Annotated in this window: 55 protein-coding genes (1 of these 55 cut by a window edge); 35 read left to right on the forward strand and 20 right to left on the reverse strand. The window is 62.9% G+C overall.

Annotation, left to right across the window (positions count from 1 at the left end):
- Positions 1-55: 55 nt before the first annotated feature.
- The 3 genes from tig to HMPREF3171_RS10440 all read left to right on the forward strand — a co-directional run bounded on the left by tig (position 56) and on the right by HMPREF3171_RS10440 (position 2,829).
- Positions 56-1,408: a trigger factor gene (tig, locus tag HMPREF3171_RS10430; RefSeq protein ID WP_070484876.1), complete on the forward strand. Its 1,353-nt coding sequence runs from the start codon at positions 56-58 to the stop codon at positions 1,406-1,408.
- Positions 1,409-1,584: 176 nt separating this feature from the next.
- Entirely contained in the window at positions 1,585-2,178 is a 594-nt protein-coding gene (locus HMPREF3171_RS10435) for an ATP-dependent Clp protease proteolytic subunit (RefSeq protein WP_070421293.1), read from the forward strand.
- Between the two features lie 30 nt (positions 2,179-2,208).
- The gene (locus tag HMPREF3171_RS10440; protein ID WP_070421294.1) at positions 2,209-2,829 is read left to right on the forward strand and encodes an ATP-dependent Clp protease proteolytic subunit; all 621 of its coding nucleotides are present in this window, start codon (positions 2,209-2,211) and stop codon (positions 2,827-2,829) included.
- Positions 2,830-2,900: 71 nt separating this feature from the next.
- On the opposite strand, the gene HMPREF3171_RS10445 is transcribed toward HMPREF3171_RS10440, so the two are convergent.
- On the reverse strand, positions 2,901-3,527 hold the full coding sequence (locus tag HMPREF3171_RS10445) for a hypothetical protein (RefSeq protein ID WP_070484877.1): 627 nt from the start codon (positions 3,525-3,527) through the stop codon (positions 2,901-2,903).
- 207 nt (positions 3,528-3,734) lie between these two features.
- Here HMPREF3171_RS10445 and clpX point away from each other — a divergent pair, with 207 nt between their 5' ends.
- Positions 3,735-5,009 (forward strand): ATP-dependent Clp protease ATP-binding subunit ClpX, encoded by a 1,275-nt coding sequence (gene clpX, locus HMPREF3171_RS10450; protein ID WP_070484878.1) that lies wholly within the window; start codon positions 3,735-3,737, stop codon positions 5,007-5,009.
- 11 nt (positions 5,010-5,020) lie between these two features.
- Here clpX and HMPREF3171_RS10455 read toward each other — a convergent pair whose 3' ends face one another.
- A complete protein-coding gene (locus HMPREF3171_RS10455) occupies positions 5,021-5,740 on the reverse strand; it encodes a TetR/AcrR family transcriptional regulator (RefSeq protein WP_070484879.1) in 720 nt (239 codons plus the stop codon).
- A 180-nt stretch (positions 5,741-5,920) separates the two neighbouring features.
- Between HMPREF3171_RS10455 and HMPREF3171_RS10460 the strand changes: the two genes are divergently transcribed.
- The 6 genes from HMPREF3171_RS10460 to HMPREF3171_RS10485 all read left to right on the forward strand — a co-directional run bounded on the left by HMPREF3171_RS10460 (position 5,921) and on the right by HMPREF3171_RS10485 (position 13,221).
- Complete coding sequence (locus HMPREF3171_RS10460) at positions 5,921-6,892, forward strand: malate dehydrogenase (RefSeq protein ID WP_070453683.1); 972 nt, start codon at positions 5,921-5,923, stop codon at positions 6,890-6,892.
- A gap of 22 nt (positions 6,893-6,914) precedes the next feature.
- A complete protein-coding gene (locus HMPREF3171_RS10465) occupies positions 6,915-9,617 on the forward strand; it encodes a valine--tRNA ligase (protein WP_070484880.1) in 2,703 nt (900 codons plus the stop codon).
- Positions 9,617-11,242, forward strand: coding sequence for a bifunctional folylpolyglutamate synthase/dihydrofolate synthase (locus HMPREF3171_RS10470; protein WP_070484881.1), 1,626 nt, complete (start codon positions 9,617-9,619; stop codon positions 11,240-11,242). Before HMPREF3171_RS10465 ends, HMPREF3171_RS10470 begins: the two co-directional genes overlap by 1 nt.
- Positions 11,239-11,814, forward strand: coding sequence for a hypothetical protein (locus HMPREF3171_RS10475; protein ID WP_070484882.1), 576 nt, complete (start codon positions 11,239-11,241; stop codon positions 11,812-11,814). The genes HMPREF3171_RS10470 and HMPREF3171_RS10475 overlap by 4 nt, the downstream gene beginning before the upstream one ends.
- On the forward strand, positions 11,811-12,656 hold the full coding sequence (locus HMPREF3171_RS10480) for an ATP-grasp domain-containing protein (RefSeq protein ID WP_070484883.1): 846 nt from the start codon (positions 11,811-11,813) through the stop codon (positions 12,654-12,656). The genes HMPREF3171_RS10475 and HMPREF3171_RS10480 overlap by 4 nt, the downstream gene beginning before the upstream one ends.
- Before the next feature lie 133 nt (positions 12,657-12,789).
- On the forward strand, positions 12,790-13,221 hold the full coding sequence (locus HMPREF3171_RS10485; protein WP_070484884.1) for a DUF4233 domain-containing protein: 432 nt from the start codon (positions 12,790-12,792) through the stop codon (positions 13,219-13,221).
- On the opposite strand, the gene HMPREF3171_RS10490 is transcribed toward HMPREF3171_RS10485, so the two are convergent.
- On the reverse strand, positions 13,199-14,623 hold the full coding sequence (locus HMPREF3171_RS10490) for an AMP-binding protein (protein ID WP_070484885.1): 1,425 nt from the start codon (positions 14,621-14,623) through the stop codon (positions 13,199-13,201). The two genes, HMPREF3171_RS10485 and HMPREF3171_RS10490, sit on opposite strands and share 23 nt — an antisense overlap.
- A 64-nt stretch (positions 14,624-14,687) precedes the next feature.
- On the opposite strand from HMPREF3171_RS10490, the gene ndk reads away from it, so the two are divergent.
- From ndk to proB, 7 genes are all read left to right on the forward strand, one after another.
- Positions 14,688-15,098: a nucleoside-diphosphate kinase gene (gene ndk / locus HMPREF3171_RS10495; protein WP_070421306.1), complete on the forward strand. Its 411-nt coding sequence runs from the start codon at positions 14,688-14,690 to the stop codon at positions 15,096-15,098.
- A gap of 144 nt (positions 15,099-15,242) precedes the next feature.
- Positions 15,243-15,809 (forward strand): TetR/AcrR family transcriptional regulator, encoded by a 567-nt coding sequence (locus HMPREF3171_RS10500; RefSeq protein ID WP_070421307.1) that lies wholly within the window; start codon positions 15,243-15,245, stop codon positions 15,807-15,809.
- A gap of 182 nt (positions 15,810-15,991) precedes the next feature.
- The gene (locus HMPREF3171_RS10505) at positions 15,992-18,823 is read left to right on the forward strand and encodes a translation initiation factor IF-2 N-terminal domain-containing protein (protein ID WP_083292074.1); all 2,832 of its coding nucleotides are present in this window, start codon (positions 15,992-15,994) and stop codon (positions 18,821-18,823) included.
- A gap of 169 nt (positions 18,824-18,992) precedes the next feature.
- On the forward strand, positions 18,993-19,298 hold the full coding sequence (rplU, locus tag HMPREF3171_RS10510; protein WP_070421308.1) for a 50S ribosomal protein L21: 306 nt from the start codon (positions 18,993-18,995) through the stop codon (positions 19,296-19,298).
- A 21-nt stretch (positions 19,299-19,319) separates the two neighbouring features.
- A complete protein-coding gene (gene rpmA / locus HMPREF3171_RS10515; RefSeq protein WP_070484886.1) occupies positions 19,320-19,649 on the forward strand; it encodes a 50S ribosomal protein L27 in 330 nt (109 codons plus the stop codon).
- Between the two features lie 97 nt (positions 19,650-19,746).
- Complete coding sequence (gene obgE, locus HMPREF3171_RS10520; RefSeq protein ID WP_070453657.1) at positions 19,747-21,252, forward strand: GTPase ObgE; 1,506 nt, start codon at positions 19,747-19,749, stop codon at positions 21,250-21,252.
- A gap of 2 nt (positions 21,253-21,254) precedes the next feature.
- Complete coding sequence (gene proB, locus HMPREF3171_RS10525; protein ID WP_070484887.1) at positions 21,255-22,370, forward strand: glutamate 5-kinase; 1,116 nt, start codon at positions 21,255-21,257, stop codon at positions 22,368-22,370.
- 15 nt (positions 22,371-22,385) lie between these two features.
- Here the strand turns inward: proB and HMPREF3171_RS10530 are convergent, their stop codons facing one another.
- Complete coding sequence (locus HMPREF3171_RS10530; protein ID WP_070484888.1) at positions 22,386-22,874, reverse strand: hypothetical protein; 489 nt, start codon at positions 22,872-22,874, stop codon at positions 22,386-22,388.
- A 194-nt stretch (positions 22,875-23,068) separates the two neighbouring features.
- Between HMPREF3171_RS10530 and HMPREF3171_RS10535 the strand changes: the two genes are divergently transcribed.
- From HMPREF3171_RS10535 to HMPREF3171_RS10590, 12 genes are all read left to right on the forward strand, one after another.
- Positions 23,069-23,989 (forward strand): D-isomer specific 2-hydroxyacid dehydrogenase family protein, encoded by a 921-nt coding sequence (locus tag HMPREF3171_RS10535; RefSeq protein WP_070453649.1) that lies wholly within the window; start codon positions 23,069-23,071, stop codon positions 23,987-23,989.
- 224 nt (positions 23,990-24,213) lie between these two features.
- Complete coding sequence (locus HMPREF3171_RS10540) at positions 24,214-25,500, forward strand: glutamate-5-semialdehyde dehydrogenase (RefSeq protein WP_070453643.1); 1,287 nt, start codon at positions 24,214-24,216, stop codon at positions 25,498-25,500.
- 9 nt (positions 25,501-25,509) lie between these two features.
- On the forward strand, positions 25,510-26,448 hold the full coding sequence (locus tag HMPREF3171_RS10545) for a cutinase family protein (RefSeq protein WP_083279295.1): 939 nt from the start codon (positions 25,510-25,512) through the stop codon (positions 26,446-26,448).
- Entirely contained in the window at positions 26,448-26,822 is a 375-nt protein-coding gene (locus tag HMPREF3171_RS10550; protein WP_070421315.1) for a hypothetical protein, read from the forward strand. Before HMPREF3171_RS10545 ends, HMPREF3171_RS10550 begins: the two co-directional genes overlap by 1 nt.
- Positions 26,823-26,829: 7 nt before the next feature.
- A complete protein-coding gene (gene nadD, locus HMPREF3171_RS10555; protein WP_070421316.1) occupies positions 26,830-27,453 on the forward strand; it encodes a nicotinate-nucleotide adenylyltransferase in 624 nt (207 codons plus the stop codon).
- A gap of 86 nt (positions 27,454-27,539) precedes the next feature.
- Entirely contained in the window at positions 27,540-28,013 is a 474-nt protein-coding gene (gene rsfS / locus HMPREF3171_RS10560; protein WP_070421317.1) for a ribosome silencing factor, read from the forward strand.
- A 5-nt stretch (positions 28,014-28,018) separates the two neighbouring features.
- Positions 28,019-28,651 carry a histidine phosphatase family protein gene (locus HMPREF3171_RS10565; protein WP_070484889.1) on the forward strand — a complete coding sequence of 211 codons (633 nt, stop codon included), beginning with the start codon at positions 28,019-28,021 and terminating at the stop codon, positions 28,649-28,651.
- A complete protein-coding gene (locus HMPREF3171_RS10570) occupies positions 28,651-29,448 on the forward strand; it encodes a DegV family protein (protein WP_070421319.1) in 798 nt (265 codons plus the stop codon). The genes HMPREF3171_RS10565 and HMPREF3171_RS10570 overlap by 1 nt, the downstream gene beginning before the upstream one ends.
- Positions 29,449-29,539: 91 nt before the next feature.
- Positions 29,540-30,199, forward strand: coding sequence for a ComEA family DNA-binding protein (locus tag HMPREF3171_RS10575; RefSeq protein WP_070484890.1), 660 nt, complete (start codon positions 29,540-29,542; stop codon positions 30,197-30,199).
- Between the two features lie 16 nt (positions 30,200-30,215).
- Entirely contained in the window at positions 30,216-31,853 is a 1,638-nt protein-coding gene (locus tag HMPREF3171_RS10580) for a ComEC/Rec2 family competence protein (RefSeq protein ID WP_070484891.1), read from the forward strand.
- A 1-nt stretch (position 31,854) separates the two neighbouring features.
- Positions 31,855-32,790: a DNA polymerase III subunit delta gene (holA, locus tag HMPREF3171_RS10585; RefSeq protein ID WP_070484892.1), complete on the forward strand. Its 936-nt coding sequence runs from the start codon at positions 31,855-31,857 to the stop codon at positions 32,788-32,790.
- Positions 32,787-33,431: a LysE family translocator gene (locus HMPREF3171_RS10590; RefSeq protein ID WP_070421323.1), complete on the forward strand. Its 645-nt coding sequence runs from the start codon at positions 32,787-32,789 to the stop codon at positions 33,429-33,431. Before holA ends, HMPREF3171_RS10590 begins: the two co-directional genes overlap by 4 nt.
- 23 nt (positions 33,432-33,454) lie before the next feature.
- On the opposite strand, the gene HMPREF3171_RS10595 is transcribed toward HMPREF3171_RS10590, so the two are convergent.
- The 4 genes from HMPREF3171_RS10595 to HMPREF3171_RS10610 all read right to left on the reverse strand — a co-directional run bounded on the left by HMPREF3171_RS10595 (position 33,455) and on the right by HMPREF3171_RS10610 (position 36,438).
- Positions 33,455-34,480 carry a CE1 family esterase gene (locus HMPREF3171_RS10595; protein WP_092100488.1) on the reverse strand — a complete coding sequence of 342 codons (1,026 nt, stop codon included), beginning with the start codon at positions 34,478-34,480 and terminating at the stop codon, positions 33,455-33,457.
- 96 nt (positions 34,481-34,576) lie between these two features.
- Positions 34,577-34,840, reverse strand: a complete 264-nt coding sequence (gene rpsT, locus HMPREF3171_RS10600; protein WP_070421324.1) for a 30S ribosomal protein S20 — start codon at positions 34,838-34,840, stop codon at positions 34,577-34,579.
- A gap of 194 nt (positions 34,841-35,034) precedes the next feature.
- A complete protein-coding gene (locus tag HMPREF3171_RS10605; RefSeq protein WP_070421325.1) occupies positions 35,035-35,529 on the reverse strand; it encodes a type II toxin-antitoxin system PemK/MazF family toxin in 495 nt (164 codons plus the stop codon).
- A 33-nt stretch (positions 35,530-35,562) separates the two neighbouring features.
- Positions 35,563-36,438, reverse strand: a complete 876-nt coding sequence (locus tag HMPREF3171_RS10610) for a CPBP family intramembrane glutamic endopeptidase (RefSeq protein ID WP_083292076.1) — start codon at positions 36,436-36,438, stop codon at positions 35,563-35,565.
- 44 nt (positions 36,439-36,482) lie between these two features.
- Here HMPREF3171_RS10610 and lepA point away from each other — a divergent pair, with 44 nt between their 5' ends.
- Positions 36,483-38,339 carry a translation elongation factor 4 gene (gene lepA, locus HMPREF3171_RS10615; RefSeq protein WP_070484894.1) on the forward strand — a complete coding sequence of 619 codons (1,857 nt, stop codon included), beginning with the start codon at positions 36,483-36,485 and terminating at the stop codon, positions 38,337-38,339.
- Between the two features lie 100 nt (positions 38,340-38,439).
- Here lepA and HMPREF3171_RS11950 read toward each other — a convergent pair whose 3' ends face one another.
- Positions 38,440-39,396 (reverse strand): hypothetical protein, encoded by a 957-nt coding sequence (locus tag HMPREF3171_RS11950; protein ID WP_141743400.1) that lies wholly within the window; start codon positions 39,394-39,396, stop codon positions 38,440-38,442.
- Positions 39,397-39,454: 58 nt separating this feature from the next.
- Here HMPREF3171_RS11950 and HMPREF3171_RS10630 point away from each other — a divergent pair, with 58 nt between their 5' ends.
- Positions 39,455-40,633: an alpha/beta fold hydrolase gene (locus HMPREF3171_RS10630; protein WP_246815372.1), complete on the forward strand. Its 1,179-nt coding sequence runs from the start codon at positions 39,455-39,457 to the stop codon at positions 40,631-40,633.
- Here HMPREF3171_RS10630 and HMPREF3171_RS10635 read toward each other — a convergent pair whose 3' ends face one another.
- The 10 genes from HMPREF3171_RS10635 to HMPREF3171_RS10680 form a co-directional block, all read right to left on the reverse strand.
- On the reverse strand, positions 40,634-42,532 hold the full coding sequence (locus HMPREF3171_RS10635) for a BCCT family transporter (protein WP_371327151.1): 1,899 nt from the start codon (positions 42,530-42,532) through the stop codon (positions 40,634-40,636). It lies immediately after the preceding gene.
- Between the two features lie 19 nt (positions 42,533-42,551).
- The gene (locus tag HMPREF3171_RS10640) at positions 42,552-43,457 is read right to left on the reverse strand and encodes a ribokinase (RefSeq protein WP_070484898.1); all 906 of its coding nucleotides are present in this window, start codon (positions 43,455-43,457) and stop codon (positions 42,552-42,554) included.
- A gap of 6 nt (positions 43,458-43,463) precedes the next feature.
- Entirely contained in the window at positions 43,464-44,795 is a 1,332-nt protein-coding gene (locus tag HMPREF3171_RS10645) for an ATP-binding cassette domain-containing protein (RefSeq protein ID WP_070484899.1), read from the reverse strand.
- Positions 44,782-45,561 carry an ABC transporter permease gene (locus HMPREF3171_RS10650; RefSeq protein ID WP_070484900.1) on the reverse strand — a complete coding sequence of 260 codons (780 nt, stop codon included), beginning with the start codon at positions 45,559-45,561 and terminating at the stop codon, positions 44,782-44,784. Before HMPREF3171_RS10650 ends, HMPREF3171_RS10645 begins: the two co-directional genes overlap by 14 nt.
- A complete protein-coding gene (locus tag HMPREF3171_RS10655) occupies positions 45,558-46,481 on the reverse strand; it encodes an ABC transporter permease (RefSeq protein WP_070484901.1) in 924 nt (307 codons plus the stop codon). The genes HMPREF3171_RS10650 and HMPREF3171_RS10655 overlap by 4 nt, the downstream gene beginning before the upstream one ends.
- On the reverse strand, positions 46,478-47,899 hold the full coding sequence (locus HMPREF3171_RS10660; RefSeq protein ID WP_083292077.1) for an ABC transporter substrate-binding protein: 1,422 nt from the start codon (positions 47,897-47,899) through the stop codon (positions 46,478-46,480). Before HMPREF3171_RS10660 ends, HMPREF3171_RS10655 begins: the two co-directional genes overlap by 4 nt.
- Before the next feature lie 9 nt (positions 47,900-47,908).
- Positions 47,909-48,688, reverse strand: a complete 780-nt coding sequence (locus HMPREF3171_RS10665) for a GntR family transcriptional regulator (protein ID WP_070484902.1) — start codon at positions 48,686-48,688, stop codon at positions 47,909-47,911.
- A gap of 70 nt (positions 48,689-48,758) precedes the next feature.
- Positions 48,759-49,745 carry an LLM class flavin-dependent oxidoreductase gene (locus tag HMPREF3171_RS10670; protein ID WP_070484903.1) on the reverse strand — a complete coding sequence of 329 codons (987 nt, stop codon included), beginning with the start codon at positions 49,743-49,745 and terminating at the stop codon, positions 48,759-48,761.
- 58 nt (positions 49,746-49,803) lie between these two features.
- Positions 49,804-51,234 (reverse strand): branched-chain amino acid transport system II carrier protein, encoded by a 1,431-nt coding sequence (gene brnQ, locus HMPREF3171_RS10675; RefSeq protein WP_070484904.1) that lies wholly within the window; start codon positions 51,232-51,234, stop codon positions 49,804-49,806.
- A gap of 87 nt (positions 51,235-51,321) precedes the next feature.
- Positions 51,322-52,443 carry a MalY/PatB family protein gene (locus HMPREF3171_RS10680; RefSeq protein ID WP_070484905.1) on the reverse strand — a complete coding sequence of 374 codons (1,122 nt, stop codon included), beginning with the start codon at positions 52,441-52,443 and terminating at the stop codon, positions 51,322-51,324.
- Between the two features lie 73 nt (positions 52,444-52,516).
- Here HMPREF3171_RS10680 and HMPREF3171_RS11715 point away from each other — a divergent pair, with 73 nt between their 5' ends.
- Together HMPREF3171_RS11715 and HMPREF3171_RS11720 are read left to right on the forward strand one after the other, a co-directional pair.
- A complete protein-coding gene (locus HMPREF3171_RS11715; protein ID WP_070569615.1) occupies positions 52,517-52,771 on the forward strand; it encodes a type II toxin-antitoxin system Phd/YefM family antitoxin in 255 nt (84 codons plus the stop codon).
- A gap of 22 nt (positions 52,772-52,793) precedes the next feature.
- Entirely contained in the window at positions 52,794-53,159 is a 366-nt protein-coding gene (locus HMPREF3171_RS11720) for a PIN domain-containing protein (protein ID WP_246815373.1), read from the forward strand.
- Here HMPREF3171_RS11720 and HMPREF3171_RS10685 read toward each other — a convergent pair.
- Positions 53,156-55,048, reverse strand: a complete 1,893-nt coding sequence (locus HMPREF3171_RS10685) for an ABC transporter ATP-binding protein (protein WP_070484924.1) — start codon at positions 55,046-55,048, stop codon at positions 53,156-53,158. The two genes, HMPREF3171_RS11720 and HMPREF3171_RS10685, sit on opposite strands and share 4 nt — an antisense overlap.
- A 72-nt stretch (positions 55,049-55,120) precedes the next feature.
- Between HMPREF3171_RS10685 and HMPREF3171_RS10690 the strand changes: the two genes are divergently transcribed.
- Complete coding sequence (locus HMPREF3171_RS10690; protein ID WP_070484906.1) at positions 55,121-55,675, forward strand: hypothetical protein; 555 nt, start codon at positions 55,121-55,123, stop codon at positions 55,673-55,675.
- Between the two features lie 10 nt (positions 55,676-55,685).
- Positions 55,686-56,973 carry the 5' portion of a M3 family metallopeptidase gene (locus tag HMPREF3171_RS10695; RefSeq protein ID WP_070484907.1) on the forward strand. 674 nt of this gene lie beyond the right edge of the window, so 1,288 of the gene's 1,962 nt are visible here — the first part of the coding sequence; it begins with the start codon at positions 55,686-55,688; the stop codon falls past the right edge of the window.

The following is a 56,973-nucleotide window of genomic DNA, read 5'->3' on the forward strand; positions in this document are numbered from 1 at the left end:
CCCGCCACTTATAAGCACTGAAACTCGTTGATGGAAACAAGTACAGGAGAAACCCGTGAAGACTAACGTCGAAAAGCTCAGCGACACCCGCGTTAAGCTCAACGTCAGCGTGCCGTTCGACGAGCTTGGCCCGGAGATCGACCAGGCATACAAGGCGATCTCCCAGCAGGTCAACATTCCGGGCTTCCGTCGCGGCAAGGCTCCGCGCCAGCTGATCGACGCTCGTTTCGGCCGCGGTCCGATCCTGGAGCAGGTTGTCAACGACATGCTGCCGACCCGCTACGAGCAGGCTCTGGCAGAGAACGACCTGAACCCGCTGGGCCAGCCGGAGATTGAGGTCACCAAGATCGAGGACAACGACGTTGTCGAGTTCACCGCTGAGATCGACGTCCGTCCGGAGATCAAGGTGCCGGACTTCTCCAAGATTGAGGTCACTGTTCCGGAGCTCAAGGTTGACGACGAGGCTGTTGACGCCGAGCTCGACTCCCTGCGTGAGCGTTTCGGTGAGCTCAAGGACACCAAGCGCAAGATGAAGACCGACGACTTCGCGGTCATCGACCTTGAGGCTTCCATTGACGGCGAGAAGCTCGACGACGCTTCCGCTGAGGGCCTGACCTACCGCGTCGGCGCCGACGACCTGATGAAGGGTCTGGACACCGCTCTGCGTGGCATGAAGACCGGCGAGGACAACGAGTTCGAAACCGAGATCCAGTACGGCGAGAACAAGGGCAAGAAGGCGACCGTCAAGGTCCACGTCCAGCAGACCAAGGAGCGCAAGCTTCCGGATCTTGACGACGAGTTCGTCCAGATGGCGTCCGAGTTCGACACCGTCGACGAGCTGCGTGAGTCCACCCGCGAGCAGGTTGAGGAGAACGCGAAGGCGAAGCAGGCTGCTGACATTCGCGATGAGGTCCTCAAGGCTGCCCTCGCCCAGGTTGAGTTCGCGCTGCCGGAGTCGATCGTCGACGAGCAGGTGCACAACCAGCTCCACCAGCTGCTCGGCCAGATGGCTCACGACGAGAACGCACTGGCGCAGCTGCTTGAGGCGCAGGGCACGACCCGCGAAGAGTTTGACAAGGAGTCCCGCAAGCAGGCTGAAGAGTCCGTGCGCACCCAGCTGTTCCTCGACGCTGTCGCAGAGGAAGAGCAGCCGGAGGTTTCCCAGCAGGAGCTCACCGACCACATCCTGTTCACCGCACAGTCCTACGGCATGGACCCGAACCAGTTCGTGGCTCAGCTGCAGCAGTCCGGCCAGATCGCGAACCTGTTCTCCGACGTGCGTCGCGGCAAGGCCCTCGCCGCCGCTATCTCTCGCACCTCGGTGAAGGATGAGGCTGGCAACAAGGTTGACCCGAACGATTACTTCGGTGAGATCGAGGAAGAGGACGAGGCTGCTGAGGAGCAGTAAACTCCGTTAATCTTTGAACGGCCGGGAGCGTGTGTTTGCTCCCGGTCGTTTTTGTTGTGGGCGTGGGGTCGTCGATAAGAGTTGCCCGTACGCCGGTAGCGAACAAGGTTTAGCTACCTCCCGTGCGCGAGTAGGGTGGTGGCGTTACACGACGAACTAGCGAAGGAGCATCTGTTATGACTTCCCCGACTCAAGGTATGAACCTGGGAGACTCGGTGTACGAGCGCCTCCTGCGGGAGCGCATTATTTTCCTGGGTCAGCAGGTGGATGATGAGATTGCCAACAAGCTTTGCGCCCAGATTCTGCTGCTGTCGGCTGAGGATCCGACGCGCGACATCAGTCTTTACATCAACTCGCCGGGCGGTTCGGTGACCGCAGGTATGGCGATTTACGACACGATGAAGTACTCCCCGTGCGACATCGCTACCTACGGCATGGGTCTGGCTGCTTCCATGGGCCAGTTCCTGCTGTCTGGCGGCACGAAGGGCAAGCGTTACGCGCTGCCGCACGCACGCATCATGATGCACCAGCCCTCCGCAGGTGTTGGCGGCACTGCTGCTGATATTGCGATCCAGGCTGAGCAGTTTGCCGCGACGAAGCGTGAGATGGCTGAACTTATCGCAGAGCACACCGGCCAGACCTTCGAACAGATCACGAAGGATTCGGACCGTGACCGTTGGTTTACCGCGATGGAGGCCAAGGAATACGGCATCGTGGACCACGTCATCGAGAATGCCGCCATGGCTGGCGAGCACGCGATTGGCGACTAAGGCAAGCAACGAGAAGAGGAGACTTTTACTATGACTTTCCAAATGCCCAGCTCCCGCTACGTGCTGCCGCAGTTCCTGGAGGAGACCAGCTTCGGCACGAAGCAGATTGATCCGTACGGTAAGCTGTTCGAGGAGCGCATTGTGTTCCTTGGCACCCAGGTTGATGACACGTCGGCGAACGACATCATGGCCCAGCTGCTGGTCCTGGAGTCCCAGGATCCGGACCGTGACATCACGATGTACATCAACTCCCCGGGTGGTTCGTTTACCGCGTTGATGGCGATTTACGACACGATGCAGTACGTCCGCCCCGACGTGCAGACGGTGTGCCTCGGCCAGGCTGCATCCGCCGCCGCAGTCATCCTGGCTGCCGGTGCGCCGGGTAAGCGTGCGGCGCTGCCGAACTCGCGTGTGCTGATCCACCAGCCGGCTACCCAGGGCACCCAGGGTCAGGTGTCGGACCTGGAGATCCAGGCGGCTGAGATCGACCGTATGCGTCGTCTCATGGAGAACACGCTGTCGCACCACACGGGCCGTACGCCAGAGCAGGTTCGTATTGATACCGACCGCGACAAGATCCTCACCGCTGAGGAAGCCGTGGAGTACGGGATCATCGACCAGGTCTTCGACTACCGCAAGCTCAACGGCTAAAAAGAAAGGCGCCCGTAAGGGCGCTTTTTAGCTTTACGACGACACCCTCACCGGCGTCGCACCACAACCACCTACTGTTCGGTTGGGGTTTCCACGACGTCGGCGGAGGTCGGCGCTGCGTCGTCGCAGAACTTCACTGCGTTACGGATGGCTTCTGGTGCGCCCTCGAAGTCGCCGCGCGACCAGCACACGCCGTCTGCGGTGTTTTGCGGGTCTACAGACGCCCAACCGTTGCCCCGTGCGACCCAGTAGTAGTCCTGACCGTCTGGTGTGACGGTGCGGGCCCATTCACGGTCGCAGAAGGTGCTGTATTCGTCGCTGGCGCCCTGCGAGCCTTGTGCGGGCCATGCGCAGGCTGCCCCCGGCTCGTCCGGTGCGGGAGCGACCTCTGGCTCGCGTGCGGAACCGCCGGAGTTGCCGGATCCGCTCGAGCTGCGGCGACTGCTGCTGGACTTGGTGGACGTCTTCGACGAGGAGCTCGAGGAGCTCTTCGTGGTTGTGGACAAGGAGGTTGTGGTCTCGTCGTCTTCCTCGGAGGTGGTGGTCGTCGGGGTTGGGGTGGCTGTTGTGCTGGTTTGGGGGAAATCCAGCACCGGTTCAGCAATGCGTGCCTCGTCGTCCGAGCCGCCGCAGGCGGAAAGCGCCGGGACGGCGATGAGCGCTGCGGCGATGGTGGCAAGTGCGCGGCTGCGTTTCACGGGTACGGATTTCCTTTCAGACACATCAAAGAATGTGTCTAGGCTAGCTGATCGTTCCGAGGACAATGCGCTTAGTTTAGTCCCACTGCGTTTTGGGTGCGTGGGACGGGAACAGGGATGTGTCGTCGTGCGTTGTAGGGTGTGGGGTTCAGCACCCACTAGACTTGGGGAAGATTTCGGCGAGGGAACGGGAGTAGATACGCGCATATGGCCACTACGCATGACAGCGCTAGCCTTCTGAAGTGCTCTTTCTGCGGCAAAAGCCAGCAGCAGGTCCGCAAACTTATTGCGGGCGGAGGCGTCTACATTTGCGACGAATGCATCGAGCTGTGCAACGAGATCATCGAAGAGGAGCTTGCCGGTGCGGAACGTCAGGAGGAGTCCGGGGACCGTTTGCCGCGGCCGTCGGAGATCACGGCGTTTTTGAACGAGTATGTCATCGGCCAGGATGCAGCGAAGCGCACGCTTGCGGTAGCGGTGTACAACCACTACAAGCGTATTAAGGCTGAGGAGTCGAATCTTTCGGCCCGCGCGAAGGATGAGGAAGTGGAGATTTCCAAGTCCAATATTTTGTTGCTTGGACCTACGGGTTCCGGCAAGACGTACCTTGCGCAGACGCTGGCTCGCATGCTGAATGTGCCGTTTGCCATTGCAGATGCGACGAGCTTGACGGAAGCGGGCTATGTCGGCGAGGACGTGGAGAACATTCTGCTGAAGTTGCTGCAGGCCGCGGACTTTGACGTGAATCGTGCGCAGCACGGCATCATTTATGTCGACGAAGTGGACAAGATTTCGCGCAAGTCTGAAAACCCGTCGATTACTCGTGACGTTTCGGGTGAGGGCGTGCAGCAGGCGCTGCTGAAGATCCTGGAAGGCACGGTTGCGTCGGTGCCGCCGCAGGGCGGGCGTAAGCACCCGAACCAGGAGTTCATCCAGGTGGATACGTCGAACATCTTGTTTATTGTCGCCGGTGCGTTCGCAGGTTTGGACAAGGTGATCGCGGAGCGCGTGGGTAAGAAGGGTATCGGCTTCGGTGCGGAGATCGATTCGAAGTCGGAGCGCGACGAGGCGAACATGATGGCGCAGGTGCAGCCGGGCGATCTGGTGAAGTTCGGCCTGATCCCCGAGTTCATTGGCCGTTTGCCGATCATCGCGCACGTCGATGATCTGGATCGCGACTCGATGAAGCGCGTGCTTACGGAGCCGAAGAACTCGTTGGTGAAGCAGTACAAGCGCCTGTTCGCGATGGACGGCGCGGAACTGACGGTGACCGACGAGGCGCTCGGTGTGATCGCAGACAAGGCCGCGGAGCGCAAGACCGGCGCTCGTGGTCTGCGCGCGATTATGGAGGAACTGCTTGTGCCGGTGATGTACGAGTTGCCGGACCGCGAAGGTATTGCAGAGGTTGTGCTCGATGAGGAGGCTGCGCTCGGCACGGGTGAGCCGAAGTTCATCGAGGAAGAAAAGAAGCGTTCCGCGTAAAGCCGTCGCGCTTAGATTAGGCCGCCGTCGTCGCTGTAGACGTCGGCGGTTTCTTCTTCGGCGGTGGGGGTGGGCTCGAGGTATGCCTCGTAGCCGGAGTAGGGGATGTTGGACGTAAGAAACGTCAGTACGGTATCGATGACCATGCGGCGCATGCCGTCGATGTTGCGGCGGCTTGCAAAGTCAACGTCGCTGACACTGAGCGCGGTCAGGCTGTTGCCCACGCGGAAGAAGCACAGTGAGGCAACCAGCGTGAGCAGGTCGACGGCGGAGATCCCAGGCCGGAAAGCACCCGCGTCCTGACCGGCGAGCAGCAGGCGTTCGACGTGGAGGAGCACTTCGTTTGCGCCGACCAGAGCGGCCGCGTCCTCTTCGGCGGCGACGGGGTCCAGGTTTTCGCGCAGCACCAAACGCACCGCGTCGGGGTTGTCCAAAAATGCGTGGTAGAGCGCGTCGACGTAACGGCGCATCCCTTCGACGGGGGCTGCGTAGGAACGGGTGGCGATGTCCTGGGGTGGGGTGATGCGTCCGCTCGCCGCTTTGAGCGCTGCGAGGTACAGGCCGCGTTTGTTGCCAAAGTGGTAGTGGATCATCCGTTTGCTCATGCCGGTGGTGCGGGCGAGTGAGTTGAGTTTGACGTCGGAAAACCCGTGGTGGGCAAACGCGGTGACTGCGGCATTGACGACATCATCGGGGGAGGGGGCGGTCGCGGGTGCGGCGGTGTCGGCCATGTCCGTGGGCTCCCTTTCGGTGTGGTTCGGTGTGGTTCGGTGTGGTGGGGTCGTCGATACGCTTCTTTGCTTCCTCTCATCGTGCACCACTTGGCAGATCAGTGGCGCAGTACCGGCCAATGTTGCCCCCTGTGGGGGTAGGTTGAAGGGGAAACAGAAACAGAAAGAGGAGGCCTCATCATGTCCCAGACCCCCGCAAACGTCGTTGTTACCGGCGCAGCAGGCAACATTGCGTACTCGTTGCTGTGGCGCGTGGCAGCAGGCGACGTCTTCGGCCCCGATCGTCCGGTGAACCTGACGCTGCTGGAGATCCCGGAGGCGGTGCGTGCGGCTGAGGGCACGGCAATGGAGCTCAACGACTCGGCGCTGCCGCTTCTGAACAAGATCACGGTGACCGACGACGCAAACAAGGCGTTCGACGGTGCGCAGGCGGCGTTCCTGGTGGGGGCGAAGCCGCGCGGCAAGGGGGAGTCGCGCGCGGACATGCTGGCTGCGAACGGCAAGATTTTCATCGGACAGGGGCAGGCGATCAACAACGGTGCTGCGGATGACGTCCGCGTGCTGGTGGTCGGCAACCCGGCGAACACGAATGCCTACATTGCGAACAAGGCGGCGCCGGATGTGCCAGCGGATCGCTTCAACGCGCTGATGCGTTTGGACCACAACCGTGCGCTGTCGATGCTCTCGCAGCAGCTCGGGGTGGCCTCGAGCGCCATTGAGCGTCTGACAGTGTGGGGTAACCACTCGGATACGCAGTTCCCGGACATCACGTACGCCACGGTGGACGGCAACCCGGTTGAGGTGGATCGCGCCTGGTATACCGACGAGTTCATCCCGCGCGTGGCCAAGCGCGGCGCGGAGATCATCGAGGTGCGCGGTAAGTCCTCGGCGGCGTCTGCGGCGTCGGCGTCGGTGGATCACATGCGCGACTGGGTGCAGGGCACGGCTGGCAAGTGGACGACGGCTGCGTTGCCGTCGACGGGCCAGTACGGCGTGGACGAAGGGCTTGTGTTCGGCTTCCCGGTGACGGGTGAAAACGGTGCGTGGGAGGTCGTCGAAAAGCTGGAGCTCAGCGACGATCAGCGGGCTCGTATCGACGCCAACATCACCGCCCTGAAGGACGAGGCGGCGATCGCCGACAAGCTGTTCTAGGGAGCTCGTTAAGATAGGTCGCGTGACTGACAAAAATCTGAACCGCACTGACGCGCTGCCGAAGTCGTGGGAGCCCAGCGACCACGAACGCGACCTCTACGAAGGCTGGGTCAAGGCAGGCTATTTCACTGCCGACGCCCACTCTGACAAGCCTGCGTACTCCATCGTGCTGCCGCCGCCAAACGTGACGGGTCAGCTGCACATGGGCCATGCGCTCGACCACACGCTGATGGATTCCCTGGTGCGCCGCAAGCGCATGCAAGGCTACGAGGTGCTGTGGCTGCCGGGCATGGACCACGCAGGCATCGCCACCCAGACCAAGGTCGAGGCGAAGCTCAAGGCCGAAGAAGGCAAGGACCGCTACGACTACGGCCGTGAAGAGTTCATTGACCGGGTGTGGGAGTGGAAGGAGCAGTACGGTGGCACGATCACCTCGCAGATGCGTGCGATCGGCGATTCCGTCGACTGGTCCCGCGAGCGCTTCACGCTGGACGAGGGCCTGTCGCGCGCCGTCCAGACCATCTTTAAGCAGCTCTACGACCGCGGCCTGGTCTACCGCGATTACCGCCTGGTCAACTGGTCGCCGGTGCTGGAGACTGCTGTGTCCGACATTGAGGTCGTGTACAAGGACGTCGAGGGCGAGTTCGTCTCCATTCGCTACGGCTCGCTTGACGACGACCAACCGCACCTGATCGTTGCCACGACGCGTGTGGAGACGATGCTGGGCGACGTCGCCATCGCCGTTCACTCTGACGACGAGCGCTACTCCCACCTCATCGGCGAAGTCTTCGAGCACCCACTGCGCGAAGGCATGCAGGTCAAGGTCATTGCCGACGACTACGTGGACATGGAACTCGGCACCGGTGCGGTGAAGATCACCCCGGCGCACGACCCGAACGACTACGAGATGGGTCTGCGCCACGACCTTGAGATGCCGATCATCATGGACGAAAAGGGCCGCATCGCTGATACCGGCACCAAGTTTGACGGCATGAGCCGCGAAGAAGCCCGCGTCGCCGTGCGCGAGGCGCTGGCTGAGCAGGGCCGCATTGTCAAGGAAGTGCGCCCGTACGTCCACTCCGTGGGCCACTCGGAGCGTTCCGGTGAGCCGATCGAGCCGCGCCTGTCCCTGCAGTGGTTTGTCAAGGTCGACGAGCTGGCCAAGATGTCCGGCGATGCCGTGCGCGAAGGCGACACCAAGCTTCACCCGGAGTCGATGGAGAAGCGCTACTTCGACTGGGTGGACAACATGCACGACTGGACCATTTCGCGCCAGTTGTGGTGGGGCCACCGCATCCCGATCTGGTACGGCCCGGAGGACGACAACGGCGAGCGTGACGTGGTTTGCGTCGGCCCGGACGAAGAGCCGCCGGCAGGCTACGAGCAGGATCCAGACGTTTTGGATACCTGGTTCTCGTCGGCACTGTGGCCGTTTTCCACGATGGGTTGGCCGGACAAGACCCCGGATTTGGAGAAGTTCTTCCCAACCACCGTGCTGGTTACCGCCTACGACATCCTGTTCTTCTGGGTTGCCCGCATGATGATGTTCGGCACCTTTGCAGGCTCGACCACCCCGGAGATCCTGGGGGAGGGTAAGGATGGCCGCCCGCAGATCCCGTTCGAGCACCTCTACCTACACGGCCTGGTGCGCGACGAGAAGGGCCGCAAGATGTCGAAGTCCTTGGGCAACGGCATCGACCCGATGGATTGGGTGGAGCAGTACGGTGCGGATGCGCTGCGCTTCGCCCTGGCTCGTGGTGCGAACCCGGGTGTGGACCTGCCGATTGGCGACGACCACGCCACCGCCGCCCGCAACTTTGCCACCAAGCTGTTTAACGCCACCAAGTTCGCGCTCATGAACGGCGCGCGCGTGGACGCGTTGCCTGCACGCGAGGTGCTGACCGACGCTGACCGTTGGATCCTGGATCGAGCCGAGGAAGTCCGCGCCAAGGTGGACGCCTACCTGGACGATTACCAGTTTGCCAAGGCCAACGAGGCGCTTTACCACTTCGCGTGGGATGAGCTGTGCGACTGGTACCTGGAGATCGCCAAGACCCAGATCCCGCGGGACGGCGAGAGCGAGCAGGGTGAGAACACCAAGGTGGTCCTCGGCCGTGTGATCGATGTTGTGCTGCGCCTGCTGCACCCGACGATGCCGTTTATCACCGAGGTGCTGTGGAAGGCACTGACCGGCGGCGAAACGGTGACGCTCGCGCCGTGGCCGACCGCAGAGGACACCAACGGTGGTGCCGCGACCGATGAGGACGCTCGCCGTCGCATCGAAGATTCGATCAAGCTCATCACCGAGCTGCGTCGCTTCCGCTCTGATCAGGGTGTGAAGCCGTCGCAGAAGGTGCCGGCTCGCCTGGACTTCGCTTCGGCTGATCTGGTGGGCCAGGAGGCAATGGTGCGCCAGATTGCGAAGGTGACGGCGCCGGAGGATGACTTTGAGGCCTCGGCAAGCATTGAGATGCGCCTGAGCAAGGTCAACCTGGACGTCGCGTTGGATACTTCCGACACCGTCGATGTCGCTGCGGAGCGCAAGCGCCTGGAAAAGGAGCTTGCGGCGGCGCAGAAGGAGCTCGACACCACTGGAGGCCAGTTGGCTAATGAGCAGTTTTTGGCTAATGCGCCGGAGCAGGTCGTCGAGAAGATTAAGGTGCGGCAGCAGGTGGCGCAGGAGGAATTCGAGCGCGTCACGGCTCGTCTTGAGGCGCTGAAGTAATGGCGGATAAGTCGTTCGATCCGGAAGCGCGGGCAGCGTACGAGGCGCTTCGAGCACAGCTTGGCGACGACGCCCTCGAGGGCATCGACATCGCCGACCTCGAATCCGGCCGTGACACCGACTTCGGCCACCTGGAGATGACCGATCACGGCATCACGCTCAACCTGGCCGACATGCCGGCCGAGACCGGCACAGATGCTGCTGACGCCGATACCGACGAGCCTGCACCAACCCTGGCTCCGGAGGGAGACCACCCGGACTTTGACAAGGTGGTCGTCCAGTTGGATGCGCGTGCGGCGGCGAATGACCCGAACCCGTCGCTGGATCGCATTGCGATGCTGATGGATTTGCTGGGTACGCCCCAGCAGTCCTTCAACGTTATTCACGTTGCGGGCACGAACGGCAAGACGTCGACGGCGCGTATGGCGGAGTCGATCCTGCGCGCGCTGAACCGTCGCACGGGGTTGTTTACCTCGCCGGAGCTGGAGCGTGTCACCGAGTGCATCCTCATTGACGGGGAGGAGATTTCCCAGACCCGTTTCGTGGATGTGTGGCGCGACATTGAGCCGTACGTGGACATGGTGGACGCGCACTTCCGCGAGCGCGGCGAGGCGGAGATGAGCCGTTTCGAGCTGCTTGTCGGCATTGCGTACGCGGCGTTTGCGGACGCACCCGTGGATGTTGCGATCGTCGAGGTCGGCATGGGCGGCACCTGGGATGCGACGAACGTGGTGGAGGCGGACGTGTCCGTCATCACCCCGATCGGTATCGACCACCAGCGGTTCCTCGGTGAGACGATCGAGGAGATCGCCACGCACAAGGCAGGCATTATCAAGGCCCGGGAGCGCGACGGCTACGGACCGGCGGAAAACATCGCCATCGTTGCTGAGCAGGAGCCGGAGGCGATGCACGTCATCCTGGAGCGCGCGGTGGAAACCGGCGCGGCGGTGGCGCGACAGGGCCGCGACTTTACTATCGACGACTCCTCAGTCGCCGTCGGCGGCCAGCAACTATCGCTGCAGGGCCTTGGCGGAGTCTACGACGACATCTTCTTGCCGCTGTCCGGCGCACACCAGGCAGAGAACGCTTCGGTGGCGCTGGCTGCGGTGGAGAGCTTCTTCGGCGTGTCCCGCGAGCACCCGTTGGATATGGATTCGGTGCGCCAGGGCTTCGCGGAGGTGAAGGTGCCTGCGCGCGTGGAGCGAGTGCTGGGTGATCCGGTGGTGCTCATCGACGCCGCCCACAACCCCCACGGCGCGGCCACGCTCGCCGAAGCGATGCAGCGCGACTTCAACTACCAGTCCGTTATCGGCGTGGTGTCCATCTTCGCGGACAAGGATGCTCGCGCGATGCTGGCAGCGCTCGAGCCGGTGCTCGCGGATGTGGTGATCACCCAGAACACCGACCCGCGCGCGATGGACGCTTACGAGTTGGCGGAGATCGCCTACGAGGTCTTCGGCGATGAGCGTGTGCGTGTCGACGACAACCTGCCCTCGGCGATCGAACTCGCCATCGAGTTGGCCGAGGAGGAAGGCCCCGAAGGCGTCGGTGTGCTCATCACCGGCTCCGTTGCCACCGCAGGTCAGGCGCGCACCTACCTGCGTTCGTCGCGGGGTGTGCAGTGACCGCGCACCTGCTGTTGCCTGGCACGGCGCCTGTGATTGTTACGGCGCCGCACGCTGTTGAGCAGCAGCGCGACGGCAAGATCAAGCTTGCGGAGCCCGCGACCCGTTGGCTCGCGGAGCAACTCCACGAGCACGTAGGCGCGACAGCGTTGATCAAGACCGACGCGGATAAGGCGGATCCGAACTCGGACGAGCACAGTCCGTTCCGGGACGTCGCGGTGCGCGAGGTCGAGCAGCGTGGGATCGTTGCGGGCATCGACTTGCACCAGATGAACCCGGACCGGCCCGATCAGGTAATCCTGGGAACCGGTCGCGGGCGCAACATCCACGACGATTGGCGGGTGCGCGACATTGTGGTCGCCGAGTTCAACGCGTGCGGTGTGCCCGTGCTTGTCGACGAAATCTTTCCCGCAATGGGGCTTCACCGCGTCTCCTCCGACGTCGCGGCGCGTACCAATATCCCGTACGTGCAGGTGGAGATGAACAGCGCCGCGCTCGACGAAGGGCCGCGCGAACACATGCTGGCTGCGTTGACGCGCATCGTGCAGCGCTTTGCGGAGGAATTGGCGTGAAACCGACCTGGCTGGTGACCAACCGATGGCTGCACTGGGACAAGTTTGAGTGGCAGTTCGACCAGATCATCGGGGCATCACACGGCCAGATTGAGCGTGTGACCACCGACTACGCGGTTACTCATTTGGAGGACCTTCCCGAGGTGGCCTTCATCATGGATAAGGATGTCGCCGCGGTTGCGCAGTTGGAGGCGTTCGGGGTCAGGTGCGTGAATTCGTCGCAAAGCATTGCGCTGTGTGACAACAAGGCGTACACGCATGCGGCGCTGACTCGGGCGGGGATCGCGCACCCGAAAACGATCACCGCGCCGCTGGTGTACCGCAACCTCGCGGCGGAGGAATGGGCGAACAGCGAGTTTCTCGCCGCCGTCGAATATGCCCTGGGGTTTCCGGCGGTGGCGAAACATGCCGTTGGGTCGTGGGGCAGCGGGGTGTTTCTTGTAAATAGCCGCGACGAGCTCATCGACGTGCTGCGTGAGGCGTACCCCTCACCGGTGATTGTGGAGGAGTATGTTGCCGGCTCGCACGGCCGCGACGCGCGGATCTACATGGTGGGCGACACACCCGTCGCAGCGATGCGGCGCTTTGGCCAAGGTGGAGATTTCCGCGCCAACATCACCGGTGGCGGGCGTGCGCAAACCTGGGATCCCCCGGCCGAATACGTCGACGTTGCGCGTGCCGCGATGACAGCGCTTGGGCTGGATGTCGGCTCGGTGGACTTCCTCGACGCGCAAGAACCCCTGGTCGGCGAGGTGAACTCGAACGCACAGTTCGCGTCGCTGACGCAGACCACCGGAATCGACGTCGCAGCAGCAGTCGTTGAATATCTGGAGCAGCTTTGACCGAAAGGACAGGGGCGTCTGGCCGCGCGAGCGTATCGACGAGTCCCGCGTTGCCGTTCATTGTCTCCCTTGCGGCGGCACCGCGCCGGGCGCAGGTTATGGATGCCAGCTAGGTCTGGCTACGATAACCACCATGGCGAGAAAGAAGACGCAGCAGGAAATGGGTCCGCTTGGGCCTGGTAAGGCTCCCGTGAAGGATCCGATGGCGGGGCTCAGCGGTGTTCTTTCCGGCACGTTGATCATGGAAGCGATCACGGTGCTGCTCATTCTCACGGTGATCCTCAAGGTGGATGAGGGTGAGCACTGGACCACGTTTAACTGGGTCTACATCACCGTCATTGGGCTGGCCCATGTGGTGATGGCCGCGTTTCAGCGCAAGCCCGGCGCTCTGTGGATCGATTTGGCGTTGCAGGTCCCGCTGATTTTTGGTTTCTTCATCCACTGGTCTGTGACCGCTGTGGGCGTGATTTTCGGCATTGTGTGGTACTTCATCATCCAGATGCGCTCGGAGATGATTCAGCGTATGCGCCACGGTTACCTGGTTACTCAGCACCTGGGGACGTAAGTTCGCGCCGTAGGATTTTGCCTGCTGCGCTTCGGGGGATGGCGTCGACGAAAGTGACCATGCGCACTTTTTTGTAGGGGGTGACGCGCTGCGCAACCCATGCCATGATGTCGTCTTCACTCAGCGCCGTTTGCGTGACGACGAACGCACGTGGCACCTCCTCAACCACCCCGTCTACCGTTCGGCGGTGGCCTGTGACGGCCACGTCGTCGATGTCCGGGTGGGTGAGCAGGAGCGCTTCGAGTTCTGCGGGGGCGATTTGGAACCCGTGGTACTTGAACACGTCCTTGGCGCGGTCGATGATGGTGACCGTTTCATCCTCGTTGATCCGGGCGATGTCGCCGGTGTGCAGCCAACCGTCCCGGATGGCGTTTGCGGTGGCAGCCGGGTTGTCCAAGTAGCCACGCATGAGTTGAGGCCCGCGCACGAGGAGTTCGTTGTCCTGGCTGAGGCGGAACTCGGTGTTGGGGATGGCGAACCCGATCGTGCCCGGATCGGACTTGCCGGAGATGCCGACGTGGGTCACGGGTGCGGATTCGGTCGTGCCGTAGCCTTGTAGGATTTCAACGCCGATGTGGCGCTCGACTTTGCGCGCCAGGTTCGTATCCAGCGATGCCGCGCCGCACACCAAAAAACGGGTGGTGGCGAAATCTTCAGGGGTGGGGTGGTTGGACAACGCGAGTGCAAGCGGGGGAGCGATGTAGGACACATCGATTGCGCGGCCGCGGTGGGCAGCGGTGAACTCTGCAAGGTTGAAGCGGGCCGCGGTGAAGACGTGTCGGCGTGCGGTCAGCGACGACAACAGCAGTGTGTTGAGCCCATAGATGTGTGAAAACGGCAGGGGGGCGATCACACCACCGCCCCGGCCGATGCCGCTTGCAGCCAGTGCTGCGTTGAACTGGGCGGCGTTGGCGGTGATCGCGACGTGGGTTAACTCCACGCCTTTCGGCAGGCCTGTGGTGCCGGAGGAAAACGGAATCACCGCAACGTCGTCAGCGCTTCCGACGGGTTCGAACTCGCCGGGGCGGATGTCCTCGGCGGTGACGCGGTCGGTGGTGTGGGCGAGGGTTGCGAGGTGGTTCGCTTCGTCGTCGATAAGCGAATGCCCAATGACGCACACACGTGCGCCAGTCGCGGATGCGCCGAGGAGGCCCGCGGCGAAGTTGATGGAGTTCGGCATGCGCAGCTCGACGACGCTGCCCGGGCCCACGCCGCGCGCGGCGAGCGAGGCCGCAGTGCCGAGCGCCAACGCACGCAACTGCGGGTACGTGACTGTGCGGCCAGTGTCGATCTCCGTAATTGCGGGGGTATCCGGCAGCGCCTCTTCATCCGCCGCAAAGACAGACGCGAACAGGGTTGTCCCCGGTAGATCAATATCCGGAAGTGGGCTGCGGTGACACATGGGGGCAAGACTACGGCATAGCCAAGACGTGCAACACGTGTCGGGTTGGGTAAGATTGCGAGCCATGACTGAACGTACTCTGATCCTGATCAAGCCGGACGGCGTGGCAAACGGCCACGTCGGCGAAATCATTTCCCGCATCGAGCGCAAGGGCCTGAAGCTCGTCGAGCTCGACCTGCGCACCGCTGACCGCGAGACCGCTGAGAAGCACTACGCAGAGCACAAGGACAAGCCGTTCTTCGGCGATCTGGTCGACTTCATCACCTCCGCTCCGCTGGTGGCTGGCATCGTCGAGGGCGAGCGCGCCATCGAGGCGTGGCGTCAGCTCGCTGGCGGCACTGACCCGGTGTCCAAGGCAACCCCTGGCACCATTCGCGGCGACTTCGCCCTGACCGTTGGTGAGAACGTCGTGCACGGCTCTGACTCTCCGGAGTCCGCTGAGCGCGAGATCGCTATCTGGTTCCCGAACCTCTAAGCGGTAAGTCCGCTTCCCGGCACCGTGCCCCGTGTGAGGGGCGCAGGTGCCGTTTTCGTTTCTACGAAGCGAAACTCTATGATTTTCTACGGCTTTTATTGGATTTAAAGAAATCGCATGTCTACACGATGCGATGGAGGGTAGATGGCAACGTCATCACGGTCCGAGCAGGCGCGCGCGATTGAAAAGCGCGCAGCAATTCTTCACGCAGCAACTGAATTGCTGCTCAACGAGGGGCTCCGCGGCGTGACCCACCGGCAGGTGGCCGCCGAAGCAAAAGTGCCGGTCGGGTCGATCGGTTACTACTATTCCACGCGCGAAAAGCTCGTGGTCACATGCCTGGATCAGCTTTTTGAGTCCCGCCGTAAGGTGTTCCACGAGATCATGGGGGGCAGCGTCGACCTGAAGGACCCTGTGCAGTTCGCTGAAGCGGTTGTCAATGTCATCTCGTGCGCACAAGCAGAGCGCGTACGCCAGACGGTCTATGCTTTCGTTGATTCCGAACGCGAGCCGGGCGAAGTGCAGGCGTTTTCCTCCGCTGGTCTTGAGGAGCTCAAGGGCATGGTCACCAAAATGATGGAACAGCATGGTGTGGACGGTCTGAACTCCACCCGTGTTGTCCAGGTAGCCGTCGGTGCTGCGGTGACCGAAAACCACCGCGACGCCCCGGTTTCTGCGGTGATTGATCTCCTGCGTGTCGCCGAGCAGTAGCGTCGCGTATCTGTGGCACGAAAGTTGTGCAAGAATGAGTCTCAGGCGACGAGCAAGGATGACTCGGAGCTGAGAAACTTTTGCATACCCGTGGCACACGATGTTCCGCGCGGCTGCTCGGTAGTCTTGCCGGCGCCCGGACATGACGGTTGGCCACGGCAGGAACACTGGAGCGTGCCGCTTTGGCTAAAAATAAATCAAACCGTTTCGCCGATTTTGACCGCTCGGCGCTGTCGGAAAAGACCAGGGTGTTCAACCTGGCGAAAATGCTTGATGTCCCATCGAAGGACTTGGTTGTCGCACTCGCAGACTTAGGTCTGGTGAAGGTTGCGCAGTCCACGCTGACCAAGGCGGAAGCAGACATGCTTCTCGACGCCTTGGCGGCAGGGGCCAGCACCACATCCGACCCTGAGCGCGATAAAGAGGCGGATGAGAAGATCCGTAACCGCGTTCGCAAGGACGTGGAAAACGAGATCCACCAGATCGAAGAAAAGGTCGAGGCGGAACTGCAGACGGCTGAAGAACCGGCCGAGGAGCCTGCCGAAGAACCAGCGGAGGAACCGGCTGAGGAACCGCTCACCGACATCGAGCCCGAGATCACCCCGGCGCCGCAGGAGGATCCGGAAGAGGATCGCATCCCCGCTACTCACGCGCCGCTGTTTAAGGCACCGACGCGTTCGGAACGCCGCCGCGCCACCCGCAAGGCGAAGCCGGCCGAGGACACCGCCTCACAGAAGCAGCAGGTAGACGAGCCACTCGAAGATGGCCAGGTAGAGGATTCGGGTGAGGGTGTCGTCGATACGCACAGCGAGATCGACGAGCCTGTGGCGATCAAGGGGTCGTCTCGTCTGGAGGCGCAGCGCCGTCGTCGCTCGGAGCGCCGCGAGGAACACCGCAAGCGCTCCCGCATTGTGAGCCAGGCGGAGTTCTTGGCGCGCCGCGAATCGGTCGAGCGCCACATGGTCGTGCGTGAACGGGAGCGCCACGACGGGCAGGGGCGGATCACGCAGGTTGGTGTGCTTGAAGACGGCATGCTCGTCGAGCACTTTGTTACCTCCGATGCGCAGGCCTCGATGATTGGCAACATCTACCTGGGGCGTGTGCAAAACGTGCTGCCGAGTATGGAAGCTGCCTTCATCGACATCGGGCAGGGCCGCAACGGTGTGCTCTACGCCAGCGAGGTGGATTGGAAGTCTGCCGGCCTCGGTGGGCGTTCGCGCCGCATCGAGCATGCGCTGAAGTCCGGCGACCAAGTACTGGTGCAGGTAACCAAGGACCCGATCGGGCACAAAGGTGCGCGGTTGAGCACCCAGATCTCGCTGGCAGGCCGCTACCTGGTCTACGTCCCGGGCGGGCGCAGCGCTGGTATTTCCCGCAAGCTGCCCACCCCGGAGCGCAAGCGTCTCAAGCAGATCCTTGCGGACGTGGTGCCGGGCAAGGGCGGTGCCATCATCCGCACCGCAGCAGAGGGCGTCAGCGAGGAAGCGATTGCTGCGGACGTGAACCGTCTGCACAACCAGTGGACCTCGATCCAAAAACGTGCTGAGGAGGAGAAAAACTCCAAGGGTGCCAAGCCGGTAACCCTCTACGAAGAGCCGAACCTGCTGGTCAAGGTTGTGCGCGACCTGTTCAACGAGGACTTCACCTCCCTGATCGTGGATGGCCGGAAGCCCTGGAACACCGTGCACGCGTACGTGCAGTCGGTTGCGCCGGATCTGCTGGATCGGTTGGAGAAGTTCGACCGGGGTGCCCACGAGGGCAAGGACGCGTTCGAGGAATACCGTGTCGACGAACAGATCTCCAAGGCACTGTCGCGCACCGTGTGGCTGCCGTCGGGCGGCACGTTGGTCATTGACCGCACTGAGGCGATGACGGTGATCGACGTCAACACCGGCAAGTTCACCGGCTCCGGTGGCTCGCTGGAGGAGACGGTCACCTCGAACAACCTCGAGGCGGCTGAGGAGATCGTGCGTCAGATTCGCCTGCGCGACATCGGCGGCATGATCATCATCGACTTCATCGACATGATCCTGCCGGAAAACCAGGACCTCGTGCTGCGCCGTCTCAACGAGGCGCTGGGCCGCGACCGCACGCGCCACCAGGTCTCTGAGGTGACCTCGCTGGGCCTGGTGCAGTTGACTCGCAAACGCCTGGGCACCGGCCTGTTGGAGACGTTCTCCAAGCCGTGCGAGTGCTGCGACGGCCGCGGTGTTGTGCTCACCGAGGACCCCGTCGAGGCCGAGGAGAGGAAGCCCGAGCGCCCTGCTCGCAAGTCGCGCGAGTCGAAGCAGTCTCAGCGCAAGCCGCAGCAGAAGCAGCCGCTTGACGACGACCACATGGACGAACTGCTCGACTCCATCTTCTCCTCTGACAAATCTGCAAACGGCTCCGCTGAGGAGCCGACTGAAGAGTCGGCTGGCGAAGAGAAGCCGCGCCAGACCCGCCGTCGCGGGCGCCGTGGCGGCAGCCGTGGCCGCGGCCGCTCCGACGCCCCGCAGCGTGGTGAGCAGCGCACTGAGCAGCGTGATGGGCAGCGTGACAGCGACACCACCCCGGAGCGCGGCGAGCGGTCCGACAAGCCGGCGCAGCCAGAGAAGCCGACCCAGACGTACGAGGAAGCGGTTGAGGAGTTCGAGGCCTCGCCGCGCCGCAAGCGTCGCACGCGCGGCAACTCCCGATCCGATCACAGGCCGCGCCGGGAAGACTTCGAGCAGGAGTCGCAAGCGCAGCAGGAACAGCAGGTACAGCAGGAAGAAAAGGCCCTGAAGCGCAGTGCGTCTCGCAAGTCGAGGAGTGCAGAAGCAGAGGCAACCGTGCAGGTGACGACGAAGACGAACCGTCGTGGTCGCCGTCGTGTTGTCCGCAAGTCGGCAACCTCTGCGCCGGTGCGTCAGCACGTCGCAGCGGATCCGGAGGACAAGCCGGTGAAGAAGGAGACTCGTCGACAAGCGCCTGCTGCACGACGTGGCCGCCGCCGTGCTACCCGACGTGGTGGCGGGCGCGGTTTGGAGTAACGCGTAGGGGCGGTGTAGTCTTTGGCAGTCGCTGTTTTGGGGCGTGCCGCCTCGTTGCCTTTGCATGCGGGCACGGCTGGCCACGTTAGGCCCTGAAACGCTTAAGTTGTTCCATTCCGACCTCGTTGCATGCCGAGGTTGGGCGAGTAGAGATAAGGGGTAACCCTCTATGTACGCGATCGTCAAGACCGGCGGCAAGCAGTACAAGGTTGCCGAAGGCGACCTCGTCAAGGTCGAGAAGCTTGAGGGTGAAGCAGGCGACAAGGTCGAACTCACCCCGGTCCTTCTCGTTGATGGCGCAAACGTCACCTCCGGTGCCGACGCTCTGTCCAAGGCAAAGGTCTCCGCGGAGATCGTTGAGCAGGGCAAGGGCAAGAAGGTCAAGATTCTGAAGTACAAGAACAAGACCGGCTACAAGGTCCGTCAGGGTCACCGCCAGCCGCTGACCACCGTCAAGATCACTGGCATCAAGTAACCAACTAGGAGAGATTGAACTATGGCAACCAAGAAGGGTGCATCCAGCTCCTCGAACGGTCGTGACTCTGAGTCGAAGCGCCTCGGCGTGAAGCGCTTCGGTGGCCAGCAGGTCAAGGCCGGCGAGATCATCGTCCGTCAGCGCGGCACCAAGTTCCACCCGGGCGACAACGTCGGCCGTGGTGGCGACGACACGCTGTTCGCACTGGCCTCCGGCTCCGTGCAGTTCGGCATCAAGCGCAAGCGTCGCATTGTCAACATCATCCCGGCTGACGGCCAGGGTGTTGCTTCCGAGGTCCTCGAGCAGGCTGAGGCAGCAGGCGTTGTTGAGGAAGGCACCGCAACCGCATAAGTACGTGTAACGCTTTGGCGTCGCAGGTCCCGTGCATTCGGGCTTGCGGCGCTTTTTGCATATCATCGTCCGTGTTACAGAAAGGCGGAAAACAACCATGGCTCAATTCGTTGACCGTGCCACCCTGCACCTCCAAGCCGGCGATGGTGGCCACGGCTGTGTGTCCGTCCACCGCGAAAAGTTCAAACCCCTCGGCGGACCGGACGGTGGCAACGGCGGCCACGGTGGCGACATCATCCTTGAGGTTTCCACACAGGTCCACACCCTGCTGGATTTCCAATACCGCCCGCATGTGAAGGCGAAGCGTGGTGGCAACGGCGCGGGTGATTGGCGCAACGGTGCACGCGGCGAGGATCTCGTGCTCGAGGTGCCGGTCGGCACCGTTGTGCGCAGCGAAGAGGGCGAGGTGCTCGCAGACCTCACCGTGCCTGGCACCCGCTTCATCGCTGCAGAAGGCGGTTTCGGTGGGCTGGGCAATGCTGCGCTGGCTACCGCCAAGCGCAAGGCACCGGGCTTCGCGCTCAAGGGTGAACCGGGCCAAGCGCTGGACCTGATCCTGGAACTGAAGTCCATGGCTGATGTGGGCCTGGTGGGTTTCCCGTCGGCGGGGAAGTCGTCGTTAATTGCAGTGCTCTCCGCGGCAAAGCCGAAAATTGCGGACTACCCCTTTACCACGCTCGCGCCGAACCTGGGTGTGGTTAACGTTGGCCATGACACGTTCACCATCGCCGATGTGCCCGGGCTGATTCCGGGGGCAAGCCAGGGCAAGGGGCTTGGTCTGGACTTCCTGCGTCACATCGAGCGCACCGCCGTGCTGGCCCACATCGTGGATGTGGCCACGATGGAGCCGGGGCGCGACCCGATCTCTGACATCGAGGCGCTGGAGCACGAATTGGATACCTACGCCGAGGCGTTGGATATGGACACCGGCCTGGGCGATCTGCGCGAGCGTCCCCGCATTGTGGTGCTGAACAAGATGGACGTGCCGGAGGCTAAGGAGCTCGCGGAGTTCCTCAAGGACGACATCGAGGAGAAGTTCGGCTGGCCGATCTACATGATTTCCACCGCCACCCGCGAAGGTCTTGATGAGCTGAAGTGGGCGATGTGGGAGATTGTGAAGAAGGCCCGCAAGGCTCGCCCGAAGCCGGAGCGCACTGCTGAGGCTGAGGTGATCCGTCCGCGCGCGGTGGGTCGTTCCAACCGTGGCGGCATCGAGGTCACCCGCGACCCGATGTACCCGGAGGGTTGGCTGGTTACCGGTGAGAAGGCGGAGCGTTGGATCCGCCAGACCGACTTTGAAAACGACGAGGCCATCGGCTACCTCTCTGACCGTCTGAACAAAGCTGGCGTGGAGGAAATGCTGCGCAAGCTCGGCGCGGAAGAGGGCGATACGGTCACGATTGGTGAGATCTCCTTTGACTGGGAGCCGTCGATTGGTGGCGACCCGACCCTTGCCGGCCGTGGTCAGGACGCGCGTCTTGGCGGCACCGACCGTGTGTCCTCGGCGGAGCGCAAGCGTGCATCGCAGGCTCGTCGTGGCCTGATCGACGAGTACGACTACGGCACCGGCGAAGAGGCCGATCGCGAGCGCTGGCAGGGATAGGGATGTCGGATCTTCGCAGCCAGATCGCGTCCGCGCGCCGCATTGTGGTGAAGCTAGGCACCAGTTCGCTTGTCGACGACACCGGGCAGGTATCCCCAGCAAAAATCGATCGCATCGTCGACGCGATCGAAGCACGCATCGCCCGCGGTACCGACGTGGTTGTCGTGTCCTCCGGTGCGATCGCCGCCGGCATGGTCCCACTCGGGTTGAAGACGCGCCCGCGTGATTTGGCGACGAAGCAGGCCGCAGCCTCGGTTGGCCAGATCCACCTGGCTCAGGTGTGGGGTGCCTCGTTTGCGCGCTACGGCCGCACGACCGGCCAGGTGCTGCTCACCCAGTCGGATGCCGGTTCGCGTGAGCGCGCCCGCAACGCGCAGCGCACACTCGAGCGGCTGCGTCAGATGGGGGCGGTGCCGATTGTCAACGAAAACGACACGGTTGCCACCTCTGAGATGCGCTTTGGTGATAACGACCGGTTGTCGGCGATCGTCGCTACGCTCATCGCTGCGGACGCGCTGGTGCTGCTCTCCGACGTGGATGCGCTCTATGACCGCAACCCGGCTGAGCCTGGGGCAGTGCGTATCGACGAAGTCCGAACCGGCAAGGACCTCGAAGCCGTCCAAGCCGGCGACGGCGGCGTTTTCGGCACTGGCGGCATGGCTGCGAAGGTGTCGGCGGCTCGCCTGGCGGCGCGCGGCGGCGTGCCGGTGCTGCTCACTGCAACGGAGAACATCGACGCCGCACTCGACCACGGCCAGGTGGGCACCGTGTTCCATACGCGCCCGGGCCGGAAACTTTCGGCGTGGAAGTTCTGGGCGCTCTATGCAGCAGACGCGGAGGGAGTGCTGCGCCTGGACGAAGGCGCGGTCGAGGCCGTGACCCGTGGCGGCACGAGCCTGCTCGCGGTGGGGATCACCGGGATCGAAGGCGAGTTCCACGCTGGTGACATCGTGGAGATTCTCGGCCCCGATTCCGAAGCGATCGGCCGCGGTGAGGTGGCGTACGACGCCGCCGAACTCGCCGGGATGCTGGGGCGCCACTCCGACGAGTTGCCCGAACACCAGCGTCGCCCCGTGGTCCACGCGGACTACCTAAGCAACTACGCGTCCAGGTTGTAGTCCAGGCTGTAGGCGTTAGCGGAACAGTTCGGTGGGCATACGCCAGATCTTCTGGCCCAGCGGGGTGATTCGGGTTTCGGGTTTGATCTTCATTAGGAAGTTCTCGTCGCTAGCTGTGCGTGGCAGGTATGCGAATCCCGGAAGGCTCGTTAGGCCTACGACAGGTGGGTAGGACGGGTCGTAGTCGATAACCACGTCGAATTGGAGCAGGCGCTTGATGAGTCCGTTGGCTCGTTCGCGGGACTCGTTCGTCAGTTTCCCGGGCGCGACCATTTCGTGTCCGATGAGACGGAATGCGACGAAGGTGGCGTTTTTGGTGAGGGCCGGATCGACGTCCCAGGGCAGGTTCTCTTGGACGGTGGTGATTGGAGAGGTGTAGCCGGCTTGTTTTGCCAGTTGATGAATGTACTGGCGGGAAACGTTGTACTCACGGGCGATTTCTACCTGGCGGTAGCCGTTTTCCATCATGTAGATCACGAGCTCGGGTGAGAGGGGAGTTGTCATAGGCAATGCACTTTCTTCTACAGGTGTCGGGGAAACACTACAGGTCCTATAGGTGTGATCACATGAGTTTTCTTGAGGAATTCTTGACGGGCACTGTTAACTTCCTTACAGGGGTGGCGCCCGTGCGATCGTGGACACTCGAATAGTTCCAATGTCGGTGCCGGGGGTCGGGTTCTTCCGTACTCTGGGCAGGCATGAAGTTCACGTATTTGCCAAAGCCCAAAGACGAGCCCATCGCCGCGCTGGAGGCACAGGGCCATGAGTATGTCGCTCTCGAGGACAACCCTGACCTCGTGCTGTTCGGCGGCGGTCCGAAGGATTTCCCGGATGAGCTGCCCGACAGCGTGAAGGTCGTGCAGATCCAGTACGCCGGCATCGAGGGTTTGCTGGAGGCTGGCATCCTGGCTGAACATGCGGCCAACGGTGTGCGCTTTGCTAATGCGGGTGGGCTTTACGACGACACCGTGGCCGAATCCACCCTCGCCCTCCTGCTTGCCGTGGAGCACCGTATGAAGGCCGTGGACCGCGAGTGGAACAACACACAGCTGTTCAAAGAGAAGGAGTACCTCTTCGATAACAAGAAGCTCGCCCTGATTGGTGCTGGTGGTATCGGTAAAACCCTGATCCGCTTCTTGGAGCCGTTCGGTATGGAGATCACCGCCGTGAACCGCTCGGGCAACCCGGTGGACGGTGCGGACCGGACCGTTGCCATGAAGGATGCCGACGAGGTCTGGGCCGATCACGATTACTTTGTGCTGCTCACCCCGTTGACGGAGGAGACCCGCCACATGGTGAACACTGATCGGATTGAGCAGATGAAGGACACGGCGGTCGTCGTCAATGTTGGGCGCGGTCCGCTGATTGATACGGAGGCGCTCACCGACGCACTGGTTAACGGCAAGCTCCGTGGCGCTGGTCTTGACGTGACGGAGCCGGAGCCGCTGCCGGCGGACCACAAGCTGTGGGACCTGGATAACTGTGTGATCACGCCGCACACCGCGAATATCCCGCGGTACATGGAACGCCGCATCGGGGCGCTGGCGTTGAAGAACTGGGGCCTCTTCGAAGCGGGGGAGAAGATGTCGACCGAGGTCGACGTCGAGGCCGGGTACTAGATCACCACTACGTCAGTGCGGCAGAGTCCCGCTCTGAGCGCACCGCGTCTGCGACGGATTCTTGCCCGGTGTCCACCCGGGGAAGTTTGGTAAGTCGCGCTAAGGCTTCTGATCGTTTTACGTTTTCAGGGTCGGGCGTGTGCTTGTCGGACATGAAAAAATGGTGCGCCAGCCCACTGTCGGTGTCAAGACCTTGGCAGTTGCATTAACGCTACGATTGCCGCATGACTGCCCAACAGACTGATCAGCAACGCCAAGCCGAGCGCGACGAGGTACTGCAGAAAGCACAGCGTGCCAAGGATGTCGCCCCGACGATTGCGGTGCTGCCGACACCGGCGAAGGATGCGGTGCTGTTGGCGGCAGCGCAGGCACTGGCCGAGCGCGCAGGTGAAATCCTTCAAGCCAACGCGCGCGACATCGAAGAAGGTCGCGCGAACGGGCTGGCGGAGTCGGTGTTGGACCGGCTGGCGCTCGACGAGGAACGCATCGACGGCATCGCCGGGGGGCTGCGCCAGGTTGCGGGCCTGCAGGATCCGGTGGGCGAGGTGCTTACCGGACGTACGCTGCCCAACGGGATTCAGATGAAGAAGGTGCGCGTCCCGCTCGGCGTGATGGGCATGGTTTACGAGGCACGCCCGAACGTCACCGTCGACGCGTTCGGCCTGGCGCTGAAGTCGGGCAACGTGGCCCTGCTTCGTGGCTCCAAGACGGCGCGCCACTCCAACGAGGCGCTCGTCGCCGTGTTGCAGGACGTCCTCGCTGCCAACGATTTGCCGCGCGAGGCCGTGCAGCTCCTGCCATGTGAGAGCCACGATTCTGTCCAGGACCTCATCACCGCCCGCGGGCTGGTGGACGTGGTCATCCCGCGCGGAAGTGCACGTTTGATCAACGCGGTGGTGACCGGCGCGACCGTGCCCACCATCGAGACCGGCACTGGCAACTGTCACTTCTACATCGACGCGTCCGCAGATCTGGACAAGGCGATCGCGATGCTGCTCAACGGCAAGACGCGCCGGGTCAGCGTGTGCAACGCGACAGAGACGGTGCTTATCGACGCCCACCTGTCCGAGACCGACAAACACACCATCATCGCGACGCTGCAGGAGGCTGGTGTGGTGGTGCATGGTGACGTCGATAAGCATGCTGCGTTCGGTGCCACCGTAGAACCCGCAACGGAGGAGGACTTCGCCGAGGAATACCTCAGCATGGACATCGCAAGCGCCATCGTTGACGGCGTCGATGGTGCGACCACGCACATCGCGCGTTACTCCAGCGGCCACACGGATGCGATCGCAGCCCAAGACGCAGATGCTTTGCGACGATTTGCTGCCGCCGTCGACTCCGCCGCCGTCGTCCTCAACGCCTCGACCGCATTCACGGATGGGGAGCAATACGGCATGGGTGCAGAGATCGGCATCTCTACACAAAAGCTTCACGCGCGCGGACCCATGGCGTTACCGGAGCTGACCACCACGAAGTGGATTCTGGAAGGTAACGGCCAGGTGCGCTAGTCTATCGGCGTGCTAAAATCCCGGACCTCCATTCGCGCCAAGTTTGCGCTGTTTGCCACGGCTATTGCGACGGCTGTGACCGCAACGTTGAGCCCCGTCGCACCGACCCCCGAAGCAGACGCGCAGACGCGCTGTCCGGCGGTCGCCGTCATCGCTGCCCGCGGCTCGGGCCAGAACACGCAGATTTACCGCACGAAGTATTCGTGGGCTGCGCCGTGGACCTCCAACGGTTGGGAGGGTGAGACGATTCGTGCGTTCCTGCAGCATGCGGAGCGTCGCTACGCAGCCACCCACGGCGGTAACTCGCTGATGAAGGACGTCGAGGTCATCGGCCTGGAGCCGCGCTACTACCCGGCGACGTTCCCCGAATACGACGTACCGTCGGTTGCCGTACCAAGCACCATCCTGCAGGCACTGGCTCTTGCGCTGCAGTACGCCAACCCGGTGTGGATGATGGCAAGGCGAGTAGCCACAGAGTTCGTGGATTCGGTCCAGATCGGACGCACCGGTGTGATGCAGATGGTCAATGACTACGAGCATCGCAGTGGTTGCCGCCCGAAGTACATCCTGTCCGGTTACTCGCAAGGCGCGATGATTCTGCTTGAGCACGAGCGCGAACTGGCACGCCGTGGCCAGTTGGCGGGTGTGGTCTACTTTGGCAACCCGAACACGGCGGCGGGGGATTGGTCCACCGTCGGCGTGCCAGCAGGTGGTGCCGGAGGCATGCTTGGCTTCTTGCCGTTTAACACCAAGACCGCAGGGGCGACCCCGAACCGCGTGAACTACTGCTTGCCGCAGGACTCCGTGTGTGACCTGTCCATTCAGACGCTGCAGGCATCCCAGCCAACTGGTGGCAACCACGCGCGTTACTTCCGTTGGCCATCGCGCTGGGACAACCAAGTCTCGGATGCTTTCGGCCGATTTGTTGATCAGGTACGCTACCGCTAATGAACCGCATCATTTCCGCTACTGTCGCTGCCGCGTTGTTGGCTGGCGCGACGCCTACTGTTGCCTCGGCCGCAGAGTTTGTGCGCAAGACCGAGGAAACGAAAACCGTCAAGGAAACGTGCCAGTGGAAAGTTGATGAGGAGGGCGGCAACCCCGTCCCGGTGACCAACAGCAAGGGCGAGCAGATCTGTGTCACGGAGACCGTGTCCCAGCCGGGCAGCTCCAACAAGGCAAAGTGGGCTGACGAGTCGAATCGTCCGGTGATCATCGGCACGGTGCTGGGTATTCTCGGCGCGCTGGTCGCAGGCGTCATCGGCATGTCTTTGCTGTTTATTGAGTCGATTAACATCCAGCCACTGCCAGGATTGAGGTAAACACCCAATGGCTGAGCACTACGCGGCATCGCTGGACAACGCCCGGCGCATCGGGGTGATGGGTGGCACGTTCGACCCGATCCACCACGGCCACCTCGTTGCCGCGAGTGAGGTGGCGGATCGCTTCAACCTCGACGAGGTCATCTTCGTACCCACCGGCCAGCCGTGGCAGAAGGCCGACCGGCACATCAGTCCGGCGGAAGACCGCTATCTGATGACCGTGGTGGCCACCGCGTCCAACCCGCGCTTCTCCGTTTCACGGGTGGATATCGACCGTGGGGGACCCACCTACACGATTGACACCCTGCGGGACCTACGAAAACAATTCCCGGACGAGGCCCTGTTCTTTATCACGGGCGCGGACGCGTTGGCGTCGATCATGTCCTGGCACGACTGGGAAGAAATGTTTGAACTCGCCGAATTCGTCGGCGTGACGCGCCCCGGCTACGAGTTGCGCGAAGACATGCTGCCTGCGGATATCCAGGAACGCGTGCACCTCGTGGAGATTCCCGCCATGGCGATTTCTTCGACCGATTGCCGCGAGCGCGCCTCCAACGGGCGCCCGGTTTGGTACCTGGTGCCGGACGGTGTGGTGCAGTACATCGCGAAGAATTCGCTCTACGCACCCTAGGCGCGACCCCTGAACTGGAAATGTTGCGGTCATACGTGGGACAATGGCCCAGTTGATTTGTCCATGACCTGAATAAGGATTGCCACTTGACTGCCCCGCAGATCTCCATTGACCGCGCCAAGGTAGCCGCGAAGGCCGCCGACGAGAAGCTCGGCACCAATATCGCTGTTATCGACGTGTCTAACGTCATGGCGATCACCGACGTGTTCGTCATCGTCTCTGCAGATAACGAACGCCAGGTTGCCGCCATTGTTGAAGAGGTCGAAGGCGACCTGACCGACCTGGGTGTTGAGCCGAAGCGCCGTGAGGGCAACCGCGAAAACCGCTGGGTGTTGCTTGACTACGGCAACTTCGTGGTCCATATCCAGCGCGAAGCCGAGCGCGAGTTCTACGGCCTGGACCGCCTGTACGCAGACTGCCCGGCCATTGAGGTCGAAGGGCTCGAGCCTTACGAGCGTCCCGCAGCGTTTGGCGACGAAGCTGACCTGCGCAAAGCCCAGACCATCGAGGACCTTCCTCTGGCAGGTGAGGGACCCGAAGCCGCGGACGACGAGTACTAAGACCCATGCAGCGCCGACTGATTTTGCTGCGTCACGGCGAGACGCTCTATAACGCAACTCGCCGCATGCAGGGCCAGCTGGATACTGAACTGTCCGAGCGCGGACGCGCCCAGGCGCACGCTGCGGCAGAGGACCTGCGGCACTTGGGTATTAACAAGATCGTGTCATCTGACCTCATCCGTGCGAAGGATACGGCTGATGTGGTGGCGGCAGATTTGGGCCTTGAGGTAGTCGTCGATAAGCGTCTGCGCGAAACCCACCTTGGCCAGTGGCAAGGCAAGACGCACGAGGAAGTGGACACCGCCCACGACGGGGCTCGTGCGTTGTGGCGCACCGACCCCACCTGGGCGCCGCCAGAGGGCGAAAGCCGCATCGACGTTGCGCAACGTTCCCGCGAAGTGGTCATGGAACTCATGCGTGACCACGATGAATGGGACAATGCTGCCGTCCTGCTCGTGGCGCACGGAGGCACCATCGCCGCGCTGACCGCGACGCTGCTCGGTTTGGAGGTGTCCCAGTATCCGCTGTTCAAGGGGCTCGGTAACGCGAACACGTCGCGGTTGGTGGCAATGCCGCGCATTGACGACGACACCAAGACCCAGTGGTACATCGAAGCCTGGAACCGAGGCCGTAACTAATGGGTGTTCGCGTCGTGGTGGATTCCTCCGCGGGGTTGCCGCAGGAGGTCGTGGAGGAACTCGACATCTGCGTCGTTGACCTGCACCGCGTCGAGGGCGCAGAAGGGGAGTCCTCGTCCGGGTTGTCGTCGCTGGAACTCGCCGCCTGTTATGCCCGCCAGCTCGAGCGTGGTGGCGACGACGGTGTGATCGCCCTCCACCTTGCCAAGACGTTCTCGTCCACCTGGTCGGCTGCGGTGGCCGCCTCTGCGGTGTTCCCAGGCACGGTCCGTGTCGTGGAGACGCACTCCGCGGGCATGGCGATCGGCGCCGCAGCGATGGCAGCCGCGACTGTTGCGGCGGAAGGCGGCACGTTAGACGAGTGCGAAGCGATGGCGAAGTCCACCATCGCGCGCTCCGAAACGTGGTTGTACCTGCACCAACTCGACGATTTGCGCAAGTCCGGCCGCCTGCCTGCCGGCACCGCGATGCTCTCGGCTGCGCTGCTGGCAAACAAGCCGATCCTGCACATCAGGGAAGGCAAGCTCGAACTCGCGGGCAAGACTCGCACACAGTCGAAGGCGTTTGCCAAACTCACCGAGTTGGTAGAAGAGCGCGCGTGCGACGAGCCCGTTTTCGCCGCAGTGCAGCACGCGGACGCGCCGGACGCCGCCGAGCAACTCGCGGATCTGCTGCGCGAAACACTTCCGGAAGGCTCACGGGTCATGGTCGAGCCGCTGGTGAAGGTGATCGCGATGCATACCGGCGAAGGGGCAATCGGCCTGTCGGTGGTGTTCTCATCTCGTAATTGTGGATAACTGTTGTTTTCGTCGCCCGTAGATGGCGGGTTATCCACAGATTTTTTCCGACCCCTTGGCGAGTGCGCCGGGGGTTTATAGCGTTTTTGGTGTGAACGCCACTGAACGACTCAAGGAGCTCACCCGGCCCACCGGGGAAGAAGACCTCCTGACGGTGCGCTACCCAGAGCCGCGGGTGCGCATCCCTGTGAAACAAGCTGCGGCCGCCGCCGGTGCAGTGCTGCTCGCCGTCGGCGGATGGGCGGTGACCCGATCCGGCCCCGTGGATGATGAGGGCGTTGCGTGGGAGCAGGTCGCCTCTCCCACCGAGGTCACAGGCACCGTGGTGGTCTCTGTTGTTGGTGAGGTGGAAAACCCGGGCCTGATCACGTTGAACCAGGGTGCACGGGTCGCGGATGCGCTGCAGACGGCCCGGCCATTGCCGGATGCTGACTTGATCTCGATCAATCATGCGCAATTGCTTGTCGACGGCCAACAGATCCACGTCCGCTCCCAACACGCCCCACCGGCCGCTACGGATTCCGGTGGCGGTGCTGGCGCTGCTGGCGCTTCGGCGGGTGGGGTGGTGTCGATCAACTCCGCATCGGTGCAGGAATTGACGACGATTACCGGAGTCGGCCCGTCAACCGCAGCCGCGATCGTGGCGCACCGTGAGGCAAACGGGCCGTTTGCGTCGGTAGATGCGTTGACTGACGTGAAAGGAATTGGACCGGCGAAACTTGCGGCAATGCGCGACCAGGTCGGCTTATAGACGGGGCGTGGGGTAAGTGGGGGAGATCAGGCTTGTCCCGGCGGCGCTGGTGGTGTGGGCAGCGGCTGCGGTGGCGATCACCCTCGGAGTGGGCATCGCGGTGGTTGTGGTGCTGGTGGCCGTTATCGGTGCTGTGGTGCTGCGCGCCTACGGGCAGGCGGTGTTCATTGCGGGGATGGGTGCGGCCGCCGTCGTGACCACCGGGGTGCGACTGCGCATTGCGCGGGCGTGGGAGCCCGCGGGTCAGTTCGTGGGCCGGGTATCGGGCGCGCCGAAGCAGACGAGCACCGGCAGGTTCATCGTCCGCGTGCAGGTAGACGGCAACCCGACGCTGACGCCCGTGTTTGTCGATGAAGTGCCGGACACTGCCGTGTCCGGCGCCCAGGTGGTTGTGCGTGGCGTGGTGAAGGAATCGGAGATGGCTGGGATCAACCCGATTGCGGTCAACGGGTCAGTTGAGGTGGTCGCCCCACCGCAGGGGTTGGCTGCGTTTGCACAGCACACCCGGGAGACGTTTGCCGGCGTTGTCCAGGCCACCGTGGGGGAGTCCGCCCAAGGGCTGATCCCGGGCATGGTGCTCGGGGACGTCTCGTTGCAAACCAGCCAGGAACAACAGGATTACATCGACACTGGCCTCTCGCACCTGTCAGCAGTCTCTGGTGCGAACGTGGCAATCGTGACCACGTTCGCAGCGATTGCCGCAGCGGCAGTGGGCTTGGGGCTGCGGGGCCGTATCGTGGCGTCGGCTGCGGCGCTGTTGCTCTACGCCTCGCTGGTCGGACCCGAGCCGAGCGTGCTGCGCGCTTCCGTGTCTGGGTTGGTGGGGTTGACTGCGGTGTTGGCTTCACGCCAGTCCGAGCCGATCCACGCGCTGTGTTTATCGGTGATCGGCCTAGTGCTGGTGGATTCAGACCTGGCGGTGCATTACGGGTTCGCGCTCTCGGTAGCGGCGACCGCGGGCATCGTCGCGCTGTTTCCGCTGTTGTACCGCGTCCTTGCTGCCACGGGCTGGCCCGACATTCTCGTGCGTGCACTTGGCGTTGCGGTTGCCGCCGACGTAGCGACGATGCCGATTGTCGCCATGATGGCAGGCCGGGTTTCTCTAGTCTCTGTGGTGGCAAACGTCATCGTCGCACCGGTGACCGGCCCGGTGACCGTCCTCGGCCTTGCGGCGGTGTTGCTCAGCCTCATCCACGGCGGGTTGGCTGCACCTGTGCTGTGGGTGGTGGAACCCATGGCCTATTGGGTGCGTGTGGTCGCAGAAAACGGTGCACGGTTTCCCGGTGCCACGGTAGAGACGGAACCCATCGTCGTCGTGGTTGTCTACGGATGGTTCCTCGCGGGCCTGTTTGCCGGATACCCGAAGACCACTCTGGCGGCGGCGCTTGTGTGCGGGTTTGGTGTGGTCCTGTCGCAGGCGCCGGCGGGCACGCCGGTGGATGTGGGCAGGTTGCGTGCTCATGTCGTCGAAAAGCAAGAAGATGCCCTGCCCATTCCGCCGGGCACGCAGCTTGTTGTCGTGCTTGAAAAGGGCCGCCCCCACCGAAGACCCGTGGTCACTGACCAGGGCATCCCCGTGATCTTTCCCAACCGCGACGGCAACGTTGCCATCTACCCGGATGGCACCCAAGTGCTGCCGCGGCGAGAGTTTTAAGATGGTCGTCATGCTCAACCCCGTGCACCTTGTCTTAGGCGAAGACGAATTCCTCGCCGAGCGTGCCACAAAAAAGATCATCGCCGACGCTGGCGACGGCATCGAAGTGACCACCCTGCGCGCAGGCGACGTCACCGAAGGCGAAATCGCCATGGCAACCAGCCCGTCACTGTTCGCCGAAGACCGCGTCGTACTGGTCAAACACGCAGAACTCGCAGGCAAAGAACCCACCGAGGTACTGCTGAAAGCGTGCGTGGATCCTGCACCCGGCATCGTGATCATCATCCAGCACACCGGTGGTGGGCGGCAGAAATCGCTGGTGCCCAAGTTCAAAAAACTCGCCGATGTGTACGAGGCCAATCCGCTTAACGACGGCCAACGGCGCACCTGGGTCACCGAAGAGTTCCGCTCCCACGGCGTGCGCCCTACCCCCGATGTGGTTGCCGCACTCTTGGAATCCGTCGGCTCAGACCTGCGCGAACTCGCCTCCGCCGTTAGCCAGCTTGTCGCCGACACCGACGGGGAAATCACCGTCGCCGCGGTGCGCGAATACTACGTTGGCGTCGCGGAGGTCGCAGGTTTTGACATCGCCGACCAAATGGTCGCCGGTCGCGCCGACCGCGCACTCGCATCGACGCGCCGAGCACTTCAACTGGGCGTCAAACCGGCCACCATCGCCGCAGCGCTCGCCCATAAGGTCGGCGACATCGCGAAACTCTACGGCGTGCGCGGCAACCCCGACCAGATCGCACGCACCGTAGGCATGCACCCGTACGTGGCCAAGAAAACCATGCAGGTGGCGCGCCACTGGTCTGGCCGAGCGGTGTCCGAAGCGGTGATCATCGTGGCTGACCTCGACGCAGAGGTGAAAGGCCAAGGCGGCGACGCCGAGTTCGCCCTGGAAAACGCCGTGCGACGCATCGCGGAGCTTGTATGATCGCGCCGGGAGATCTCGCCGTCATCATCGGCCTCAACGTCATCGGTGCCGCCGCGCCAGGTCCCGACGTGGTGCTGATTACCCGCACAGCGACGCGCTCGCGCCGCCACGGGTGGGCAACCGCCATCGGCATCCAAACTGGCGTGCTCATGTGGTGCGCGCTCACCGTCTTTGGCGCTGCGGCGCTGCTCAACGCGTTCCCAGACGCGCTGACCTACGTCCAACTGGTGGGTGGTGCAGTGCTGATTGCGATGGGGGCGAGCAACGTTCGTGGTGGTCTCGCGGATCGGCACAACCCACCAATGACCCTCGAAGAGGCGGAGCAGCGGCTCGGCACGGTGCGCTCTGCATACATGCGTGGCTTAGCAACGAACCTCGCCAACCCCAAGATCGTCATCGCGCTGTCCGCCATGATCGCCCCACTGCTGCCGCCCAGCCCCAGCCTGAGCACCGCCCTCATCGTGACGTTTGCGCTGTGGCTGAGCTCCTTCGTCCTGTTCGCCGTCTTTGTCCAGGTGATCTCTACCCAGCGGGTGCGGCGGAAGTTCCTGAGCGCCGGCCCCTACATCGACATCGGTGCAGGCGCGTTCTTCGTTATCGTCGGCCTGACCTTGATCGTGCGCGGGGCGCTGGCGCTCTAACCGCCCTGTAAACGGCTCGCCGTTTACAGGTACGGCAGGAGGAAGCGCACCGTGTGGGCGGTTGCGCTCGGGTCGGTGAACCAGGTGTGGATGCCACCCTCGATGCGCTCCACGCGCGTGGCCGCGTCGCAGCCCTGCGCCTCAAACGTGGTCACGTTGTCGGAGCGCGAACGGGTGGTCGTGCCCAAGCACTTGTTCTTCGAGGCCATGGTGCGCATGACGCTATCCACCGACTCGTAGAACGCACCGTGCCGGATACCGCCGTTGTATCCCACAACGTTGTCGTTGGTGCCGTGCATGATCAGCGTGGGCACCGATCCGGAGGTACAGCCGGTCACGGTCGGGTTGTAAAACGCACCAGCGACGGAGGCGACCGCCTTGACGGTGTCGGGGGCGTGGCAGGCAAGTGCGGCCGCAAATCCGCCGCCGTTGGACAGGCCGGCTGCGACGACACGGTTCGGGTCGGCGCCGTACTGGGTGGCGGCGTCGTCGATAATGGCGCGCGTGTAGGCGATGTCCTCATTCAGCGACGTGCGGGCATACGGCGCTCCAGCCCACGCGTTGTCAACACCCTGCGCGTAGATCACAATCGTGTTGTCGATTGCGGTCTCGAACTTCTGGTAGTCACGCGTCTGGCTCGCGGTGTGCTGCCAGCCACCAAAACCAAGAATCACCGGGTAGGCGACGCCCTCGGAGTAGTTCGACGGCAGGACCACATCGTAGGAGCGCGAGGTGCCATCCACCACGATGCGGCGCGTGTGCTTGCCCGGAGCCTTGTCGCCCACGGCGCCATTGCGTATCGACGACCCCGCTTCCGCCATCGGCACCGCAACCAAAATACCGGCGATGATCAACGTCAACACGCCAAGCGCCTGCTTGACCTGCGGGTTATTCATCGGAAGGAGTTTCGACAATGCCGAAACGAGCTCAGCTGCATCCACGGATGCCGAAACGGACGGGTCTGCAGCCTTCGCCTCTGGAGCGATTGCAGGGGATGCCATCAGGCTAAACGTCAGCGCGGCCGCAACCGCACGCTTTTTAATTTTCACGGAAGTTCCTCTTTTGTCGGGCCGCACGCGGCGTTAGAAACAAGTAAATCCCGCCCCGAATAAACCTGGGCGGGATCAACCTGTGAACAACGGCAATTAGTCCATCTTGTTCAGGGCGCGAGCCATGTTGGACTTCTTGTTCGCCGCAGAGTTGCGGTGGAAGACGCCCTTGGTCACAGCCTTATCCAGCTTGCGGGAAGCAACGCGCAGCTGTGCCTCAGCGGCAGCCTTGTCGCCGGACTCCACAGCCTCACGGAACTTACGGATCTCCGTGCGGGTAGCGGAACGGAAGGACTTGTTGCGCTGACGACGCTTCTCGTTGGTGAGAACGCGCTTCTTCTGCTGCTTGATGTTTGCCATCGTGAAATACCTCTTGGTTTCTCAATCGAACATGTACATGTCGCGGCATCTGGCAGGGCATTGCGTGCAGTGCTTTGGGTATCAAACGCGAACCCAAGGTCCTGTCCGCGTAGCACCGCACACCCTATTGAGCGCCGGATGCGAACAACCCCGAAAGAATAACAGTGTGAACTGCACAAACCAAACTGTTGGAGTTACGACCAGTTGAAGCGTTCGCGCAGCGTGTTGGCCACCCGCTGGAAGCGGCGTGGCGGGACGGTGGTGCCGCGACGTTCCACGTCTGATTCCGGCACGACCAGGGTCTTGTCTAGCCGTACCCAGCATGGCTGGCCGGAGGATTCCCAATCGCCCGGACCGATTTCAAACCACCGCTCATCGTTTTCGTGTTCCCGCTCGGGGGAGATCAGCAACCCCAACACGTCGTGGCGCTCACGGCCCACGATCAGGATCGAGCGCTGCCGCGGCGGATGTGAAGGGACGGTGACCCAAACAACCTCGCCTGGTTCGGCGGTGCCGTCCATGTCCGGGGCGTAGTAGATGCTGCGACACACGGAGTCGGTGGGGCGCACCGAGACTTGCGGGGCACGACCACGGCGTTGCTGGATCTGGGATGTCAGTCGATCACCAAACAGCGTAAAACCGTGGTCGAGGACGGGTTTCCTCTTTCGCTTAAAGCGCTCAAACGCCACGGTTTCACCTCCGGTTTATGGTCACTGGCCACTCTAAGCCTTCGCGGGGGATGGAACAACCACTTTTTGCTGCGAATGTTTCCCTACGTCGCGCAGCACCCACATGAGTAGCGCGGTCGTTCCGATGGTGAGCAACGCGGAGACGGCCGTTTGAGGCAGGGTGATTTCTGTTTCGCCTGGATCAGTCAATCCCAGCGTGCCGTAGGAAAACACAATCGTGTTGGACACCGCGTGCAAAACTACGGCCGCCTCCACACCGCGGGTGTGCCAGGTCAGCAGTGCGGCGCACAGGGCGAAAATGGCGATGTCGAGCAGGCCGATCCAGTTGTACAAGTGCAACGCCACGAACACGGCGGCGGGCAGTCCGTAGCAAATCCAGCCAGGTGAGATCCACTGGCCGAGGATCTGCGGCAGGCTCGCGCGGAAGACGTACTCCTCGGCCGCGGCCTGCAGCGGGACGACGACGACAAAGGCGGCGAGCAGCATCCATTCGCGAGGACTCAGCGAAAGGTCGCCGGTCCCGAACAGGAGGGCGTCGAGAAGCACCTGCGCCCCGTAGATCGCGCCGACCACCACGAACGCGCGCCCAGCAACGCCCCAGCGGAAGTGCCCCTCGATGCTGGAGAGCGCACCAGGTTTGCGGCCGAGTACCCGCGCGGCGATAAACGGCGCAGGCAGCCAAGCTGCGATGAACAACACCTGCACCAGGGAGGCAAGCGGGTCGGAGGAGGTTTCGTCGAAAAGATGGCCCAGCCCGTAGAACCCAGCGGCAAGGCCGATCGGCACCGCCATCGCCATCGTGAACGCCACAAGGCATACAGCGAGCACCAGCAATTCGACGAGCGGACGCCACCACGCAGGCTTGCGCAAACGGTGCGTTAAACCAGCTCTGTGAAACTCAGTTGGCATGCCCACACGTTAGCGCGTCGCGCGACACGTAAGATGAAGCAATTATGGCTGCCAAATCGACGAACTTCGCGGAAAATACGTTCACGGACCCCGCCCGCATCCGTAACTTCTGCATTATCGCCCATATCGACCATGGTAAGTCCACGCTGGCAGACCGCATTTTGCAGCTGTCCAACGTGGTGGACGAGCGTGAGATGCGCGACCAGTACCTCGACAACATGGACATCGAGCGCGAACGTGGCATCACCATCAAGGCTCAAAACGTTCGCCTGCCGTGGGTGCCCAAGACCGGCGCGCACGCGGGTGAAGAGATGGTGTTGCAGATGATCGACACCCCAGGCCACGTGGACTTTTCCTACGAGGTTGCCCGCTCCCTCGACGCGTGCGAGGGCGCAATTTTGCTTGTCGACGCAGCCCAAGGCATCGAAGCCCAAACCCTGGCCAATCTCTACATGGCCATCGACAACGACCTGGAAATCATCCCGGTCCTGAACAAGATCGACCTGCCGGCAGCCGACCCGGAAAAGTACGCACTCGAGATCGCCAACATCATCGGCTGCGAACCGGAAGACGTGCTGCGCGTGTCCGGCAAGACGGGCGAGGGCGTGCCGGAACTGCTCGACCGCGTCGTTGAGCTGATCCCGGCTCCGGAGTCCGAGCACGGCGCAGAGGCGCCGGCCCGCGCCCTGATTTTCGACTCCGTCTACGACACCTACCGCGGCGTCGTCACCTATGTGCGCATGATGGACGGCCGCCTGGAGCCGAACCAAAAGGTGCAGATGATGAACACCGGCACCACGCTCGAGATCCTAGAAATCGGCGTGGTCTCACCCACGATGAAGAAGACCAAGGGGCTTGGCCCGGGCGAGGTCGGCTACGTGATCACCGGCGTGAAGGACGTGCGCGAAACCCGCGTCGGCGACACCGTCACCTGGGCTTCTAAAGGTGCTTCGCAACCTTTAGAAGGTTTTGAGGAAGTCAAGCCGATGGTGTACTCGGGCCTGTTCCCGGTGTCTCAGGAAGACTTCCCGGCCCTGCGCGAATCGCTAGAGAAGCTGCAGCTTAACGACGCCTCCCTCACCTGGGAGCCCGAAACCTCCGTCGCCCTCGGCTTCGGTTTCCGCTGCGGCTTCTTGGGACTGCTTCACATGGAGATCACCCGCACCCGCCTCGAGCGCGAATTCGACCTGGACCTCATCTCCACTGCGCCGTCGGTCACCTACCGCGTGATCGCCGAAGACGGCACCGAACAAATGGTGCACAACCCGTCCGACTGGCCCGGCGGTAAAATCCCCGAGGTGTACGAGCCGATCGTGAACATGACGATCATCGTGCCCCAAGAGTTCGTCGGCACCACCATGGAACTGTGCCAGTCCAAGCGCGGCCAGATGAAGAACATGGAATACCTCTCCGAGGACCGCGTGGAGCTGCGCTACCTCATGCCGCTCGGCGAGATCATCTTCGACTTCTTCGACATGCTGAAGTCCCGCACCAAGGGCTACGCATCGCTCAACTACGAAGAAGCCGGCGAGCAGCAAGCCGACCTGGTCAAGGTGGACATCCTGCTCCAGGGCGAACCCGTCGATGCGTTCTCCGCCATCGTGCACAAAGACTCCGCCCAGTGGTACGGCAACAAGATGACCAAGAAGCTCAAAGAGCTCATCCCACGCCAGCAGTTCGAGGTGCCCGTCCAGGCCGCGATCGGCTCGAAGATCATCGCCCGTGAAAACATCCGCGCCCTGCGTAAGGACGTGCTGTCGAAGTGCTACGGCGGCGACATTTCCCGTAAGCGCAAGCTGCTGGAGAAGCAGAAGGCCGGTAAGAAGCGCATGAAGTCCATCGGTTCGGTCACCGTGCCGCAGGAAGCGTTCGTGGCAGCGCTGTCCACCGACGAGGAGTAGTTCGGCGCCCTAGTTTGATGTAAAACCACGCAGTACCGCCTGCGTGGTTTTACACTTTGCCCAGGTCGCTACCGTGGGCCTTGTAACATCTTGCATCGCGCTAGCGCCGACGCGCCTGCCGGATCGTTTTCTCCACGACCTCGACGCATTGCTGCATGGTTTTCGACCCCGCCCGGGGAACCGTCCAACCATGAAGCATCGATGTCAGGTTGATGGACGTATCTAACTGTCGTTGGTCGTACTCCCAGTGGTGTCGGCCGTCGAACATGATCCCGATCTTGAGTTCGGGGATGGCAAAATCAAAGGTCGTAATGGCTTTGCCGCCCACTGTCAGCGGATACTGCTCTACGAGCGTGTGGCCGTAGTTGCGAACCACTGGCTGGAGGAGCAACCGCAGTTCGGTTTCTTTCGGCGAATCGGCAGTTGAACGGGACAGATCGAGCACCCGAGACAGCCACCGTTGATTGATTTGCCGAAGGGCGCTGGCGCGAATGTCTTCCGCCTGTAGTCCGAGGTGTCGACGGGCGCAGTCGACAAGTTGTACAGCCTTGACCATTTCTGGGCTCACACCGGGGATTGGCTCTGTCTGCCACGAGTGTTCGCCTCGTCGAATCTGTTGCAGAGCCTGCACGGTTGCACGTAATGGTCGAGAAACGCGGATGGGCACACCGCGGTGGGTGAGGGTCCATGTTTCTGTGTGTGGGGCGTGGAGTCGTGCGACGGAGGGACGTATAGCGGAAGCGCTGAGTTTTTGGGGTGTGGGTGCTCGCAGAGTAGTGTCTGCGCCTTCAACGAGATACGGCAATCCGTAGAGAGCGAGCGCGGAGAATCCGCACACCACGCTGCCTGGGCGTTCGTACGCGTGGACGACGGCGCGCACGGCTGCGGGCACGTCGTATTTCTGGTTGTGCGGGTGGTGTCGTGCCGCGAGTTGGACTGCCCATTGTTCCAGGCTGTGGCGCTCGTGGATGAAGCGTTGTTTGCTAACAGGCAGGTAGTTTTGTCCGCGTTCCATCTGGGACGCATTGACGATGGTTGGCGGGAATTCGATGTTCATTCCGTCGTACATAACTATTTGACGTGGAAACTCTCGCCCCGGTTCCTACAATCGCCGTATGCGTGAAATTGTGTTGAACCGTGGCGGCTTTTCCATCTTCGCCCGCATCTTCGGTGAGGCGGATGCCCCGGCGTTGTTGTTCCTGCAGGGTGGGCCGGGGTTTCCGGCGCCGCGTGAGCGGTTTGAGTGGGTGGAGACTGCGCTCGAGCGTGGCTACCAGGTGGTCATGTTGGATCAGCGGGGGACGGGGCGCTCGACCAGGGTTGATTCCGCGACGCCTTCGCTTATCGACGACACCGTGCTCACCCAGCTTCGCGCCAGCGACATCATCGCCGATGCGGAAGCCTTGCGTGAGGAGATGGGGCTGAAACAGTGGGATGTGCTGGGCCAATCCTTTGGCGGGTTCTGCCTGACGCATTATTTGGCCGTGCACCCGGAGAGTGTGGGGAGGGCGTTGTTTACGGGTGGGTTGCCGTCGATAAGCGAGGGCGCGGATGGCGTCTACCGTGCGACCTTTGCCAAGCTGAAGCACCGCCATCTGCAGTTCAACGAGCAGTACCCGGAGGCCGAGCGGACGATCCGTGAGGTGTGCCGCCACCTGGAGGCGGAGGAGGAGCTGCTGCCCACCGGCGAGCGGCTGAGCGCGCGGCGCCTGCGCACCCTCGGCATTGAGTTGGGGCGCGAGGACGGGTTCGCGTCGCTGGCGCAGTTGTTTGAGGCGCCGTTTCACCCGAACGGCAGGCTGCGCACGGACTTTTTGGCGTCGGTGGGGGAGCGCGTGAGTTTTGCCAGGGGGCCGCTGTATGCGGCGGTGCACGAGTCGATCTACGGCGGCACGGTGCCGGGGGCGACGAACTGGGCGGCGGAGCGGGTCTCTCGCGAACTTGCAGGGTTTGCGCCGGACGCTAGCCCTGACGACGAAGAGTTTTACCTCACCGGCGAGCACATCTTCCCGTTCCAATTCGACGAGGACCCGGAGCTGCGCCCGTTCAAGGCTGCAGCAGAGGCGCTGGCAGTAAAGGACGACTGGGACAACCTCTACGCCGGGCTCGGTTCGGGCCACGACGCATACGCGGCGGTGTACACCGACGACATCTATGTGCCGCGCGAGCTGTCGCTGGCTACCGCGGATGTCATCGGTGCGAAGGTGTTTGAGACGGACCAGTTCCAGCACGACGGGCTGCGCCGCCACGGCAAGGCGGTGCTCGGCCGCCTGCTGGACATGGCGGGGAAGTAGCTAGCCGCGGTTGTCTTCGGCGGCGGTGCCGGTGCCGGTGGCGGTGCCGCTGTCGGTGTTCGTGCTGTCTTCGTCTTCGGCCTGGTAGCCGTCGGACCATTCGCCGGTTTCGTAGTCGTAGCCGACGGGGGTGCCTTCTTCGTCGGTGCGTCGATACCAGTCGGTGTATTCGTCGGACGTGGAATCGAACTCGGCACCTGCGCCTTCGCCTGCTGCGGAGGGCTCGACCACGATTTCAAAGTCGTCGCCGTATTCTTCGATGCCTCGGATGACGGCGGACTTCACCGCGTTGCGGGCGTAGGAATTGCGGATGGCGATGGGGTCGGTGGAGAGGTCCTTGATAAACGAGTACATCAGCAACAGGATGACCACCGAGAACGGCATTGCGGATAGGATGGTCAGGGATTGCAGGCCGGACAGGGCGTCTTCGCCACCGGAGAGCAGCATGACCACGGCGATGCCCATCATGGCCAGGCCCCAAAACACCACCACGAGTTTGTTCGGTTCGGGGTCGCCCTTAGAGGACATGGAGCCCATGATCGTGGAGGCGGAGTCTGCGGAGGTGATGAAGAACACCGCGAGGATGCCGATGAGGATGTATTGGGTGATTTCCGCCAGCGGCATTTCGCCGAACATGTTGAAGAGCACTTGCTGCGGGGTGGCGGTGCCGTCGAAACCTTCGCGGCCTTCGCGGGAGAACGTGATTGCGGTGCCGCCGAAGATGGTGAATGCGCAGATGAGCACGGCGGTGGGGACGAGGGTGGTCACCACGGCGAATTGGCGCAGGGTGCGTCCGCGTGAGATTCGCGCGATGAACATGCCGACGAACGGCCCCCAGGCGATCCACCACGCCCAGTAGAAGGCAGTCCAGGCGGACTGGAAGTCGAGGGTGTCTTCACCCCAGGACAGTGAGCGCGACGCCATGTCGAAGAAGCGGTCGGCGTAGACCAGGGTGCCTGACGGCAGCAGGTTGACCAGCAGCAGGGTTGGCCCGGTGGCGAAGATGAACAGGATCGCCGCTGAGGTCAAGGAGATGTTGATGTTGGACAGGATGCGGATTCCTTTGCCCACACCGGAGACGGCGGAGATAACAAAGCCGATGGTGAGCACACCCATGACGGTCAGGAGGATGCCCATGGGGGCGGAGTCGCCGCCGCGGATGATGGCGATGCCGTCGCCGATCTGCAGAGTAGAAATACCCAGAGTGGCTGCGGTACCGAAGAGGGTGGCCACGATGGCCAGGATGTCGATTACTTTGCCGAAGGGGCCGGAGCGTTTGAACACCGGGGTAAACAGCGACGACATGAGCGTGGGGCGGCCGCGGCGGTAGCAGGAGTAGGCCATGGCGCCGCCGACCAGGGCGTAGAGCGCCCATGGGGAAAGACCCCAGTGGAAGTTGGCTTGGGCGATTGCGTGGTGCAGTGCTTCTTCGGTTTCGGCCTCCACGGTCAGCGGTGGCGGGTCGAGGTACATGGTCAGTGGTTCGGAGGGGCCGAAGAAGAAGATGCCCACGCCGATGCCGGCGGCGAACATCATGGCAACCCAGGAGAAGAAGGAATACTCGGGTTCTTCGTCGTCTTTGCCGAGTTTGATGTTGCCGAAGCGAGAGAACGCCAGCACCGCCATGATGATGACGCAGGCGACCATCACGATGTTGAAGAGCCACCCGAAGTTGCGAAGGCCCCAGGTCAGTGCGCTTGAGGCGCTCGAGCCAACTTGTTCGGGCGCAGTCACGCCCCAGATGATGAAGGCAAGGATCGCTGCGGCGGTCACGCCGAAAACGACTTTGTCCAGGCGGAAGTTGTGGCGTGATTCTTCGACGCTGATGCCTGGGACGAGCCCGGGGTGCATATCGTCGGGGTAGATGCCTGTTGCACGTTGTACGCGCATGGGCTTCATCTTGGGATTCATCAAGGTTCTAGGCTTCCGGCAGGGTGTCGGTGGCGGTGGGGTAGGACGGTTGTGCCCCGGGGCGGGTGACGGAGAACGCGCCGACGCGGCACGCATAGGTGGAGGCCTCGACGAGCGTGTCGCCCTCGATGATGCGGGCACAGAACGCGCCTGCGAAGGAGTCGCCGGCGCCGACGGTGTCGACGGCCTCGACTTGTGGGGAGGGGATGTGGGTCAGCGCGTCGCCTTCAACCACGAGCGCACCTGCTGCACCGAGGGTGAGCACGGCGGAGGCGAAGCCTGCGTCCTTCAGGCGGCGTGCGAGGTCCTCGGGGGTGCCGGTGGAGTCGTAGCCAAGCTGGTCGAGGATCAGGCCTGCTTCGTGCTCGTTGGCCATCAGTGGGTCGGCGGCGAGCAGGGCCTCGCGTGGTACGTCGACGACGGGGGCGAGGTTGATCACCACGCGCCCCTTTGCCAGTTCGACGGCGCGGGCGAAGCCGTCGGCCGGGATTTCGCCTTGCAGCAGGACAACTTCGGCGGCTTCGACGGGTTCGGCGTGGCGGGAGACGAAGTCGGCGTCGACCAGTGCGTTGGCGCCGGGGACGACCTGGACGGTGTTTTCGCCGTTGGCTGCGACGGTGATCACGGCAAGACCGGTGACCTCAGTGACTTCTTCGACGTGGGTGAGGTCGACGCCCGCCTCGCGCAGCAGTGCAGTTGCCGGGATGGCGTTCGAGTCGGTGCCTACCGCGCCGACCAGTGCGACGGGGGCGCCGAGGCGTGCGGCGGCGCAGGCTTGGTTCGCGCCCTTGCCGCCGGCGGTGATGCCTCCGCCGGAGCCGAGTAGCGTTTCGCCTGGGGTGGGGTGTCGGTCAACATTGACGGTGAGGTCGGCGTTGATGGATCCGACCACGCAGATTTTTGCGGCACTCATGGGTGCCTATAGTACGGCGGCGAGCAGTTCTCGGGTGTAGGGGTGCTGTGGGTTGGCCCAGATCTCCTCGGTTGGCCCCTGCTCGACGATGCGCCCTGACTGCATCACGGCGACGGTGGGGCAGAGTTCACGCGCGACGTTTAAGTCATGGGTGACGAAGATGAGGGTGTTGGCGCCTATGGTGTCGCGAAGCAGGTCAAGCACTTGGTCCTGGATGGTGGCGTCGAGGGCGGACACGGGTTCGTCGGCAAGCAAAATGCTCGGGCGAGGGGCTGCGGCGCGCGCAATAGAGATGCGTTGGCGCTGCCCGCCGGAGAATTGCGCCGGCTTGCGGTGGCCGGCGCCGGCAAGGCCGACGCGCTCGAGCATTTCGTCGGAGCGTTGCTTATCGACGCCTACCTCACGAATCGACGCCCCAACCTCCATACGTGGGTCAAGGGAGGAGTACGGGTCCTGGAACACCATCTGCACGTCCCCTGCGACCGTCACGGTGCCGGAGGTGGCCTGGCGCAGCCCCGCAATCAGGTGGAGCAGCGACGTCTTGCCGGAGCCTGAGCCGCCCACGATGGCCAGGCGCTCGCCCTCGCGGACGGTGAGGGTGACGTTGTCCACCGCCATGGTGGCGCCGCGCTGCAGCGAGACACCATCCAGTTCGACGACCGGCTCGCCGAGCGTGACAGGGGCAGCGGGCGCGCCGGGCTCGGCTGCGGCGGCGAGTGCTTTGGCGTAGTCGGAGTCGCCAGCGACGATGCGCCCGTCCTTAAACACCAGCACCCGGTCGGTCATGCGGCGCACCACGGCCAGGTCGTGGGAGATGAACAGCAGGCCCATGCCACGCTCGCGGACGAGGCGGTCGAGCAGGTCGAGGATGTCGGACTGGACGATGGCGTCGAGGGCGGTGGTGGGCTCGTCGCAAATGAGCACGTCCGGGTTCTGGGATAGCGCGAGCGCGATGAGCACACGCTGGCGCTGGCCGCCGGAGAGTTCGTGCGGGTAGGCGTCGGGGCGGTCCACGCCGACGTCTCGGAGCAGGTCGCGGGCAACGATCCGGCCGATCTTCTTCAGCGGGTCGAGTGCGGTCATGGGTTCTTGGAACACCATGGCGACGGTGTTGCCGCGCACTCGGCGGCGCACGCGGTCGCGGGTGCCCACCATCTCTGTGCCGTTGACGGTGATGGATCCGGTCGCGGGCAGGTCACTCAGCCCCATGATGCTTAAGGCGGTGACGGACTTGCCGGAGCCGGATTCACCGATGATGCCCACGCGCTCGCCGGGGGCGATGTGGAAGGTGATGTCGTGGAGAATGCCGTCGATGCTGAGGTGCTTAACGTCGATCATTGGTGCCTCCGAGCAGGTTAAATCCCAGCACGGTCACCGCGATGGCCAGGCCCGGCCACAGTGCGAGGTGCGGGGAGGTGGCCAAGAACGGCTGCGAGGCCTGCAGCATGCGGCCCCACGACGCGTAGGGTGCGGGGGAGCCGAGGCCGAGGAAGGACAGGCCAGCCTCGGCGAGAATGGCGAGAGCTACGGCGACGGAGACCTGTGTGAGCACGATCGGCCAGATATTCGGCAGGACGTGGCGCCACGCGATCACAGGGCCCGACACCTTGGCAATGCGTGCGGCCAGGATGTAGTCGTTTTGCATCACCTGCAGCGTGCCGGCGCGGGCGACGCGGACGAACCCGGGGGCGCCGGCGATGCCGATGGCCAGCACAACAATCCAAATCGAGGCACCAAACACGGCGGTGAACACGATGGCCAACAGCAGTGCGGGGAAGGCGAGCAGAAGGTCGGCGCCGGCCATGACGAATCGGGCCGCACCGCGGCGCATGCCGGCCCAGATGCCCAGCGGCACGCCGACCAACGCGGAAAGCCCAACTGCGCCGATGGCCACCGTTAAGGTCAGGCGCGCGCCGTCCATGACGCGCGAGGTGATGTCGCGGCCGAACTGGTCGGTGCCCATCCAGTGCGCTGCCGAAGTGCCCTGGAGTCGGTTCTGAACGTCGGCCTGTAGCGGGTCGAACGGCGTCCACACCAGCGACAGCAGCGCAACTGCCGCGACGGCCAGTACGATCAGCCCGCCGATTTTGCGTTGTGTTGTCATGCTTGCCTCCGAATCCGCGGGTCGACCACCGTGTACGTCAGATCCACAATGAGGTTGACCACCAGCGTGAAGGCCACGACCAGCATCATCACGGTTTGGACGGTGGTGAGGTCACGGTTGCCCACGGCGTCGAGAAGCATTGTGCCCAACCCCGGAATCGTGAACACGCGCTCGATGACCACCGCGCCAACCACCAGCGACGCCAGCTGCACGCCAACGACCGTGATCACCGGCAATGCCGCGTTGCGCAGGGCAGAGGAGTAGAGCACTGCGCGTATCGACGACCCCTGCGCCCGCCCCGTACGCACATAATCCTTGCCCAACTCTTCACGCACCGACGCCGCAATGTAGCGGGTCAGAATCGACGCCTGCACAAGCGAAAGCGCCGCCACCGGCAACACCACGTGCGCTGGAGTTCCCCACCCATTGGCAGGCAGCCAGCCTAGGCGCACGGAGAACAACGCCACCAGCGCGATACCGACCAAAAACGACGGGACGATGATGCCCACCTGCGACAGGCCACTGACCACCGCCGAGCCCGCGGAGCGGCGCCGGCCCGCGATGTACACACCGGCGGGTACCGCGACGAGCAGCGACACCGTCATCGCAAGCACCGTGAGCGTAAGCGATACCCCGGCGCGTTCAATGACGGATTCGGTGATCTCCTTGCCCGAGGACAACGACACACCAAAGTCGCCGGTGATCAGCCCTGAAATCCAGTCGAAGTACTGCGCTGGCAACGGGCGGTCGAGCCCGAGGCGGGTGTTGAGCTCTGCGATGTCTGCTTCGGTTGCCGCCACGCCGAGCGCGATGCGTGCCGGGTCGCCGGGTACTGCGCGCAGCAGCGTGAAGATGATCAGGCTGGCGGCGACGAGCAGCAGCACAAAGCGCAGCAGGTGTTTGCTGATGGTGCGGATCATTTTGTCACCTCGTTCAGCCGTAGCGAGTCAGTGACCACGTTGGGGTTGAGCCCACTCACGCCTGGGGCGTAGAGCACGATATTGGGCGCGTTGACCAGGGTCAGCGACGCCGCGTCGGCCATGACTTGGTCGATGGCGGCTTTGATGTCGCCGTCCGCGAAGTGCTGCTGAGCCTGAGGCGAGTCGTAGCCCAGGTAGTAGTCCGGGTTGCCGAACAGTTGGGTGGCGTCGCGTGGCTCCACGTGGGCGATGAGTGAGGACTGGTAGTCGTGGCCCTTGTGCACTTGGCTGAGCCATACGGCGGGGAACTCGACGGTTTCCAGTTTGATGTTGAAGCCGACGTCGCGAAGTTGCGAGAAGAGCAGCTCCGATGCGGTCTGCGCGTACGGCAGGTTTGGCACCGTGATGGTGACTTCGGGGGTGCGCCCGGCGAGCAGTTCGCGCGCCTTGTCGGGGTCGAAGGGGTAGTAGTTGTGCCCGGTGAACCACGGGTCGGTCGGCGGGACGGGTGCGCCGCCGGTGTCGGTGGCCAGCCCGTTGTAGACCACCTCGTTGATCGCGTCGCGGTCGATTGCGTACGCCACCGCGCGGCGGATGTCGGGGTCGTCGAAGGGGGCGCGCTGGTTGTTCATGCTCAGTAGCACTTCGCCGTTGGTGGTGCCCACTTCCACCCGGATGTCCTCGGGCAGCGTCTCGATCAATTGCGGGGCTTGCATCGCCCACACCACGTCCGCGTCACCCACGCGTAGCGCGTTGACGGCGGAGACCGGGTCGTCGAAGTAACGCATCACGGCGTTGCGCTCGACGGAGCCGTCCCAGTAGTCCTCGCGTGCCTCGAAGACGATCTTCTCGCCGATGTCGAAGCGCTGCACTGTGTATGGGCCGGTTCCCAGCGGGTCGGTGGCCAGGCGCTCGATGCTCGCCGGGGTCATCATCGCGCCGGTCAGCGTTGCCATGGACCACAGCCACGCGTCCGCGTCACCCTCGATGGTGACGGCCAAGGTGTGCTCGTCGAGCACGTGCGTATCGACGACCGGAGCCATCTGGGCCTTCAACCCATTCGTCCACTCGTTTTGCACGTAATCGATTGAGAACGCGGCGTCCTCGGCGGTAAACGCTTTGCCGTTGGAGAACGTCACGTCGTCGCGTAGGTGGAAGATGAATGTGTCGCCGTCGAGGTCCCACGAGGAGGCGAGGTGGGGGATGGGCTGGCCGTTGTCGTCGATACGCACCAGCGTCTCGTACACATTGCCCACGAGAGCCTGGGGTGCAGCAGCGCCGCCAACGGTGGTGAAGTCCAAGCCAGCAGGTGCTGCGGAAGCGGCAACCACCACCTCATCACGGGTCTCGGAATTGGTACAGGCAGCCAACGGCAGAGCAAGACAGACGGTGGCTGCGACCAGCGTCCTTGAAAGCATGCTGTGAGATTAGTGGATGTCGGAGTCCACCTGGAACCACAGGGGGGAGGAGTGCCCCCGAACATTGTTCAATCCGAAGGACACCTTGTCCGCGCGGAAGATGTGTACGGCGTATTCCAGCACGTCACCGTTGTGTGTCAGCGCCTTCAGCGCCACCGCAACTACCGGGTCGTTTTCCTCGATGCCGAGCTGCGTTGCCAGCTGCGCATCGGCGCGCTCCACCGTGAAGGAACGCGACAGGTTGTTAAAGTCCGCGCCCGCGCGAATGAGTTCGCGGTGGATGGAATCCTCGGAGGTGTCCACCGTCTCAATCACATCAGTCAGTGAAGCGTCGAAGTACATCACTTCGGCCACCAGCGGTTCGTCGTCTGCGCTGCGTACGCGGTCAAGGACGTAGACGTCCGTGCCAGGAGTGATGTGCATCTTGTCGGCGACGTCTTCGTCCGCCTCGATGATGCCGCGGCGGTTCACCACCTCGCCCGGGTTCTTACCCATGCGGTACAACCACGAGGTGGTGGACAGGATCTCCTCGAACGTCTCAGTGCGGGTATTCGACAGCACCAGGGAGCGACGCCCGCGGCCCGAGGAGAGCAGGCCCTCCGCGCGCAACGTCGCTACCGCTTGACGCACCGGCCCGCGGGAGGTGTTGAACTGCTCGCACAGTTCGACCTCACTCGGCAGTGACTCACCCGCAGGGATATGACCTGCGAAGATCTCGTCGCGAAGATAATCGGCGATCTCTTCGTGCTGCTGCGGGCGGCGTAGTGGACCGGTGGGCAATTGAGCCATGAGGGGTCAGATCCTTCGGTATCGGCGCGGATTTGTATAGCCAAATCCTAGACCACTGTTCACCAGAATTTTACTTTCCCCAGGAATCGGCCAAAATTTCCATGTTGCGCAGGGTTGCATCGTGGCTGCCGGACTGCAACGAGATCATCAACTCGTCTGCCTTGGCCAGTTTTTGGAACGCCTCGAGGTACTCCACAACCTGCTCACCGGTGCCCTTCGCGGTGTAGCGCAGCATGTCCGTGATCTGACGGCCCTGGAAGGAATTGACCACGGCGTCGAGTTGGTCGTCCGAAAGCATCGTTCCGCGCCGCCCCATGAACGCGCGCACCCGGTTGCGGTGCACGATACGGGTTTCCTCCACGGCCTCCTGCTCGGAATCGGCGGCAGTGACGTTGACCGCGGCGATGCAGTACGGCTCGGGGTAGCGCTCCGACGGCTGGTAGTTCTCCTTGTAATAGGTGGTGGCCTGCTCCAAGTGCTGCGGCGCGAAGTGAGAGGCGAACGCGTACGGCAGGCCCAGCTTCGCGGCCAGGGATGCGCCGAACATGGACGAACCCAGAATGATCAGCGGTACGTTCGTGTTAAACCCGGGCATCGCGGTCACGCCTGGCAGTGGGGACTCGTTGGACAGCCACGCCTGCAGCTCGAGAACGTCTTCGGGGAAGCGTTCGGCGGCGGCAGGGTCTCGTCGCAAAGCACGGCCCAACGTCTGCTGATCAGTACCGGGCGCGCGGCCCAAGCCAAGGTCGATGCGGCCGGGATAGAGCTCCTCGAGCATGCCGAACTGCTCCGCGATCACGTACGGGGAGTGGTTTGGCAGCATCACACCGCCCGAACCGAGACGAATGCGCTCGGTCTTCGCGCCGATGTGGCTAATGAGCACCGCGGGTGAGGACGACACAATGCTCGACATGTTGTGGTGCTCCGCGTACCAAATCCGGTCGTAGCCCAACGCCTCTGCTCGCTGAGCGAAGGTAACGGAGCGTTTCATCGCCTCGCCGACGGACTCGTCGGGGTAGCGGGTGCAAAAATCGATCAGAGAAAGTGGCGTACGCATAAGGCCCCACCGTACGCGTTTTGCGAACAGTGGGGCCTCGCAGGAGAGCCAGGTGCGACTACGACTGCAGCACCGGTGCAGCGTCACCTTCGGCGGAGAGGTCTTCGCCTTCGATGGACTCCATAGTGCCGGGGATCATCGCTGGCTTCGGTTTAGCAAAGTCAACGATCAAACCGATGATGAACGCCACGACAACCGGGACCACCCAGCCGAGGCCTTCGGCGGCCAGCGGTGCCCACTGCACGATTGGGCGCAGTGCGTCGGCGGCCCACTCGAGGGAGATGAAGGTCTCGATAGCGGACCACACCACGGCGACCCACAGCGGGACGAAGAACGCCCAGCTGAAGCGGGTACGTGCACGGAAGGCCGGCTCGATGAGCGTCAGTGCGATCAAGGTGATGGCTGGCGGGTACAGGAAGCCGATCACCGGAGCGGCAATCGCCATCACGAAGTCCAAGCCCTGCGTTGCCATGATCATGGAAGCCACAGCGAAGATGACGGCCCACACGTGGTAGGAACCCGGGAACTGCTCCGAGAAGTACTCGGCGGTTGCGGTGATCAGGCCGACAGCGGTGGTCAGGCAGGCAAGCAGCACGATGGCGGAGAAGACCGCCTGGCCGGCGCCACCCATGGTCAGGTTGGAGGCTTCGGCGAGCAAGCCTGCGCCGTTGTCAAAGTTGGATGCGCCCGGCATGACACGGCCAATGACGCCAAGACCGACGTAGACCAGAGCCAGCATGATGCCTGCGCCGACGCCGGCTGCGATGGTGCCGCTGACCAGCGGGGTGCCTTCCTTGAAGCCGCGGCCACGCAGGGTGGAAATCACCACGATGGAAAACGCCAGTGCGGCAATGGAGTCCATGGTCAGGTAGCCCTCGAGCAGGCCGGAGGTCAGCGGGCCGTTGTCGTACGGCTCCTGCGGGGTGGCCGGCTCGGCGCTCCAGCGGAATGCGGACACGGAGATCATGACGATCAGCAGGACGAGCAGCGCCGGGGTGAGGAACTTGCCCAGTTTCTCCATGATGGTGGTCGGGTTCCAAGACAGCGCCAGGGCGATGCCGAAGAACACGACGTTGAAGATGCCCGAGGCAACCAGCGAGTCAAAGCCGAACAGCGGGGTGATCGCGGTTTCAAACGAGACGGCACCGGTACGTGGCAGTGCGTAGAACGCGCCGATGGAAAGGTATGCCAGGACCGGGAAGACCACGCCGAAGGCGGTGCCGGCGCGCTGCGCGAGGTCGCGCAGGTTCGAGCCGGACAGCGCAATCGCGATCACGGCGAGCACCGGCAGTAGCGATGCGGTGACAAGGAAGCCGATGAGTGCCGGCCAGAAGTTGTCGCCGGCTTGGACGGCCAGCATTGGCGGGAAGATGAGGTTTCCCGCGCCGAAGAACATTGAGAACAGGGCGAGCCCAGTCACGATGATGGCGCTGGTGGAGCGTCCATTCGTTGACTGGCCGTCTGCCCGTGAAATCGCTGTGGAACCCATTGGGAGAACCTCTCTAGCTAGTGTGCAGTTGCCTTAGCATAGACCACACGCCCGCTAGATGGGAACTAAGTTCCAATAGGTGGGACGTTAGATGGTGTTGATTGCGTCCCCGATCCGCTTGACAGCCTCTTGGAGAATCTCCGGGGAGGTGGCAAAGTTCATCCTCGCACGGTGCTCTCCGCCAGGGCCAAAGTCCACGCCCTCATTCATCGCAACTTTTGCGTGACGACGAAGCCACGCCGCCGGTTTTTCATCCACAAGCTTGGTCTTTGAGAAGTCCAGGAACATCAAATAGGTCGCCTGCGGCACCTCAATTGCAATACCCGGCACGGCCTTGGGGAGGTGCTCCACCAGCCAGTCGCGGTTGGCCCGCAGCTGCTCTATCTCTTCGTCGAGGAACTCACGACCATGCGTGTAGCAGGCCTCCGCGGCCACAATGCCGAGGGTGCCCACACCGTCTTTGGCTACCCCCGACATCGCGTTCCACGTACGAACGTCCTCGTCGTTGGTAAAGATCATTTGCGCGCACTTTAAGCCCGCCACGTTCCATGCCTTCGACGTTGCCGTCACCGTGATGCACACGTCCGGGTTGTTTGCTGCGGCGCAGACGTGGGCGCCGTCGAAGACGAGTGGCGCGTGGATTTCGTCGACAATCACCCGCGCGCCATGCTTGCGCGCGACCTCGCAGACGGCATCCAACTCGTCGGCCGTGAACACGTAGCCGCCCGGGTTGAACGGGTTGGTCACGATGATGCTGCCCGCGCCGCCTGCAAACGCTGCGTCCACCTCATCCAGGTCGAGCCCGCCCGCGCTGGAGACATCCACGCGCTTGCGGCCCGCAACCTGGGCAACTTCCAGGAACGGGAAGTACGCCGGTACCGGCACAATCACAGCACCCTCGGTGAAGTACTTGATCGCCAGCATCACACCGCGCACCACATCCGCAACCGGAAAGATCTTATCCGCGTCCGGGCGCCAGTCGTAGCGGTGCTCGTAGAACCCAGCCACCGCTTCACCCAAATGGTGCGCGTGCGGCGCCGGGGTGTAGCCGAACATCTCGCGCTCCACCGCATCCGCAATCGCATCCTTCACCGCAGGGGCGGTGGGGAAGTCGCTTTCCGCGATGAACAACGGCAGCACGTCAGCGTCGAACTGCGTCCACTTGCGCGTGCCGCGGGCTTGCAGGGTTTCAAGGCTGGGAAATTGCATGCGCCCTACGGTAGTGAGATTTTTTCCTTTGCGGACCCTTTTATGCCGTAGCGCGTGGTGCTACGGTCAGTACATGACGGAGACAATCAGCCAGCGAGAGCTGCGCAATGAAAGCGGGCGTATCATGCGAGCGCTTGATGAGGGGGAGACATTTGTGATTACGAGCAACTCGCAACCGGTCGGTGAATTGCGACCATTACGAAAGTCACGATTCGCTCGAAAAGAAGACTTGTTAGCAACGGTCAAGCGGCTTCCGAAAGTTAAGTTTGAAGAGTTCCGGGCCGATATTGACGAGTATGTAGACCAACGAATTGATCCGCGTGACTAGCAGAGGCTTGTTGGATACATCAGTGCTCCTCGATCTCGATGAAATAGATCCAAATCTACTGCCAGAGCAGTGGACAATCTCGTCTATCGCTTTCGCTGCGCTGGCTGTCGGCCCTGTTGCAGCGCAGGATCCTTTGGAGCGTGCCCGCCGATCAAATCAGGCCCGTGCAATCGCTGAACTAGTTGAGTGTATTCCGTTCGACGATCGTGCAGCACAAGCCTATGCCCTTGTATATGGGGCAGTGATCCGTGCCGGGCGAAAGCCACGAGGGCGTGCGTTTGATCTCTTGATCGCAAGCACTGCTGTGGCGGAAGGGCTTGATTTGTATACGAGGAATCCGCAGGACTTTAGAGGTCTTGAAGAACTTTTGAACGTGATTTCGGTTTAGTCCGTTGCGCCCTCGTCTTCATCTTCGTCGTACTCGTCGTCATCGCCCCCGTCGGCGGCGAAACCGAACGCCTTCAACCGCTTCCTATCTGCAGCAGAAGAGGATGCCGTCAGGCGCAACAGCTCTGAATAAATACCGCCAGAGACAGCCAGATCTGCCGGCGAGCCGATCTCGTCGATACGTCCGTCGCGCAGGGTGATGATGGTGTCCACGCCGGCGATCGTCGATAAGCGGTGCGCGATCATGATCGTCGTGCGATCCCGCATAAGTTCATCCAGGCCCGCTTGGACGGCGCGCTCGGCTTTGGTGTCCAGGGCGGAGGTGGCCTCGTCGAGGATCAACAGCGGGGCGTCCTTGAGCATCGCGCGCGCCACCGCCACACGCTGGCGCTGACCACCGGATAGGCGCAGGCCGCGCTCGCCGATGATCGTGTCATAACCATCGGTGAACTTCATGATGAAGTCGTGCGCGTTCGCACGCTTGGCCACGGCAACGACCTCTTCCATCGTCGCGTCCGGCTTGCCGTAGGCGATGTTTTCAAACACCGAGCCGGAAAACAGCGCAGCCTCCTGGAACACCACACCCGTGGTGGCGCGCAGCTTCTCCACGTCCAGGTGCGAGATCTCCTCGCCGCACACCTCAAGGTGGACATGTGTGATGGGGTAGAGGCCAAGCAGCAGGTTCACAATCGTGGACTTGCCGCCGCCGGACTCGCCAACCAGCGCGATCTTCTCGCCCTCGCGGGCGGTAAACGTCACATCGTGCAGCACCGGCTCACCCGGCATGTACTCAAAGGTGACGTTGTCGAATGCGACGACCGGTTCGCACACCCTCAGCGGTGACTGCTGCGTCGCGTCGAGCGCCGGCATGCCGGAGGCTTCCGTCGCGGCCACCAGCTGGCGGTTCGCGGTCGGCTCGACCGGCTCGTCCATCACCTTGAAGTAGTCGCGCGAGCCGGCGATGGCGCGCTGCGCGGAATCGACGATCCAGCTCATCATGGTCACCGGCTGGCGCGCCATGGTCACCATCTGGATGAGCATGACCATCTCACCAACCGTGAAATGCCCAGCGAGCGTGCGCGTGAACAGGATCAGGTAAATCCCCAAAAAGATCAGGTTCATGGCCACGCCGCGCGCGGTATCCATGGAGTGCCACCAGCGCGACTGCGGCCGTGTGATGTCCACCGTGTTGGTGTAGTGGCGGCCGAACTTTTCTAACTCGCGCACCTCGGCACCGTAGGACTTGGTCACCTTCACCTGGCCAACGACCTCGGCGAAACGCCCGTTGCCCTCGTCGATATTGGCGTTCTTTTCCTGCTCGAAAACCTGCCAGCGTTTCGACGTCAACGCCGTCAGCCACGTATACAGCGGGAACAGCAGCGCCAGCAGCACCGTCAGCGGCCAGTAGTAGTAGGCCGTGATGCCCAAAATGGCCACGACCTGCAGCAGCATCGGCAGGAAATTATTGGTAAAGGATTGGATGAACTGCGTGACGTTCGCAATCGAGCGGTCCAGCCGCGCGATGATCGTGCCGGTGACCTGGTTGTCGTAGTAACGCTGCGGTAGTGCGAGCAACTTGGCAAAGTAGCGCGTAGACAGAATCTGGCGGATGCGCGCCACCATCACATCGCCCAGGTATCCGGACACGTTGTGCAGCATGGAAGCGGACGCCTCTGCGACAAACAGCGCGATGGCGAGCCAGACGACGGTGCGGGTTGCGTCGGGCACGGGCTCGTCGCCAAGCGCCGCAATGATCGTGTCGGTTGCCTCCCGAATGAGGAACGGGGAGATAAGCCCAAGCCCCGCGACTATCGACGACACCACCACAACCGCGATATAAAACGGACACAACGCGGAAGCACTGCGAACGACGCGCATCAAAGACTGCATAATTTCCACAGGGTACCTGCGCGGTATTGTGTGCAGCGAAGCACTAGTTACGCGACAGAAAACGAGGCGCACATGTCCATCCGCACGAGCACCCGGCTTGCCGCCGTCATCCTGGCCACGACCATGCCGCTGGCAGCTTGCGTGGACCAACAAGAAGACCCGATTGGCGACGAAACCAGCCAGAACCTCGAAGAATCCGTCGAATCGAAGGTCAACGACAAGCCCACCTTCAACGTTGAGGAAACCGACCCGAAGGTCACCGACGAGCTCACCGGCAAGTCCGTCAAGGATCCGGCGATGGAGTTGTCGTACAAGTGGCAGGGGACGTCGTCGACAGGCGTGGGCACCGTGGTCGTTATTGCGGTGACCAACACGTCCGACGCGCCACTGCCTGTCGACGCCCTGAAGCCGGAACTGCGCTACAGCACCGACGGCTCCTCCTACACCGACGCCACGTATATCTCCAATGCGGAGAAGGCCCAGGTGGATGTCGTCGGCATCGACATGCCGCTCGGCCCGGGTGCCACCACGAACGCGAAGTTCCCCTTCGAGGTCGCGCAGGGCAACCTGTGGGACGCCGAGTTCACTGTTGGCAACGTCACATTCAAGGGCAATTTGAGCTATTAGACTGTCGCGCATGACAAATCCTTTGCTTGCGCCATCGACGCTGCCCTACAACCTGCCGGACTTCGCCGCAATCCGGCTTGAGCACGTGGAACCCGCCTTTGAACAGGCTTTGGTCAACCACGCGCAGGAAATTGCGGACATCACCACCCAAGACACCCCAACCTGGGAGAACACCGTCGAGGCCTTCGAGCTCGCCGGTGCGGACCTGGACCGTGTCATGGCGTGGTTCTTCAACCTGCAGGGCACCGATTCGACCGACGAGTTCGACGCCGTCGCCGACCGGATCGTGCCGAAGTTGTCTGCGCACGTGGACTCGATCTACCAAAACAGCGAGCTCTACTCCCGCATCCAGCAGGTCACGACGCCGGAGGATGAGGAATCGCAGCGGCTTCACGACGAACTCAAGCGCCGGTTCGCACGCCGCGGCGCCGATTTGGACGCGGCCGGCAAGACGCGCCTGCAGGAGATCAACCAGCGCCTGTCCGAACTGTCCGAACTCTTCGGCCGCAACCTGCTGGCGGATACGAAGAAACTCGCCGTGGAACTGACCCGCGAAGAACTCGACGGCCTGTCCGAGGCACAGATCGAGGCCTACCAGGACGGCGAGCGTTTCGTCGTGCCGATCGAACTGCCGACCACCCAGTCCCTGCAGGCCGAACTCGAAAACTCGGGCGCGCGCCACAAGCTTTTCGACGCCTCCCGCGCCCGCGGCCGCGACACCAACGCCGACATCGTCGCCGAGTCGGTGAAGCTGCGCCTCGAGCGCGCGAAGCTGCTCGGCTTTGATTCGCACGCCGACTACGTCATCGCCGAGGAGACCGCCGGCACCGCGTCTGCTGCACGCCAGTTGATCGCGGACCTGGCCCCTGCCGCCGCTGCGAACGCTGAGGCTGAGCGCAAGCTCGCCTCCGAACTCGCCGGTGAAGACCTCGACGGCGCCGACTGGCCGTACTGGCAGGCGAAGCGCCGCGAGCAGGAACTCGGCATCGACGAAGCGGAGATCCGCAAGTACTTCCCGCTCGAGCAGGTGCTCACCGACGGCGTGTTCTACGCCGCCAACCTCCTTTACGGCATCACGGTGGAAAAGCGCGAGGATCTCAACGGTTACCGCGACGACGTCGATGTGTGGGAGGTCAAGGAGGAAGACGGCACTGGCATTGGGTTGTTGCTGACGGACTACAACGCGCGTTCGTCGAAACGCGGCGGCGCCTGGATGAGCTCCTTTGTGGACCAGTCGCACCTGGCGGGCACGAAGCCGGTGGTGGTCAACGTCATGTCGATCACCTCGAACCTGCTCA

The sequence above is a fragment of the Corynebacterium sp. HMSC08F01 genome (genome assembly GCF_001807545.1).
Taxonomy (GTDB): Bacteria; Actinomycetota; Actinomycetes; order Mycobacteriales; family Mycobacteriaceae; genus Corynebacterium; species Corynebacterium coyleae.

Coding starts and splice junctions, on each gene's coding strand:
- HMPREF3171_RS11715 (WP_070569615.1), top strand. CDS start 52,517: ATGACGGAGACAATCAGCCAGCGAGAGCTGCGCAATGAAAGCGGGCGT.
- brnQ (WP_070484904.1), bottom strand. CDS start 51,234: ATGGGTTCCACAGCGATTTCACGGGCAGACGGCCAGTCAACGAATGGA.
- HMPREF3171_RS10435 (WP_070421293.1), top strand. CDS start 1,585: ATGACTTCCCCGACTCAAGGTATGAACCTGGGAGACTCGGTGTACGAG.
- HMPREF3171_RS10665 (WP_070484902.1), bottom strand. CDS start 48,688: ATGGCTCAATTGCCCACCGGTCCACTACGCCGCCCGCAGCAGCACGAA.
- HMPREF3171_RS10630 (WP_246815372.1), top strand. CDS start 39,455: ATGCGTGAAATTGTGTTGAACCGTGGCGGCTTTTCCATCTTCGCCCGC.
- HMPREF3171_RS10685 (WP_070484924.1), bottom strand. CDS start 55,048: ATGCAGTCTTTGATGCGCGTCGTTCGCAGTGCTTCCGCGTTGTGTCCG.
- HMPREF3171_RS10500 (WP_070421307.1), top strand. CDS start 15,243: ATGGCAACGTCATCACGGTCCGAGCAGGCGCGCGCGATTGAAAAGCGC.
- HMPREF3171_RS10670 (WP_070484903.1), bottom strand. CDS start 49,745: ATGCGTACGCCACTTTCTCTGATCGATTTTTGCACCCGCTACCCCGAC.
- lepA (WP_070484894.1), top strand. CDS start 36,483: ATGGCTGCCAAATCGACGAACTTCGCGGAAAATACGTTCACGGACCCC.
- HMPREF3171_RS10645 (WP_070484899.1), bottom strand. CDS start 44,795: ATGATCGACGTTAAGCACCTCAGCATCGACGGCATTCTCCACGACATC.
- HMPREF3171_RS10640 (WP_070484898.1), bottom strand. CDS start 43,457: ATGAGTGCCGCAAAAATCTGCGTGGTCGGATCCATCAACGCCGACCTC.
- obgE (WP_070453657.1), top strand. CDS start 19,747: ATGGCTCAATTCGTTGACCGTGCCACCCTGCACCTCCAAGCCGGCGAT.
- HMPREF3171_RS10590 (WP_070421323.1), top strand. CDS start 32,787: ATGATCGCGCCGGGAGATCTCGCCGTCATCATCGGCCTCAACGTCATC.
- clpX (WP_070484878.1), top strand. CDS start 3,735: ATGGCCACTACGCATGACAGCGCTAGCCTTCTGAAGTGCTCTTTCTGC.
- HMPREF3171_RS10565 (WP_070484889.1), top strand. CDS start 28,019: ATGCAGCGCCGACTGATTTTGCTGCGTCACGGCGAGACGCTCTATAAC.
- holA (WP_070484892.1), top strand. CDS start 31,855: ATGGTCGTCATGCTCAACCCCGTGCACCTTGTCTTAGGCGAAGACGAA.
- rplU (WP_070421308.1), top strand. CDS start 18,993: ATGTACGCGATCGTCAAGACCGGCGGCAAGCAGTACAAGGTTGCCGAA.
- HMPREF3171_RS10660 (WP_083292077.1), bottom strand. CDS start 47,899: ATGCTTTCAAGGACGCTGGTCGCAGCCACCGTCTGTCTTGCTCTGCCG.
- HMPREF3171_RS10455 (WP_070484879.1), bottom strand. CDS start 5,740: ATGGCCGACACCGCCGCACCCGCGACCGCCCCCTCCCCCGATGATGTC.
- HMPREF3171_RS10635 (WP_371327151.1), bottom strand. CDS start 42,532: ATGAAGCCCATGCGCGTACAACGTGCAACAGGCATCTACCCCGACGAT.
- proB (WP_070484887.1), top strand. CDS start 21,255: ATGTCGGATCTTCGCAGCCAGATCGCGTCCGCGCGCCGCATTGTGGTG.
- HMPREF3171_RS10690 (WP_070484906.1), top strand. CDS start 55,121: ATGTCCATCCGCACGAGCACCCGGCTTGCCGCCGTCATCCTGGCCACG.
- rpsT (WP_070421324.1), bottom strand. CDS start 34,840: ATGGCAAACATCAAGCAGCAGAAGAAGCGCGTTCTCACCAACGAGAAG.
- HMPREF3171_RS10490 (WP_070484885.1), bottom strand. CDS start 14,623: ATGTGTCACCGCAGCCCACTTCCGGATATTGATCTACCGGGGACAACC.
- HMPREF3171_RS11950 (WP_141743400.1), bottom strand. CDS start 39,396: ATGAACATCGAATTCCCGCCAACCATCGTCAATGCGTCCCAGATGGAA.
- HMPREF3171_RS10535 (WP_070453649.1), top strand. CDS start 23,069: ATGAAGTTCACGTATTTGCCAAAGCCCAAAGACGAGCCCATCGCCGCG.
- nadD (WP_070421316.1), top strand. CDS start 26,830: ATGGCTGAGCACTACGCGGCATCGCTGGACAACGCCCGGCGCATCGGG.
- ndk (WP_070421306.1), top strand. CDS start 14,688: ATGACTGAACGTACTCTGATCCTGATCAAGCCGGACGGCGTGGCAAAC.
- HMPREF3171_RS10650 (WP_070484900.1), bottom strand. CDS start 45,561: ATGACAACACAACGCAAAATCGGCGGGCTGATCGTACTGGCCGTCGCG.
- HMPREF3171_RS10440 (WP_070421294.1), top strand. CDS start 2,209: ATGACTTTCCAAATGCCCAGCTCCCGCTACGTGCTGCCGCAGTTCCTG.
- HMPREF3171_RS10610 (WP_083292076.1), bottom strand. CDS start 36,438: ATGCCAACTGAGTTTCACAGAGCTGGTTTAACGCACCGTTTGCGCAAG.
- HMPREF3171_RS10485 (WP_070484884.1), top strand. CDS start 12,790: ATGGCGAGAAAGAAGACGCAGCAGGAAATGGGTCCGCTTGGGCCTGGT.
- HMPREF3171_RS10570 (WP_070421319.1), top strand. CDS start 28,651: ATGGGTGTTCGCGTCGTGGTGGATTCCTCCGCGGGGTTGCCGCAGGAG.
- HMPREF3171_RS10680 (WP_070484905.1), bottom strand. CDS start 52,443: ATGCAATTTCCCAGCCTTGAAACCCTGCAAGCCCGCGGCACGCGCAAG.
- HMPREF3171_RS10540 (WP_070453643.1), top strand. CDS start 24,214: ATGACTGCCCAACAGACTGATCAGCAACGCCAAGCCGAGCGCGACGAG.
- HMPREF3171_RS10460 (WP_070453683.1), top strand. CDS start 5,921: ATGTCCCAGACCCCCGCAAACGTCGTTGTTACCGGCGCAGCAGGCAAC.
- HMPREF3171_RS10470 (WP_070484881.1), top strand. CDS start 9,617: ATGGCGGATAAGTCGTTCGATCCGGAAGCGCGGGCAGCGTACGAGGCG.
- HMPREF3171_RS10530 (WP_070484888.1), bottom strand. CDS start 22,874: ATGACAACTCCCCTCTCACCCGAGCTCGTGATCTACATGATGGAAAAC.
- rpmA (WP_070484886.1), top strand. CDS start 19,320: ATGGCAACCAAGAAGGGTGCATCCAGCTCCTCGAACGGTCGTGACTCT.
- HMPREF3171_RS10655 (WP_070484901.1), bottom strand. CDS start 46,481: ATGATCCGCACCATCAGCAAACACCTGCTGCGCTTTGTGCTGCTGCTC.
- HMPREF3171_RS10550 (WP_070421315.1), top strand. CDS start 26,448: ATGAACCGCATCATTTCCGCTACTGTCGCTGCCGCGTTGTTGGCTGGC.